This window comes from Microbacterium sp. F2E (assembly GCF_020905435.1).
GTDB classification, from domain to species: Bacteria; Actinomycetota; Actinomycetes; order Actinomycetales; family Microbacteriaceae; genus Microbacterium; species Microbacterium lacticum.
On the sequence record NZ_JAJJIB010000013.1, the window covers coordinates 1 to 53,515 of the forward strand.

Annotated in this window: 58 protein-coding genes, 1 tRNA gene and 2 pseudogenes (1 of these 61 cut by a window edge); 34 read left to right on the forward strand and 27 right to left on the reverse strand. The window is 71.2% G+C overall.

The genetic code is table 11. From position 1 onward, the window contains the following. A pseudogene (locus tag LOK55_RS10400) lies at positions 1–133 on the forward strand (HNH endonuclease); the annotation flags it as partial. Positions 134–268: 135 nt separating this feature from the next. On the opposite strand, the gene LOK55_RS10405 reads toward LOK55_RS10400, so the two are convergent. After that, entirely contained in the window at positions 269–838 is a 570-nt protein-coding gene (locus LOK55_RS10405) for an NmrA family NAD(P)-binding protein (RefSeq protein ID WP_229935368.1), read from the reverse strand. A gap of 38 nt (positions 839–876) precedes the next feature. After that, positions 877–1,794: an ROK family protein gene (locus LOK55_RS10410; RefSeq protein WP_229935309.1), complete on the reverse strand. Its 918-nt coding sequence runs from the start codon at positions 1,792–1,794 to the stop codon at positions 877–879. Between the two features lie 116 nt (positions 1,795–1,910). Between LOK55_RS10410 and LOK55_RS10415 the strand changes: the two genes are divergently transcribed. Then, positions 1,911–3,038, forward strand: a complete 1,128-nt coding sequence (locus tag LOK55_RS10415; protein ID WP_229935310.1) for an acyl-CoA desaturase — start codon at positions 1,911–1,913, stop codon at positions 3,036–3,038. 42 nt (positions 3,039–3,080) lie between these two features. Here LOK55_RS10415 and LOK55_RS10420 read toward each other — a convergent pair whose 3' ends face one another. Further along, on the reverse strand, positions 3,081–3,236 hold the full coding sequence (locus tag LOK55_RS10420; RefSeq protein ID WP_170214286.1) for a hypothetical protein: 156 nt from the start codon (positions 3,234–3,236) through the stop codon (positions 3,081–3,083). A gap of 147 nt (positions 3,237–3,383) precedes the next feature. Here LOK55_RS10420 and LOK55_RS10425 point away from each other — a divergent pair, with 147 nt between their 5' ends. Beyond that, positions 3,384–3,677 (forward strand): hypothetical protein, encoded by a 294-nt coding sequence (locus tag LOK55_RS10425; RefSeq protein WP_196323484.1) that lies wholly within the window; start codon positions 3,384–3,386, stop codon positions 3,675–3,677. A 39-nt stretch (positions 3,678–3,716) separates the two neighbouring features. Continuing rightward, complete coding sequence (locus tag LOK55_RS10430) at positions 3,717–4,043, forward strand: ATP-dependent DNA ligase (RefSeq protein WP_196323483.1); 327 nt, start codon at positions 3,717–3,719, stop codon at positions 4,041–4,043. A gap of 7 nt (positions 4,044–4,050) precedes the next feature. Here the strand turns inward: LOK55_RS10430 and LOK55_RS10435 are convergent, their stop codons facing one another. After that, on the reverse strand, positions 4,051–4,401 hold the full coding sequence (locus LOK55_RS10435) for a hypothetical protein (RefSeq protein ID WP_229935311.1): 351 nt from the start codon (positions 4,399–4,401) through the stop codon (positions 4,051–4,053). A 134-nt stretch (positions 4,402–4,535) separates the two neighbouring features. On the opposite strand from LOK55_RS10435, the gene LOK55_RS10440 reads away from it, so the two are divergent. Continuing rightward, positions 4,536–5,399: a sulfurtransferase gene (locus LOK55_RS10440; protein WP_229935312.1), complete on the forward strand. Its 864-nt coding sequence runs from the start codon at positions 4,536–4,538 to the stop codon at positions 5,397–5,399. Between the two features lie 338 nt (positions 5,400–5,737). Here LOK55_RS10440 and LOK55_RS10445 read toward each other — a convergent pair whose 3' ends face one another. Both LOK55_RS10445 and LOK55_RS10450 read right to left on the reverse strand, forming a co-directional pair. After that, positions 5,738–6,313: a flavin reductase family protein gene (locus tag LOK55_RS10445; RefSeq protein ID WP_229935313.1), complete on the reverse strand. Its 576-nt coding sequence runs from the start codon at positions 6,311–6,313 to the stop codon at positions 5,738–5,740. A gap of 82 nt (positions 6,314–6,395) precedes the next feature. Next, complete coding sequence (locus tag LOK55_RS10450; RefSeq protein ID WP_374107650.1) at positions 6,396–7,694, reverse strand: O-acetylhomoserine aminocarboxypropyltransferase/cysteine synthase family protein; 1,299 nt, start codon at positions 7,692–7,694, stop codon at positions 6,396–6,398. A gap of 209 nt (positions 7,695–7,903) precedes the next feature. Between LOK55_RS10450 and LOK55_RS10455 the strand changes: the two genes are divergently transcribed. The 3 genes from LOK55_RS10455 to LOK55_RS10465 all read left to right on the forward strand — a co-directional run bounded on the left by LOK55_RS10455 (position 7,904) and on the right by LOK55_RS10465 (position 11,135). Next, positions 7,904–8,905, forward strand: a complete 1,002-nt coding sequence (locus tag LOK55_RS10455; RefSeq protein WP_229935315.1) for a pyridoxal-phosphate dependent enzyme — start codon at positions 7,904–7,906, stop codon at positions 8,903–8,905. Next, positions 8,902–10,056: a cystathionine gamma-synthase gene (locus LOK55_RS10460; RefSeq protein WP_229935316.1), complete on the forward strand. Its 1,155-nt coding sequence runs from the start codon at positions 8,902–8,904 to the stop codon at positions 10,054–10,056. Before LOK55_RS10455 ends, LOK55_RS10460 begins: the two co-directional genes overlap by 4 nt. Positions 10,057–10,133: 77 nt before the next feature. Then, complete coding sequence (locus LOK55_RS10465) at positions 10,134–11,135, forward strand: Gfo/Idh/MocA family protein (RefSeq protein WP_229935317.1); 1,002 nt, start codon at positions 10,134–10,136, stop codon at positions 11,133–11,135. Positions 11,136–11,188: 53 nt separating this feature from the next. On the opposite strand, the gene LOK55_RS10470 is transcribed toward LOK55_RS10465, so the two are convergent. Together LOK55_RS10470 and LOK55_RS10475 are read right to left on the reverse strand one after the other, a co-directional pair. Next, positions 11,189–11,851 (reverse strand): DUF1992 domain-containing protein, encoded by a 663-nt coding sequence (locus LOK55_RS10470; protein ID WP_229935318.1) that lies wholly within the window; start codon positions 11,849–11,851, stop codon positions 11,189–11,191. 120 nt (positions 11,852–11,971) lie between these two features. Next, the gene (locus tag LOK55_RS10475) at positions 11,972–12,673 is read right to left on the reverse strand and encodes a GTP pyrophosphokinase family protein (RefSeq protein WP_196384577.1); all 702 of its coding nucleotides are present in this window, start codon (positions 12,671–12,673) and stop codon (positions 11,972–11,974) included. 82 nt (positions 12,674–12,755) lie between these two features. Here LOK55_RS10475 and LOK55_RS10480 point away from each other — a divergent pair, with 82 nt between their 5' ends. From LOK55_RS10480 to LOK55_RS10490, 3 genes are all read left to right on the forward strand, one after another. Then, on the forward strand, positions 12,756–13,271 hold the full coding sequence (locus tag LOK55_RS10480) for a hypothetical protein (RefSeq protein WP_229935319.1): 516 nt from the start codon (positions 12,756–12,758) through the stop codon (positions 13,269–13,271). A 40-nt stretch (positions 13,272–13,311) separates the two neighbouring features. After that, on the forward strand, positions 13,312–14,385 hold the full coding sequence (locus LOK55_RS14280; protein WP_229935320.1) for an FUSC family protein: 1,074 nt from the start codon (positions 13,312–13,314) through the stop codon (positions 14,383–14,385). 110 nt (positions 14,386–14,495) lie between these two features. Continuing rightward, a complete protein-coding gene (locus tag LOK55_RS10490; RefSeq protein WP_229935321.1) occupies positions 14,496–15,101 on the forward strand; it encodes a PadR family transcriptional regulator in 606 nt (201 codons plus the stop codon). A gap of 16 nt (positions 15,102–15,117) precedes the next feature. Here LOK55_RS10490 and LOK55_RS10495 read toward each other — a convergent pair whose 3' ends face one another. Then, positions 15,118–16,761, reverse strand: coding sequence for an MFS transporter (locus LOK55_RS10495; RefSeq protein ID WP_229935322.1), 1,644 nt, complete (start codon positions 16,759–16,761; stop codon positions 15,118–15,120). 110 nt (positions 16,762–16,871) lie between these two features. Here LOK55_RS10495 and LOK55_RS10500 point away from each other — a divergent pair, with 110 nt between their 5' ends. From LOK55_RS10500 to LOK55_RS10510, 3 genes are read left to right on the forward strand one after another with little or no spacing between them, the layout of a single operon-like run. Next, positions 16,872–17,711 (forward strand): sulfurtransferase, encoded by an 840-nt coding sequence (locus LOK55_RS10500; protein WP_229935323.1) that lies wholly within the window; start codon positions 16,872–16,874, stop codon positions 17,709–17,711. A gap of 29 nt (positions 17,712–17,740) precedes the next feature. Further along, complete coding sequence (locus tag LOK55_RS10505) at positions 17,741–18,769, forward strand: zinc-binding dehydrogenase (RefSeq protein WP_229935324.1); 1,029 nt, start codon at positions 17,741–17,743, stop codon at positions 18,767–18,769. 19 nt (positions 18,770–18,788) lie between these two features. Next, entirely contained in the window at positions 18,789–19,739 is a 951-nt protein-coding gene (locus tag LOK55_RS10510; RefSeq protein WP_229935325.1) for an aldose 1-epimerase family protein, read from the forward strand. A gap of 147 nt (positions 19,740–19,886) precedes the next feature. Here the strand turns inward: LOK55_RS10510 and LOK55_RS10515 are convergent, their stop codons facing one another. Then, the gene (locus tag LOK55_RS10515) at positions 19,887–20,090 is read right to left on the reverse strand and encodes a hypothetical protein (protein ID WP_141381420.1); all 204 of its coding nucleotides are present in this window, start codon (positions 20,088–20,090) and stop codon (positions 19,887–19,889) included. 127 nt (positions 20,091–20,217) lie between these two features. On the opposite strand from LOK55_RS10515, the gene LOK55_RS10520 reads away from it, so the two are divergent. The 5 genes and pseudogenes from LOK55_RS10520 to LOK55_RS10540 form a co-directional block, all read left to right on the forward strand. After that, on the forward strand, positions 20,218–20,604 hold the full coding sequence (locus tag LOK55_RS10520) for a DUF5684 domain-containing protein (protein ID WP_229935326.1): 387 nt from the start codon (positions 20,218–20,220) through the stop codon (positions 20,602–20,604). A 57-nt stretch (positions 20,605–20,661) separates the two neighbouring features. Beyond that, complete coding sequence (locus LOK55_RS10525; protein ID WP_229935327.1) at positions 20,662–21,336, forward strand: asparagine synthase; 675 nt, start codon at positions 20,662–20,664, stop codon at positions 21,334–21,336. Positions 21,337–21,406: 70 nt separating this feature from the next. Further along, a tRNA-Arg gene (locus tag LOK55_RS10530) sits at positions 21,407–21,482 on the forward strand. A gap of 115 nt (positions 21,483–21,597) precedes the next feature. After that, positions 21,598–21,825 carry a hypothetical protein gene (locus LOK55_RS10535; protein ID WP_229935328.1) on the forward strand — a complete coding sequence of 76 codons (228 nt, stop codon included), beginning with the start codon at positions 21,598–21,600 and terminating at the stop codon, positions 21,823–21,825. Positions 21,826–21,840: 15 nt separating this feature from the next. Then, positions 21,841–21,987: pseudogene (locus tag LOK55_RS10540) on the forward strand (response regulator transcription factor); the annotation flags it as partial. Positions 21,988–22,061: 74 nt separating this feature from the next. Here LOK55_RS10540 and LOK55_RS10545 read toward each other — a convergent pair. Genes LOK55_RS10545 through LOK55_RS10555 form a run of 3 tightly spaced genes read right to left on the reverse strand, consistent with a single transcriptional unit; the run spans position 22,062 to position 23,972 of the window. Beyond that, positions 22,062–22,445 carry a metalloregulator ArsR/SmtB family transcription factor gene (locus LOK55_RS10545; RefSeq protein ID WP_170214305.1) on the reverse strand — a complete coding sequence of 128 codons (384 nt, stop codon included), beginning with the start codon at positions 22,443–22,445 and terminating at the stop codon, positions 22,062–22,064. A gap of 43 nt (positions 22,446–22,488) precedes the next feature. Next, positions 22,489–23,709, reverse strand: a complete 1,221-nt coding sequence (gene chrA, locus LOK55_RS10550) for a chromate efflux transporter (RefSeq protein ID WP_229935329.1) — start codon at positions 23,707–23,709, stop codon at positions 22,489–22,491. Then, entirely contained in the window at positions 23,706–23,972 is a 267-nt protein-coding gene (locus LOK55_RS10555; RefSeq protein WP_374107652.1) for a PadR family transcriptional regulator, read from the reverse strand. Before LOK55_RS10555 ends, chrA begins: the two co-directional genes overlap by 4 nt. Positions 23,973–24,459: 487 nt before the next feature. Here LOK55_RS10555 and LOK55_RS10560 point away from each other — a divergent pair, with 487 nt between their 5' ends. Then, positions 24,460–25,203, forward strand: coding sequence for a VIT family protein (locus LOK55_RS10560; RefSeq protein ID WP_229935331.1), 744 nt, complete (start codon positions 24,460–24,462; stop codon positions 25,201–25,203). Between the two features lie 101 nt (positions 25,204–25,304). Here the strand turns inward: LOK55_RS10560 and LOK55_RS10565 are convergent, their stop codons facing one another. Beyond that, positions 25,305–25,793, reverse strand: coding sequence for a hypothetical protein (locus tag LOK55_RS10565; RefSeq protein WP_229935332.1), 489 nt, complete (start codon positions 25,791–25,793; stop codon positions 25,305–25,307). A 123-nt stretch (positions 25,794–25,916) separates the two neighbouring features. Between LOK55_RS10565 and LOK55_RS10570 the strand changes: the two genes are divergently transcribed. From LOK55_RS10570 to LOK55_RS10580, 3 genes are all read left to right on the forward strand, one after another. Continuing rightward, positions 25,917–26,744, forward strand: a complete 828-nt coding sequence (locus tag LOK55_RS10570; protein WP_229935333.1) for a sugar phosphate isomerase/epimerase — start codon at positions 25,917–25,919, stop codon at positions 26,742–26,744. Next, positions 26,741–27,877 carry a Gfo/Idh/MocA family protein gene (locus tag LOK55_RS10575; protein ID WP_229935334.1) on the forward strand — a complete coding sequence of 379 codons (1,137 nt, stop codon included), beginning with the start codon at positions 26,741–26,743 and terminating at the stop codon, positions 27,875–27,877. The genes LOK55_RS10570 and LOK55_RS10575 overlap by 4 nt, the downstream gene beginning before the upstream one ends. Before the next feature lie 202 nt (positions 27,878–28,079). Continuing rightward, positions 28,080–28,313, forward strand: coding sequence for a hypothetical protein (locus LOK55_RS10580; protein ID WP_229935335.1), 234 nt, complete (start codon positions 28,080–28,082; stop codon positions 28,311–28,313). A 100-nt stretch (positions 28,314–28,413) separates the two neighbouring features. Here LOK55_RS10580 and LOK55_RS10585 read toward each other — a convergent pair whose 3' ends face one another. Then, positions 28,414–28,989 carry an NADPH-dependent F420 reductase gene (locus LOK55_RS10585; protein WP_141381338.1) on the reverse strand — a complete coding sequence of 192 codons (576 nt, stop codon included), beginning with the start codon at positions 28,987–28,989 and terminating at the stop codon, positions 28,414–28,416. 107 nt (positions 28,990–29,096) lie between these two features. Here LOK55_RS10585 and LOK55_RS10590 point away from each other — a divergent pair, with 107 nt between their 5' ends. Beyond that, positions 29,097–29,624: a MarR family winged helix-turn-helix transcriptional regulator gene (locus LOK55_RS10590; RefSeq protein ID WP_229935336.1), complete on the forward strand. Its 528-nt coding sequence runs from the start codon at positions 29,097–29,099 to the stop codon at positions 29,622–29,624. Here the strand turns inward: LOK55_RS10590 and LOK55_RS10595 are convergent. Continuing rightward, complete coding sequence (locus tag LOK55_RS10595; RefSeq protein WP_229935337.1) at positions 29,611–31,500, reverse strand: amylosucrase; 1,890 nt, start codon at positions 31,498–31,500, stop codon at positions 29,611–29,613. The genes LOK55_RS10590 and LOK55_RS10595 overlap by 14 nt on opposite strands. A 197-nt stretch (positions 31,501–31,697) precedes the next feature. Here LOK55_RS10595 and LOK55_RS10600 point away from each other — a divergent pair, with 197 nt between their 5' ends. From LOK55_RS10600 to LOK55_RS10610, 3 genes are all read left to right on the forward strand, one after another. After that, on the forward strand, positions 31,698–33,230 hold the full coding sequence (locus LOK55_RS10600; protein ID WP_229935338.1) for an L-serine ammonia-lyase, iron-sulfur-dependent, subunit alpha: 1,533 nt from the start codon (positions 31,698–31,700) through the stop codon (positions 33,228–33,230). Between the two features lie 86 nt (positions 33,231–33,316). After that, the gene (locus LOK55_RS10605) at positions 33,317–34,399 is read left to right on the forward strand and encodes a DUF2804 domain-containing protein (protein WP_229935339.1); all 1,083 of its coding nucleotides are present in this window, start codon (positions 33,317–33,319) and stop codon (positions 34,397–34,399) included. 252 nt (positions 34,400–34,651) lie between these two features. Then, complete coding sequence (locus LOK55_RS10610; protein ID WP_229935340.1) at positions 34,652–34,975, forward strand: ABC transporter permease; 324 nt, start codon at positions 34,652–34,654, stop codon at positions 34,973–34,975. Between the two features lie 12 nt (positions 34,976–34,987). Here LOK55_RS10610 and LOK55_RS10615 read toward each other — a convergent pair whose 3' ends face one another. Further along, positions 34,988–35,419 carry a MarR family winged helix-turn-helix transcriptional regulator gene (locus LOK55_RS10615; protein WP_229935341.1) on the reverse strand — a complete coding sequence of 144 codons (432 nt, stop codon included), beginning with the start codon at positions 35,417–35,419 and terminating at the stop codon, positions 34,988–34,990. 64 nt (positions 35,420–35,483) lie between these two features. On the opposite strand from LOK55_RS10615, the gene LOK55_RS10620 reads away from it, so the two are divergent. Then, the gene (locus LOK55_RS10620; RefSeq protein ID WP_229935342.1) at positions 35,484–37,361 is read left to right on the forward strand and encodes a DUF2207 domain-containing protein; all 1,878 of its coding nucleotides are present in this window, start codon (positions 35,484–35,486) and stop codon (positions 37,359–37,361) included. A gap of 42 nt (positions 37,362–37,403) precedes the next feature. On the opposite strand, the gene LOK55_RS10625 is transcribed toward LOK55_RS10620, so the two are convergent. Then, on the reverse strand, positions 37,404–37,727 hold the full coding sequence (locus LOK55_RS10625) for a hypothetical protein (protein WP_196323756.1): 324 nt from the start codon (positions 37,725–37,727) through the stop codon (positions 37,404–37,406). Between the two features lie 344 nt (positions 37,728–38,071). Here LOK55_RS10625 and LOK55_RS10630 point away from each other — a divergent pair, with 344 nt between their 5' ends. Further along, complete coding sequence (locus LOK55_RS10630; RefSeq protein WP_229935343.1) at positions 38,072–38,836, forward strand: MFS transporter; 765 nt, start codon at positions 38,072–38,074, stop codon at positions 38,834–38,836. A 337-nt stretch (positions 38,837–39,173) separates the two neighbouring features. On the opposite strand, the gene LOK55_RS10635 is transcribed toward LOK55_RS10630, so the two are convergent. The 5 genes from LOK55_RS10635 to LOK55_RS10655 form a co-directional block, all read right to left on the reverse strand. Next, complete coding sequence (locus tag LOK55_RS10635; RefSeq protein WP_229935344.1) at positions 39,174–40,031, reverse strand: phosphotransferase; 858 nt, start codon at positions 40,029–40,031, stop codon at positions 39,174–39,176. 11 nt (positions 40,032–40,042) lie between these two features. After that, positions 40,043–40,297, reverse strand: coding sequence for a hypothetical protein (locus LOK55_RS10640; RefSeq protein WP_229935345.1), 255 nt, complete (start codon positions 40,295–40,297; stop codon positions 40,043–40,045). Between the two features lie 772 nt (positions 40,298–41,069). Beyond that, positions 41,070–41,240 (reverse strand): CsbD family protein, encoded by a 171-nt coding sequence (locus tag LOK55_RS10645; RefSeq protein ID WP_229935346.1) that lies wholly within the window; start codon positions 41,238–41,240, stop codon positions 41,070–41,072. A gap of 86 nt (positions 41,241–41,326) precedes the next feature. Then, entirely contained in the window at positions 41,327–41,758 is a 432-nt protein-coding gene (locus tag LOK55_RS10650; protein ID WP_229935347.1) for a DUF1622 domain-containing protein, read from the reverse strand. 162 nt (positions 41,759–41,920) lie between these two features. Then, on the reverse strand, positions 41,921–42,862 hold the full coding sequence (locus LOK55_RS10655; protein ID WP_229935348.1) for a lytic transglycosylase domain-containing protein: 942 nt from the start codon (positions 42,860–42,862) through the stop codon (positions 41,921–41,923). A gap of 242 nt (positions 42,863–43,104) precedes the next feature. On the opposite strand from LOK55_RS10655, the gene LOK55_RS10660 reads away from it, so the two are divergent. After that, positions 43,105–45,270 carry a glucose PTS transporter subunit IIA gene (locus LOK55_RS10660; RefSeq protein ID WP_229935349.1) on the forward strand — a complete coding sequence of 722 codons (2,166 nt, stop codon included), beginning with the start codon at positions 43,105–43,107 and terminating at the stop codon, positions 45,268–45,270. Positions 45,271–45,539: 269 nt separating this feature from the next. On the opposite strand, the gene coaBC is transcribed toward LOK55_RS10660, so the two are convergent. Next, positions 45,540–46,790: a bifunctional phosphopantothenoylcysteine decarboxylase/phosphopantothenate--cysteine ligase CoaBC gene (coaBC, locus tag LOK55_RS10665; protein ID WP_229935350.1), complete on the reverse strand. Its 1,251-nt coding sequence runs from the start codon at positions 46,788–46,790 to the stop codon at positions 45,540–45,542. A gap of 52 nt (positions 46,791–46,842) precedes the next feature. Here coaBC and LOK55_RS10670 point away from each other — a divergent pair, with 52 nt between their 5' ends. Both LOK55_RS10670 and LOK55_RS14285 read left to right on the forward strand, forming a co-directional pair. Continuing rightward, on the forward strand, positions 46,843–47,574 hold the full coding sequence (locus LOK55_RS10670; protein ID WP_229935369.1) for an NRDE family protein: 732 nt from the start codon (positions 46,843–46,845) through the stop codon (positions 47,572–47,574). A gap of 69 nt (positions 47,575–47,643) precedes the next feature. Then, a complete protein-coding gene (locus LOK55_RS14285) occupies positions 47,644–48,294 on the forward strand; it encodes a YdeI family protein (RefSeq protein WP_229935351.1) in 651 nt (216 codons plus the stop codon). Here the strand turns inward: LOK55_RS14285 and LOK55_RS10680 are convergent. Next, positions 48,291–48,881, reverse strand: coding sequence for a TetR/AcrR family transcriptional regulator (locus LOK55_RS10680; protein ID WP_196383393.1), 591 nt, complete (start codon positions 48,879–48,881; stop codon positions 48,291–48,293). The two genes, LOK55_RS14285 and LOK55_RS10680, sit on opposite strands and share 4 nt — an antisense overlap. A gap of 118 nt (positions 48,882–48,999) precedes the next feature. On the opposite strand from LOK55_RS10680, the gene LOK55_RS10685 reads away from it, so the two are divergent. Then, entirely contained in the window at positions 49,000–50,094 is a 1,095-nt protein-coding gene (locus LOK55_RS10685; protein ID WP_229935352.1) for a hypothetical protein, read from the forward strand. Between the two features lie 121 nt (positions 50,095–50,215). On the opposite strand, the gene pgi is transcribed toward LOK55_RS10685, so the two are convergent. Together pgi and cofE are read right to left on the reverse strand one after the other, a co-directional pair. Then, the gene (gene pgi / locus LOK55_RS10690; RefSeq protein WP_229935353.1) at positions 50,216–51,895 is read right to left on the reverse strand and encodes a glucose-6-phosphate isomerase; all 1,680 of its coding nucleotides are present in this window, start codon (positions 51,893–51,895) and stop codon (positions 50,216–50,218) included. 10 nt (positions 51,896–51,905) lie between these two features. Continuing rightward, positions 51,906–52,682, reverse strand: a complete 777-nt coding sequence (gene cofE, locus LOK55_RS10695; RefSeq protein ID WP_229935354.1) for a coenzyme F420-0:L-glutamate ligase — start codon at positions 52,680–52,682, stop codon at positions 51,906–51,908. Between the two features lie 54 nt (positions 52,683–52,736). On the opposite strand from cofE, the gene cofD reads away from it, so the two are divergent. Then, positions 52,737–53,515, forward strand: partial view of a 2-phospho-L-lactate transferase gene (cofD, locus tag LOK55_RS10700; protein ID WP_229935355.1) — the 5' portion only. 205 nt of this gene lie beyond the right edge of the window; 779 of the gene's 984 nt are visible here — the first part of the coding sequence; it begins with the start codon at positions 52,737–52,739; the stop codon falls past the right edge of the window.

Genomic DNA, 53,515 nt, shown 5'->3' on the forward strand with positions numbered 1-53,515 from the left:
ACTCCCCGGCGGGGTCCTCGAATGGACCTCACCCACCGGACGGATCTACCGCGAAGACGCCCCCGCCCCACCCGTCGCGTTCACCCCGGCATCCACCAGCACTACCGCAACCGACGAACCACCACCGTTCTGAGCCGAGCAGTCACACACCGCACCGGCGGTGCGCCCGCGCCCGGCGCGGGGCCGACCGTGCACCGCGAGGCTCGCGAGCGCCCACCGCGCCATCCGTGCACCACGACGTCCGTGCCGCGCTACCGCCCGGCGCGCGTCAGCGCTCCCAGGCGCTCCGCTCGCGTTCGGCGAACTGGCGGAAGGTCGTCGCGGGCCGACCCGTCAAGCGGCGCACCATCCGGTTGGGCAGCGCCGAGACGTTCAGGCGAACGATCCGATAGATCATCTTCTGCACGGTGATGTAATCGTCGGTATAGCCGTCGGTGCGAAGCCGGTCGAGGTACTCCGCCTCCGTCGGACGGGCGTACCGGATCTCACGCCCCAGCACGTCGCTCAGAATGCGCGCGACGGTCCGGTAGGTCAGCGTCTGCTCGCCGTTCAGCGTGTACGCGCGCCGCTCGTGCCCGGGTGAGGTGAACACTGCCGCGGCGACCGCACCGATGTCATCCGTGTCGATGAAGGCGGTGAACGCCCGACCGGCCGGCAGGAAGATCTCGTCGCGGTCGCGGATCCCGTCGCGATACGTCGTCGACAGGTTCTGCATGAAGAAGTTCGGCCGCAGAAAGGTATACGGCGCATCGCGCGTGCGCAGATACTCCTCGACGGCGTGGTGCGATGATGAGGATTCGCTTGCCCATTCCCGTTCCTTCTGCCTGTCTCGGTCGATCGATCACTGGGTGCCAGGGGTCGCGCGTGCGGCGCGTGTCAGAGCAGGTCGCGGCGGTGCACGAGCGCCGCGGCGCCGATCAGCGGCGCGTCGCCGCCGAGCCCCGCGCGCACGACCCGCAGCCGCGCCGCGTAGCCGTTCACCGCCGCCGCGCGCACCGACGCCTCGATCTGCGCGGTGAAGTCCTCCGCGACGAACGAGAACCCGCCGCCGACGACGGCGAGCTCGAGGTCGAGCAGCGTCGCCGCGTTCGCGAGGCCCACCCCGATCGCGTGCGCCGAGCGCGCGACGGCCGCCCGTGCGAGCGCATCGCCCCGGCGGTACGCGTCGGCGAGCTCCTCGCCGGTCGACCCGTCCCAGCCCTCCGCGCGCGCCCACGCGACGATGTGCGGACCCGACGCGAGCTGCTCGACGGTGGACGCCGAGGCATCCCCCTCGATCTCGGCGACGACGATCTGCCCCAGATGTCCGGCATTCCCCGACGCTCCCGCCAGCAGCCGCCCGCCGGAGATGATGCCGCCGCCGATGCCCGTCGAGACGACGAACACGATCGCGTCGTCGACGCTCTGCGCCGCACCGAGCCACGCCTCGGCCAGTGCGATGCACGTGCCGTCGAGGCGGAGGGTCACGTCATCGAGTCCCGACTCCTGCCGCACGAGGTCGACGAGGGCGAGCCCGTGCACCGCGGGGAGGTTGATCGGGGCGACGGTGCCCGCGGCGAGGTCGATCGGCCCCGCCGAGCCGATGCCCGCGGCCGACACCGACGCCCACTCCGGCAGCGCGCGGCAGCGCGCGATGACGGATGCCACGGCACGCACGAGCACATCCCGGTCGGCGGCCGCCGCCGCGCCCGTCGCCTCCCGCGTGCGCGAGCCCTCCACGATCCGACCCGTCTCGTCGACGAGAGCCGCCTCGACCTTGGTGCCGCCGAGATCGATCGCGAGAGCGAGTGTCATGAGAGCCTTCCGAGGTTGCGGGGCATGCCGGTTGCGGTATGGCTCTCAGCGTAGTGTCGGCCCCAGCGATCGGCATCCGCCTTTGGCTTCGTCCAAAGTCGCCGAAGGATCCGCATATGACCGCCGTCGCTCTCCGCTCCTCGTCCGCCGCCCCGGCCTCGACGATGGGGCCCATCCGACAGACGTACGCGACAGCCGAGACGTTCCCGCCCGTCGCCCGCGCCTACACCCAGGTCTCGCAGGTCGCCAAAGAGCTCGGCCTGCTGCGGCGTGCTCCGGTGTTCTACTCGCTCGTCGGCGCCGCCCTGGTGCTGGCGCTCGCGGGCTGCATCGCGGGGTTCGTGCTGCTCGGCCACAGCTGGTTCCAGCTGCTCATCGCGGCGGCGCTCGGAGTCGTGCTCACGCAGGTCGCGTTCCTCGCCCACGAAGCCGCGCACCGGCAGATCCTCTCCTCGGGCAGAGCGAACGACCGGCTCGCCCGCATCCTCGCGGCCGGCGTCGTCGGCATCAGCTACGCCTGGTGGGACTCGAAGCACTCGCGCCACCACGCCAACCCGAACCGGGTCGGCAAAGACCCCGACATCGAGGTCGACACCGTGTCGTTCCTGACGGAGGATGCCGCGCAGGCACGAGGCATCCGTCGCCTCATCACCCGGCGTCAGGGCTGGCTGTTCTTCCCGCTGCTGACGCTCGAAGGGCTGAACCTGCACGCTCTCGGCCTGCGGCACCTCTTCTCACGGCAGCCCGTGAAGGGGCGCGGCGTCGAGCTCGCCCTCATCGGCGCGCGTTTCGCGATCGTCGCCGGGGCGCTGTTCGTCTTCCTGCCCGTCGGCATGGCGTTCGCGTTCCTCGGCGTGCAACTCGCCGTCTTCGGCGTCTACATGGGCGCGTCGTTCGCGCCGAACCACAAGGGCATGCCGATTATCGCGGAAGGCGCGCGACTCGATTTCTTCAGCAAGCAGGTGCGAACGTCGCGGAACATCCGCGGCGGATGGTGGGCGACGGCGCTCCTCGGCGGGCTGAACTACCAGGTGGAGCACCACCTGTTTCCGAGCATGGCGCGCCCGCACCTGTCGAAGGTGCGCGTCGTCGTGCGCGAGTTCTGCGAGACCCACGACGTGCCCTACACCGAGACCAGCCTGTGGCGGTCGTACGCGATCGTGATCGACTACCTCAACCGCGTCGGTCTCGCGGCGCGCGACCCCTTCGACTGCCCGATGGTGGGGCAGTACCGCCGCGCCTGACGGCCGACATCGGGCGCAGGCGCGGCGGGATCGTCCGTCGGGTCAGGCGTTGCGCTTCACGACGCGCATGAGCCACGCGATGATCGCGATGATCAGGATCACCAGGCCGATCCACAGCAGGAACTTCGCCGCCTCGACGAAGACGCCGAGAAGGATCAGCACGATGGCGACGACGAGAAGAATGATGGCGAGTGTCATGCCTCGATTCTCTCCCCGTCGGTCCGACGGTGCGTAGGGGTTGACAGCCGGAACGGCATCTGTCAACCCCTCGCTCTGTACGCGTGGCATCCGATTCAGTAGTGGAAAGACACGCAACGCAGGCGGAGGAGACACGAGGGCGCAGCCATGAAAGACATCCTGATCGGAGGCCACCGCATCCTGACGACCGACGACATCGCCGACGCGGTGCTGTCGTATGCACGCGTTCTGATCGAACGCCGCACCGCCGATATCGTCGAGTTTCCGAGCATCCATGACGGGTCGCCCACCCTGTGCTCGCTGCTGCTCGGGGGGACGGGTCTCATGGCGGTCGTCGACGCGCCGGTCGCCCTGGCGGCGCCGGTCGGCGGCGCCGATCTCGCTCTCGACGAGATCACGCGGCGCGCCGACGCCCTGCGCGGCGCGGAGGTGCTGCGCTGAGGGATGCTGGCGTGCTGATCGACCGGCTACGGTAGAGGCGTGGGCAGGTTCAATTACGACGGCAGTGTCAAGGTCGACCTCGACGACCGGGTGCTGGCGCACCTGCAGGTCGTCATCACGCAGAAGCTGCGGCGCGGCGAGCCGTTCCCGTTCACGTGGCGGAACGACCCGAGTCTCGGCGACGGACGCACCACGGTGTGGCTGCACCCCAACGCGTCGCTCGTGTACAAGTACCACGGCAGTCGGCAGCCCGCGCTCAATCGCGCGTGGCTCGAGGCGCTCACCCACGCCGCGAACTCGACGGCGGGGCTGCACATCGTGCCCGAGCCCGAGGGCGCCTATACCGGCGAGGTCATGACCGGCTGAGCGCCGGTCAGTCGGCGACCTCGACGGCCTGCGGCGACTCGTCTTCCACGCCGTCCGGGTCGATGTGCTCGGAGACCAGGGTGATCCCGCCCGACGAGTTCGCCGACTGCGCGAGATCTTCGATCCACGATCGGCTGAGCTCGGCCGGCTCGAGGTCGTCGAACACGAAGCGCAGCGGGATCGACGGGTGCAGCCAGATCGTGCTCCGCCCCCGCGGCTCGTCGGGAAGGTGCTGCCACGAGACCGTGAAGCTCTCCCCGCGGCGCAGCTTGGTGGCGATGACGACTTTCAGGTGCGCCAGCGCCCGGTCCTCGATGTGGATCGGCGTCGCCGACCCTCCGTAGTAGATGGTTCCCACGCCAGAATTGTAAATCGACTTCCAGGGTGGCGGTGGGAGGCGGGGTCGCGCTCGTGCGACGCCGTCTTACGCCGTGTTGCGTCACGTGTCGCCTCGCCTTCCGACCGGCGGGGCGTCGGCCCGACGCTGGGGGAGTGACCCACGTCGTCGATGCTCCCGGCCTGCGTGCGGCGCTCGCCGCGCAGCGCCCCGTGCGTCTGCTCGACGTGCGGTGGCGGCTCGATCAGCCCGAGGGGCGGCCCGCGTATCTCGCCGCTCACCTGCCCGGGGCGGTCTACGTCGACCTCGAACGCGAGCTCTCGCGCGTCGGTCACCCGGAAGACGGCCGCTATCCGCTTCCCGACCCGGCAGCACTCGAGCGCGCGGCGCGCGGCTGGGGTCTCGACGACGGAGACCTCGTCGTCGCCTACGACGACAACGACGGCGTCGCCGCATCGCGGGCGTGGTGGCTGCTCCGCCGGCACGGCGTCGACGTGCGCGTGCTCGACGGAGGCATCCGCGCCTGGGTGGGGCAGGGACTGCCGGTCGAATCGGGCGACCGCGTGGCGCCGACCGGTCGCGTGCGACTGCGGGCGACGGATGCCTCGGATGACGGCGTCGCGACGATCGACGACGCGGCGCGCGCGCCGCTCGAGGGCACCCTGATCGACGTGCGCGCGCCGGATCACTATCGCGGAAGCTCGGCCGGCGCAGACCCGGCCGCAGGACACATTCCGGGGGCGGTGAACATCCCGACCGTGTCGTACATCGACCGCGACGGGCGTCTGCGCGGACCGGAGCAGATCCGCGCCGTGCTCCGCGTCGGCGGCGTCGACCTGACTCGCGAGATCGTGCTCTACTGCAGCGTCGGCATCGCGTCGACGCACTCGGCACTCGCGCTCGCGCAGGCCGGGGTCGACGCCCGCGTCTACCCCGGATCGTGGAGCCAGTGGTCGCGCACGCGCGGGCGCCCCGTCGCCGTCGGCCCGACCCCCGGCGACGCCTTCCGCGGCTGGTGAACCCGCCCGCGCTTCTCGCTTCCGCGGCGGGCCGAGGTGACTTGTGGGCAGTTGTTGCGGCTTGAGTCACGGGTATCCCGTCACTGCTGCGCAGGAGTCAACCCCACGCGCGGCGCGACAGGAGCCGAGTCAGGCCGCGGCGGGGCGCCACCCGAGGCGCGGGGCGAGGGCTCCGGCGATGTCGCCGAGGATCTGGAGGTAGTCGTCGCGTTCGAAGCTGAACGGCAGCGCGGGGGACAGCGCGGGCGCCGATACTCAGCGGCGACGCGTCTGCCCCTGCGCGACGGTGCCGCCGCGCGCGGGCACCCGGGACAGTGGCCGGGCGCGAGCGCCGAGGCTCAGTCGATGAGGGAGTGCGCGCCCAGGCGGTGCCACTGCCTGTTGTGGTAGACGAGCGCGCCGCCCTCGTCACCGACGTCGTCGATGTCGCGGGCGATCGACCCCTGCAGGGCCTGCGCGGCGATCACGGTCGAGGCGCCGGCATCCATTCGGCTGATCACCGCGCACCGCGCCCACGCGCGGACGCCGTGGAAGACGGGTTCTCCGGTCGTGAGGCTCGACCACGCGGAGCGGTCGGCGAAGCGGTCGACGCCACTCGTCGCGCCGAGGCGAGCGATGTCGAGGTCGTCCGCGTCGAGCAGATGAACGACCAGCGTCGGCGCCGTGCGCAGGGTCGGCGTCGCCGACGAGAGGCTCGAGATCGAGAAGATGAGCAGCGGCGGGTCGACCGACACCGACGACACCGACGAGGCGGTGAGGGCGACCGGTCCGTCGTCGCCGATCGCAGTGATGACCGTCACGCCCGCGGGGTGACCGCGGAAGAACGCCTTGAACGCGTCGGCTGACACCGCCGGGGCGCCCTCGACGGCGAGGGAGGCGAGGTCGGGGCGACGGTGCGGCTGCGGTGTGCTCATAGCCCCGACGTTAGGCAGATCGACGATCGCGTGCGCGCCCGATCGCAACATGGCGACATGCGGCGCGCGCAGGCCCCCGCGCTCACTCGACCGCGGCGGCCAGAGCCCGGTCGAGGTCGGCGATGAGGTCATCCGCCGTCTCGATGCCGACGGAGAGCCGGATGAGCCCGTCGGTGATGCCGAGGCGCTCGCGCTCTTCGGCGGAGAACGAGACGTGCGTCGTCGTCGCCGGGTGCAGGGCCATCGAGCGGACGTCGCCGATGTTCGTCATGCGGCTGATCAGCTGCAGCGCGTCGAAGAAACGCTCGGCGCCCGCGCGTCCGCCGCGCACCGTGAACGCGAACACCGACCCGGCGTGGCCGCCGAAGCGCTCCAGCGCGATCCGGTGGTACGGGCTCGACTCGAGCCCCGCGTAGTCGACGCTCTCGACCGCCCGGTGCTCGGCGAGCCACCGGGCGATCACGTCGGCGTTGGCGAGATGCTGGCGCATGCGGAGCGAGAGGGTCTCGATGCCCTGTTGCAGCAGGAACGAGTTCACCGGCGACAGCGCCGCCCCGAGGTCGTTGACGATGCCGAAGCGCAGGTAGGCCTCGAGCGCGCGTGGGCCGTAGGCCTCGGCGTAGGAGTGCTTGCCGGGGGCGACCGGGTCGGTGATCCCCGGGTAGCGGCGCGTCGTGCCCTGCCAGTCGAAGGAGCCCCCGTCGACGATGACCCCCGACAGTGCGGCGCCGTGGCCGGTGAGGAACTTCGTCGACGAGTGCACCACGACGTCGGCGCCGTGCTCGAACGGGCGGATGACGTAGGGCGTCGCGACGGTGTTGTCGACGATGAGCGGGATGCCATGGGCGCGCGCGACCTCGGAGACGAACGCGACGTCGACGAGGTCGTTCTTCGGGTTCGGGATCGTCTCGACGAAGATCGCCTTCGTCGAGGGCTGGATCAGCCGCTCCCACTCGGCCCGGTCGGAGGGGTCCCGCACGTAGTCGGTGGCGACGCCCAGCCGGGCGAACGTGCGGTCGAACAGGATCCGGGTGCCGCTGTAGATGCTCGCGGTCGACAGGAGCCGCTCGCCCGAGCCGGCGAGACCCAGCAGCAGCGCGGAGATCGCCGCCTGACCCGAGCCCACGACGATCGCCCCCGTGCCGCCCTCGAGCGACGCGATGCGCCGCTCGGCGACCTGGTGCGTCGGGTTCAGGTTCCGCGAATAGAGCTGCCCTTCCTCGGCGCCGGTGAAGCGCGCCTCGGCCTCGGCGAAGTCGTCGAACAGGTACGCCGCCGTCAGGTAGATCGGGGTGATGCGGGCGCGGTGGTTGCGCTCCTCGGCTTCGCCGGCGTGCACCTGCCGGGTGTCGAAGCCGAACTCGTCGGGGTTCGTACTCACTCCCACAGAGTAGGCGGGGTCGTCGATCGGTGACGCCGGAGACGTAACACTCGCGGCATCCGGCCCGGTGGGTTACGCTGGGCGCGTGTCGCTGACCTGTCGCTGTTGTCGCTGAGCCCTTCCGGCTCCCTTCGACGACCCCGACAGCCCGCCGCAGCTCGCGCGCCCGCTCTTCCGCCGGCGCCCGCGGCCTCACCCCAGGACATCCCATGCGCTACGCCTCGCACATCGCCGACCTCGTCGGAAACACCCCGCTCGTCCGTCTGAACGACGTCGCCGCCGGAACGCGCGCGACCGTGCTCGCCAAAGTCGAGTACCTGAACCCCGGCGGCTCCGCGAAAGACCGCATCGCCGCGCGGATCATCGACGCCGCCGAGGCATCCGGGCAACTCCGCCCCGGCGGCACGATCGTCGAGCCGACGAGCGGCAACACCGGCGTCGGACTCGCCCTGGTCGCCCTGCAGCGCGGCTACCGGATGATCTTCGTCGTGCCCGACAAGTTCACCGGCGAGAAGACCGCGGTGCTCCGGGCCTACGGCGCCGAGGTCGTCGAGGTGCCGACGAACGTGCCGCCCGAGCATCCCGACTCGTACTACAGCGTCTCCGACCGGCTCGCGCGCGAGATCCCCGGGGCGTTCAAGCCGAACCAGTTCGCGAACCCGAACGGGCCGCGCGCGCACTACGAGACGACCGGCCCGGAGATCTGGCGCGACACCGACGGGCTCGTCACCCACTTCGTCGCCGGCATCGGCACGGGCGGAACCATCAGCGGCACGGGACGCTTTCTGAAGGATGCCACGGCGGGCGAGGCCGTCGTCGTGGGCGCCGACCCGGAGGGCTCGATCTACTCCGGCGGACCGATCCACGGCTACGCCGTCGAGGGCGTCGGCGAGGACTTCTACCCCGACACGTTCGACCCCTCCGTCGTAGACCGCTACGAGCGCGTCTCCGACGCCGAGAGCTTCGCGATGACCCGGCGCCTCGCCCGCGAGGAGGGTCTCCTCGTCGGCGGATCGTCGGGCATGGCGGTCGTCGCGGCGCTCCGCGTCGCGCGCGACCTCCCCGCCGACGCGGTCGTCGTCGTGCTGCTGCCCGACCACGGCCGCGGCTACCTGTCGCGACTGTACGACGACGCGTGGCTCGAGGCCCGAGGCATCCACCTCGACACCGACGCTGTCACCGACCCCATCGCCGAAGGAGCACGCTCATGACCAGCCACACCGCCCGCGGGTTCGCGAGCCTGGCCGTGCACGCCGGGCAGGAGCCCGACGGCGCCACCGGCGCCGTCATCCCGCCGGTGCATTTCTCGACGACGTATGCCCAAGACGACATCGGCGGGCTGCGCGGCGGATACGAGTACGGGCGCAGCGGAAATCCGACGCGCACCGCGCTGCAGGCCCAGGTCGCCGCGATCGAGGGCGGGGCGCACGCGTTCTCGTTCGCGTCGGGGCTCGCCGCCGAAGACACGCTGCTGCGCGCCGCGCTCGCACCCAGCGACGAGGTGCTGCTCGGCAGCGACGTCTACGGCGGCACCTACCGGCTGCTCGCCCGGGTGCTCGGGCCGTGGGGCGTGCGCCTGCGCGTCGTCGACATGAGCGATCTCGACGCCGTGCGCGCCGCCGTCGAGACCGCGCCGCCGCAGATCGTCTGGGTCGAGACGCCGTCGAACCCGCTGCTGCGGATCACCGACATCGCCGGCCTCGCCGAGATCGGGCACGCGGTCGGCGCCCTCGTCGTCGTCGACAACACGTTCGCGACGCCGGCGCTGCAGCAGCCGCTCGCCCTCGGTGCCGACGTCGTCGTGCACTCGACCACCAAATACCTCGGCGGGCATTCCGACGTCGTCGGGGGAGCGCTCATCGTGAACGACGACGCGCTCGCCGAGAAGATCGGCTTTCTGCAGTACGCGGTCGGTGCCGTGTCGGGTCCGCTCGACGCGTGGCTCACGACACGCGGCATCAAGACCCTCGCCGTGCGCATGCAGCGGCACAGCGAGAACGCCGCGGCGGTGGCCGCATTCCTCGAGGGGCATGAACGCGTCGCGCGCGTGTACTACCCGGGCCTCTCCTCGCACCCGGGCCACGCGCTCGCGGCGCGGCAGATGTCGGGGTTCGGCGGCATCGTCTCGGTCGCGCTCGAATCGGGCGAGGCGGCGCGGCGCTTCGCTGAATCCACGCGTCTGTTCACTCTCGCCGAGTCGCTCGGCGGCGTCGAGTCGCTCGTCAACTACCCGGATGCCATGACCCACGCCTCGGTCCGTGGCACCGAGGCCGCGGTGCCCGTCGAGGTCGTGCGCCTCTCGGTGGGCATCGAAGACGAGGCCGACCTTCTCGCCGACGTGGAGCAGGCGCTCGCGCGCTGACGCGGGGCGGCCAAGGTTTCTCGGTGAAGGGGAACGCCCCGGCGGCGGAGAACGCAGCGCGCCTCTAGCGTGGAGGCATGAGCGACAAGGCAGGGTGGGCCGTTCTCGGCGCCGGCGGAATCAGCAGCGACTTCTTGCGGGCGCTGCCGGCGGCGCAGCTCGGCACGCTGCGAGCGGTCGGCGCGCGCGATGCAGGTCGTGCCCGGGCGTTCGCAGACGAGGTCCCCGCCGACTTTCCCGGAGCGGCGGCGGGCACGTACGACGAGGTGCTCGCCCGTGACGACGTCGATGCTGTGTACATCGGCACGGTGCACACGTCGCATCGCGAGCTGAGTCTCGCCGCGCTCGCCGCGGGCAAGGCTGTGCTGTGCGAGAAGCCCCTCGGCATCGACGTGGCCGAGACCGAAGAGGTCCTCGCCGCGGCGGAGGCCGCCGGGCTGCCCCTCGTCGAGGCCTTCAAGTACCGGTTCGGGCCGTTCCCCGACCTGATGCGCGAGCTCGTCGCGGGCGGCGACCTGGGCGAGATCGTCGAGGTCGAGGCATCCATCGGGTTCGCGGCCGACCGCGGCATCGCGCGCCTCTTCGACCCGGCGCTGGCCGGCGGCGCCCTGCTCGACGCCGGCTGCTACCCGGTGTCGTTCGCGGTAGGGGTGGCCGCGTGGGCCGGGCGGCTCGGGGCATCCATACCGACCGTCGTGAGTGCGACGGGCGTGATCGGTGAGACGGGCGTCGATGAGGATGCCTCGGCGACCCTCGACCTCGGCGGCATCTGCGCGCACATGCAGACCTCGATCACGCGGGCGTTGCCGCGCACGGCGGTCATCCGTGGCACGCGGGGCGAACTCGAGATCCCGAACGTGTGGGGCAGCCGCGTCGCCTCGACCGACGCGGCCGTGCTGCGCCGCCCCGGCCGCCCCGACGAGCACCTGCACACCGCGACGGTCAGCCCGATGGCCGCCGAAGCCGACGCGACGATCGCGGCACTGCGCAGCGGCCGCACCGAGGTGCCCGAGATGCCCTGGACCGACACCCGCGCCACCGCCGCCCTGCTCGCGCAGTGGCGCGCCGCGCTGGGGTGAGCGCGCGACGCTGAGGCGCCGGCGCGCGGGATTCGATGGCGCAGCTCGTCGCTTCAGGTGTCTCGAACCGGCCAGATGCGCCATCGTTTCCGGGGGCGCGCGGCATCGCCGGCCCGGCCCAACGCCTCAGACCCCGACCCGGCCTCAGACCCCGACCCCGGCGCCGCAGGGCGCGCGCGGCGCCGCTCGCGCCAGGCGGCGACCTCGGCCTCGACATCACGCGTCGGCGTGACGACGGGCGGCCCGCCCTGCAACTGCCGCCGCGCGTCGATCACGCGCCGGTTGAAGTCGTCGACGTACTCGCGCACGTCGCTCTCGCGGGTCAGCGCATCGACGCGCGCGGCGAACTCGGCGTGCTCGCCGCGCAGCAGCAGCGCGGGCGGGCCGAGCCCGGTGAGCTGCTCCGACTGGATCTTGCGGCGGATCCACCAGTCCGGATCATGATGATCGCCGAGGCCTTCGAGGGGCTTGCCCGCTCCCGGCAGATCGTCGAACTCCCCGCGCCGGATCGCCTGCTGGATCGCCGTCTCGACATACAGCGCCCGCTCGTGCGCATTCCGCGCGGGTGGGGCGGCGGGCACCGCAGCCGGCGGGGTGGATGCCTCGGCATCCGCTTCTCGTGAGGCGGCGCCCGCCTCGGCATCCGCACCCTCGTCGTCCGCGGCGATGCGGGCCATCCGGTAGCGTGCCGCCTCAAGGCGCGGGTCTTCGCTCATGGCTCCAGGCTATGACGTGACCGCGGCCGCGGGGTGGGGAGCTCGTGGCGGACTTGTCGGCGCATCTGGTCGCTATCGCGTCAGGTGACGACCATACGCGCCGACAAAACCCCGACCGGATCAGACCGCGCGGATCGAGGGCTGCCGCGGCCCGTGCAGTTGGCTGTGCAGGCGTTCCATGCGGGCGTCGAGCAGGGCCGCCGAGTCGGCCGCCTCTTTCAGTTCGGCGAGTAGCCCGTCGGGCACGACGCCGGCGTATTTGTAGTAGATCTTGTGCTCGAGGCTCGCCCAGAAATCCATCGCGATGGTGCGGAACTGCACCTCGACGGCGACGTCGACGCGGCCGGACGAGAGGAACACGGGCACCTCGACGATGACGTGCAGGCTCTGATATCCGTTGCGCTTGGGCTCGGCGATGTAGTCCTTGACCTCGCGCACCGCGATGTCGTCTTGCGCCGTGAGGAGGTCGAAAAGGCGGTAGGCGTCTTTCGTGAAACTCGTCGTGACGCGGATGCCGGCGATGTCGGTGATCCCGGCGCGAATGGCGTCGAACGTCGGCTCGATGCCCTTGCGACCGAGCTTGTCGACGATGCTGTCGGCAGTCTTGACGCGGCTCGAGACGTGCTCGATCGGGTTGTATTCGTGCATCAGCAAGAACTCGTCGCGCAAGATGCCGAGCTTGGTCTCGACCTCGCGCAGCCCGAACTGGTACTCCAGCAGAAACCGCTGGAACTCGTCGCGCATCGCGCGCAGCTGGTCGGGGGAGAAGGTCGACACCCCGTCGCCGGTCACGACAGACAAGGGTTCAGCCGAGGCATCCATGCCTTCGACCGTACCCACGACGTCTTGGGGAGCGCTGTGGATGCCGGTACCGCTCGCCGCGAGCGGGCGATACCTTCAGGGGATGAAGCCCGTGACCGTCGCCGTGCTGGGAGGTCTCGCCGTCGTGCTCTACGCCGCCGTCGCGGCGCTGCAGATTCTCGTCTGGAACCCGCTCGCGGCGGTGCCGGGCGCGAGCCTCGTCGAGATCTCGGGCCATCTCGACGACACCGGTGAGGCGTTCAGCCCCTGGTCGGTGCTGGCGACGCTTCTCGTCGGGCCGGTGCTCGCGCTGGCGTTGGTCGTGATCGCCGCGCTCGGCCGTCTCTCGGCGGTCTGGTGCGGTGCGGCGGTGTGCGCCGTGATCGCCGCCGGGGCGCTGGGCTACTTCGGGGCGGCCTTCATTCCGGGCATGTCGTTGGCGGATGCCTATGGCATCAGCGGCGGCGACCACGCGCCCGGTGGTCTGGTGCTCTGCGCGGTCAGCGCCGTCGCGGCCGCGGGGGCGATCGTCTTCGCGGTCGTCGCGGCCCGGCGCGGTGCGCGCGGTGCGGGAGCGGGCGCGGGCGTCGGCGCGCGCGGGCCGGTGCCCGCGCTGTAAACCGGACCAGCGCGCCACAGCCGCGCGGGAGAATAGAGCGGTGAGCGCCGACAACCCGACCCTGCCCGAGCGGGTGCGCGCCGAGGCCCGGCACGTCGCGCAGAGCCTTCGCACTTTCGGCCCCGCGCGCGGAAAGCGCTGGCCGCTCGCGCTGCAGGCGGCGCTCGCGATGACGGTGCCGATCGTGGTGCTCGCGGCGCTCGGCTACGACCGGCTGGCGCTGCTGGCGGCGACCGGCGCGTTCACCGTCATCTACGGCGGGTGGCTGCGACCGCGCGAGCGCGCGAGATTCGCCCCGCTCGTCTCTCTGGCGCTTTTCGCGTGTGCGGCCGCGGGCGTGCTCGCCGCGGGCGGCGGCTCGGCCGTGGTGCTCGTCGGCGTGCTCGTGCTGACCGTGGCATCCGCCGCTGCCGTCGGCTGGGTGTCGCTCGGCCCGCCCGGGCCGATCTTCTTCGTGCTCGTCTTCGGCCTGTCGGCGCAGGTGACGGGGTTGCGCGACGGCGTGCGCGACGTCGATCCCTGGGTCTACCTCGCGGTCGTCGCCGGCTCGTCGGTGTTCGCCTGCCTGCTCGTCGCGGTGCCGCTCGTCATGCCGCGTTACCGCCGCGAGCCGGCGCGGGCGCTGCGCGAACTGTTCCCGCGGCGCTGGGGCGCCGTCGCGCGCACGCTGACCGCCCGCGCCGCGATCGTCGCGGTCGTGGGCGTCGCGGCGGCGGTCATCGTCGATCCCCACCGGTCGTACTGGATCGTCTGCAGCGGCCTCGCCGTGGTGGGCATGCCGGTCGACCGCCGCGACGCCGCGACGCGTGGCATCCATCGCACCGCCGGCACCTTGGTCGGCGCGGCGCTCTACCTCGTGCTGGCCTTTCTGCCCCTGCCGGTCTGGGCGCTCGGCGTCGTGCTCGGCCTGCTGCAGTTCGCGATCGAACTGGTCGTCGTGCGGCATTACGCGCTCGCGCTCGTGTTCATCACCCCGCTCGTGCTCCTCATCATCGGCGCCGCGACCGGGGATGCCGCCTCGATACCCCTCGCTTTCGAGCGGGTCGTCGACACTCTCGTCGGCGCCGCCATCGGCACGGCGGCCGCGCTCGCCGTGCGCCTGCGGCTCGACTGAGCGAGCGTCACCCGGCGGCGAGCCGCCCGGGCACCGCTCGACATACCCGGTATGCATATACTCGAAAATCAGATTCCGGGCCGTGCGCCGGATTCGGGAGCGGAGAAGCGATGTCGGTGCGCCAGAGCCTGTTGGCGATCCTCGATCAGGGGCCGTGCTACGGCTACCAGCTGCGCGCCGAGTTCGACCGCCGCACGGGCTCGACGTGGCCGCTGAACGTCGGCCAGATCTACAACACCCTCGAGCGTCTCGAGCGTGACGGACTCGTCGAAAAGGGCGAGCCGGATGCCGAGGGGCATGTCTACTGGGCCATCACGGCCGCAGGGTCGGCCGAGGTGGCCGGCTGGCTCGCGTCGCCCGTCTCGCGCTCGGGCGGGACGCGCGACGAGCTGGCGATCAAGCTCGCCGTCGCCGCGACCCTGCCGGGGGTCGATGTCGCCGACGTCCTCCATGCGCAGCGCGTGGCCTCGCTCGCGCACCTGCACGAGCTGCGCCGCGCGGCCTACCCCGGCGCCGACCCCGACGGCCCCGAAGCGCTCGCCTGGTCGCTCGTCAACGAGTCCATGGTCTTCGCCGCCGAAGCCGAGGTGCGCTTCATCGATCATGCTGCCGGGCGCCTCGCCGCGCACCCGCGTCACGCGATGGCGCTCGCCCTATCGGGCGACAAGCCCAAGCGCGGGCGCCCCGCGAAGGTCGGCGCGGGCGCCCCGGCGTAGCCCCGCGCGGAGCGGCTCAGTGCCGGTCGATGCTCCGCAGGCGCACGGTACCGACGAGACCCAGCACGAGGAAGAGCGCCGCAACCAGCAGCGACCAGCGCGTCGCCTCGGCGAAACCCGACGCGAGCGCCTGCACCGCGGCATCCGTCTGTGCTCCGAGGCTGCTGGCCGTCCCCTGCGCGCGCAGCTGGGTGATGATCGTGCCCGCCGACACGCGGGTGGTCTCGGCGAGCTGGGTCGCGAGCGGCTCGCTCACCCCGCCGTCGGCCAGCGCGCGCGGCAGAGTCAGCGCGAGCGAGACCGACAGGGCGGCGCCGGCGAGCGCGGTGCCGAGGGCCGAGCCGATCTGGCGCACGGTGGATTGGGTCGCCGATCCCTGTCCGCTGACGGCGACCGGCACGTCGCGCAGCACCGTGCCGGTGAGTTGGGCAGACGCGAGGCCGAGCCCGAGGCCGTAGACGACCAGCGGCACGGCGAGCAGCCACCCCGAGGCCGACGCCGAGACCACGAGCGTCAGGGCGAGCACGCCCACCACCTCGAGAGCCAAGCCGATCATCACGGTACCGGGGGCGCCGAACCGCGCGGCGAGGTGGCGTGCCGCCGCGCCCGACGCGAACGCGCCGATCGCCATGGCGGCCAGCACGAGACCGGTCTGCATGATCGTCAGTCCGACGGATGCCGTGAGGTACAACGGCAGCACGAAGATCAGCGCGAACTCGCCGACCGCGACCGTCGCCGCGGTGAGGTTTCCCCACGAGAAGGTGCGCAGGCGGAACAGCGACAGGTCGAGCAGGGCATCGCGCTGCACGCGCTCGCGGTGGCGTTCCCACACGACGAACAGGGTGAGCGCGATCACGGCGACCGCGAGGCACACCGGCACGATCGAGACGGCGGCGGTCTTCGGCCACACCCAGCCGCCGATCGAGAAGTCCGCCTTCGGGGTCCACCAGCCGAGGTCGGGCCCTTCGATGATCGCGAAGACGAGCGTGCCGAAGCCGATCGCCGACAGCAGCGCGCCGTCGACGTCGGCGCCGCGGCGAAAGCCCGAGCCGCGCGTCTCGGGCACGACCCACACGCCGAGCGCGAAGATCGCGGCGCCGAGCGGCAGGTTCACCAAGAACACCCACTGCCATGACGCGTACTGGGTGAGCGCCCCGCCCACGAGCGGGCCGATCGCGGCGGCGCCCGAGATGACGGCTCCCCAGATGCCGAACGCGGCGGCGCGGTAGCGTCCGCGGAACGTGGCGTTCACGGTCGAGAGCGTCGAGGGCATGATCAGTGCGGCGCCCACGGCCTGCGCGGCACGTGCCGAGATGAGCGCGGCGCCCGAGTCGGCGCTCGCCGCCCAGGCGCTCGCCGCGACGAACACGGCGACGCCGATGAGGAAGAGCCGCTTTCGCCCCCAGCGGTCGGCGAGCTTGCCGGTCGACAGCAGCAGAGCGGCGAGGAGCACCGCGTAGAGACTCGAGACCCACTGCGCCTCGGTCAGATCGAGGTGCAGATCGCCGATGATGTCAGGCAGGGCGACGCCGACGATCGTGCCGTCGAGCACGATCATCCCGAGCCCCGCGGCGAGCACGCCGAGGGCGATCCAGGCGCGGCGCGGGGGAGCGCCGGCCGCATCTGCGGAGGCGGGCGTCGCGGCAAGAGCTTCAGTCATGCTGAAAGTATGCGCCTTCGACGCGAAGATGTACAGCCTGAGGTCAGACCTCATTGGATGGAGCTCGGATGCGCGCTCCGCCCGCGCCCGTTCGGCGGTAGCGTCGGGGCATGACTGCGCTGCTGACCACCTCCGCCGAACTCGATGAGCTGATGCGCAGCGGGCGGGCGCCCGTCGTGCTCGATGTGCGGTGGCGGCTCGGCGGGCCGCACGGCGGCGACGCATACCGCGAGGCGCATATCCCCGGTGCGCTGTTCGCCGACCTCGACGCAGATCTGGCCGCGCACGGCGAGCCGGCCGAGGGACGGCATCCGCTGCCGAGCGCGGCGGCGTTCGAGGCATCCGTTCGTCGCTGGGGGATCGACGACGGCGACACCGTGGTCGTCTACGACGATGCGATGGGGTTCGGACCGGCGCGCGCCTGGTGGATGCTGCGTGACGCCGGGATCGACGCGCGCGTGCTCGACGGCGGCCTGGCCGCCTGGCGTGCCGCGGGACTCGCCGTCGCCTCGGGCGACGAGACGACCGAGCCCGGCACGGCGACCCTGCACCCGGGGCAGCTGCCGCAGCTGACGATCGACGAGGCCGCGGCGCTCGCCGCCGGCGCCGACGGTGTGCTGCTCGACGCCCGCGCGGGGGAGCGGTACCGCGGCGAGACCGAGCCGATCGACCCTCGCGCGGGGCACATTCCGGGGGCGGTGAGCGCGCCGACGACCGAGAACATCGGTCCCGACGGCCGCTTGCGCAGCTCGGCCGACCTGCGCGGCCGTTTCACCGCGCTCGGCGTCGGTGACGGGGCCGTCGGGGTGTATTGCGGATCGGGTGTGAGCGCCGCGCAAGAGATTCTGGCGCTCGCCGTCGCGGGTTACGACGCCGCGCTCTACCCGGGATCGTGGAGCCAGTGGTCGAACACCCCCGGCCGCCCCGTCGCCACCGGCGACCGCCCCTGACCCGGCCCGCGAAGGAGCAGACTGGAACCATGCGAGCTGCCTACATGTACGAGCCCGGCGACGTCCGGGTGATCGACGCCCCCGACCCCCGCATCGAAGAACCCACCGATGCCCTGCTGCGGCTCGTGCGCACGTGCGTGTGCGGCAGCGACCTGCATCCGTACCACTCGATGAAGCCGCGCGCGCAGGGCGTCTCGATGGGGCACGAGTACCTCGGCATCGTCGAGGAGGTCGGCGCCGACGTCGCCACGGTCAAGCCCGGCGACCTCGTGATCGTGCCGTTCGTGTTCTCCTGCGGAGTGTGCGACTTCTGCCGCGAGGGGCTGCAGACCTCGTGCCGCGTCGCGGGCCTGCGCAGTCGCCTCGGATCCGAGGGCGCCCAGGCCGAGCTCCTGCGCGCGCCGCTCGCCGACGGCACGCTGTTCGCGGTGGATGCCGGGGAAGAGCACTACGCGGGGCTCCTCACCCTCAGCGACGTCTACGGCACCGGTTTCCACGCCGCGCTCACCGGCGGCGCCGGCGCGGGCACGACCGTCGCCGTGATCGGCGACGGGGCGGTGGGCCTTCTCGCCGTGCTCTCGGCGCGGCAGCTGGGCGCGGACCGCATCATCCTGATGGGCCGCCACGAGGCCCGCACCGACCTCGGCCGCGAGTTCGGGGCGACCGACGTCGTCGCTGCGCGCGGCGAGGAGGGCATCGAGGCGGTGCGCGAACTCACGGACGGCGATGGATGCCACGTGGTGCTCGAGGCCGTCGGGCACCTCCCGGCGTATGAGCAGGCGCTCGGCGTCGTGCGCGACGGCGGCCGCATCGCCCGCGTCGGGGTGCCGCAGTACACCGACGGGCCGATCGGCCGCGTGCAGTTCAACCGCAACGTCACGATCACCGGCGGTGTCGCCCCGGTGCGCGCGTACATCGACCGGCTGCTCCCCGGCATCCTCGCCGGCACCGTCGACCCCGGGCGCGTCTTCGACGTCGAGCTACCGCTCGAGCAGGCCGCGGAGGGCTACGCGCTCATGGATCGCCGCGAGGCGCTCAAGGTCATGCTCCGCCCATGACCTGCGCGAGGATGGAGGCATGACCTCCACGCCTCGCTCCGGCACGTCGTTCGAGATCCGCTCCGGCGGCTACGTCGCCGAGATCGCGAGCATCGGGGCATCCGTGCGCACGCTCCGCCACGAGGGACGCGACCTCATCGTGCCGTTCGACGCCGACGAGGTGCGCCCCGGTTTCCGCGGCGCGCTGCTCGCGCCGTGGCCGAACCGGGTCGTCGACGGGCGGTACGCGTTCGAGGGCCGCGAGTTCGAGCTGCCGCTCACCGAGCCGCGTCGCGGGCACGCGCTGCACGGGCTCGCCGCCTGGCTCGACTTCGCGCCCGTCGAGCAGTCGGCCGATGCCGTGACGCTCGCGGCCGAGATCGTGCCGCAGACCGCGTACCCCTGGCACCTCCGCATCGAGACGACGTTCCGTCTCGATGCGGACGGCCTCACGCAGACCGTCCGCGCGGAGAACGTGGGGACGGATGCCGCGCCGTTCGGCACCGGCCCGCACCCTTATCTCGTCGCCGGTTCTGCACCGCTCGATGACTGGACTCTCGAGCTGCCGGCCGCGCGCGTACTCGAGGTGACCGCCGACCGGCTCATCCCACTCGCCCTGCACGACGTCGCCGCGTACGACCCCGCCCGCTTCGACTGGCGCGCACCGCGCCGGCTCGGTGCGGCCGAGATCGACCACGCCTACACCGACCTCGATCGGGGCGCCGACGGGATCGCGCGGGTGCGACTGACCGACCCGAGCGGCACCGGCGTGGAGCTGTCGTGGGATGCCGCCTGCGCCTGGGTGCAGGTGCACACCGCGGATCTCCCGGGCGGCGCGGCGCAGCCGTTCCACCGGGCGGGGCTCGCGGTAGAGCCGATGACGTGCGCTCCGGATGCCTTCAACGCGGGCCGCTACGACTTCGACGCCGGTCTGCTCTCCCTCGCGCCGGGCGCGATGGCCGAGGCATCCTGGCGCATCGCCGCGCTGTAGGGGCGCGGTCGGCTCGCGCGAGCCGGGCGCCCCTCGCTTCGCCCGCGCCGGGCAGTGCAAAGGGCCCCGGAGTACTCTCCGAGGCCCTTCACATTCGCCCGGTGAGATCTCACCGAGTGGTTTTCGTCGGGCGTGCCGGGGAGGGGTTCAGTCGTTGTCGCCGCGCAGTTCGGCGTTGACCTCGTTCTTCTTCTTGACCGATTCGCGCTCGGCTTCGGCCTTCTTGACCTCGTGGTCGGCCTTCACCTCGTCGACCTTGTCGCCGATACGGTCGGCGGTGTCTTCGTAGGCCTCTTTGATCTTGCGGCCCGCCGTCTCGGCGGCGTCTTTCGCGTCGTCCAGGAATCCCATGTTCCGTTCCTTTCTGCTGGGAGAGTGGTTCACGTTTCACGGTACGAGCGGGCACGCCCTGCGGCAAGGGCTTGTCAGCGTGGCATCCACCCTGCTATCCGGCGGCGATATGGCTTACTGTGTGGCCATGGCTCTCGCCGTGGACCCGTCGTTCGAGCAGTTCCAGCAGTACTTCGGCAACGGGGTGGGCACGGTGCTCGCGCTCACCTATTACGTGCTGCTCGCCGTGGCGATGTGGCGCGTGTTCAGCAAGGCGGGGTACCTCGGCATCCTCGCGTTGATCCCCGTCGTCAACTGGTTCATCCAGGTGAAGATCGCCGGGTTCTCGGCGTGGTGGGGGCTGCTCGTGCTCGTGCCGATCGTGAACATCGTGTTCTCGATCATCGTGGCGGTGCGGATCGGGCGCGGGTTCGGGCACGGGGCGTTCTTCTCGTTCCTCCTGCTCTGGCTGATCGCGCCGGTCGGGTACTTCATCATCGGGCTGAGCTCGGATCGCTACACGCGGCCGATCTGAGCGCCCCGTCTCCCCGCCCGGCGGGCCGGTTCCCTAGGATCGACTCGAGGGGGTGTCGTGGTCGGGCAGCGGACGGGCAAGACGGGCAAGAAGAAGCGCGTGCGCACGCGCGACGTCGTCGCCGAGGGGCTGTACATCGCGTCGGCGGCCACGCGGCTGAGTCTCAAGAACACGATCCTCGTGCACACCCTCGCCGACGGCGAGGACTTCGACGCCGAGCGCTACGTGCCCGAGGCGCGTGCCGCGCTCGAGGCGCTCGCCGCCGAGGCCGAGGCCGACGCGGCGCGTACCGAGCGTGAGCGCAAGCGTGCGCGCACGCGTCACTCCGACTCCGACGGCACTCACGATTACCGCAGTCGTGATGTGCGCAACCTCCGCCGGCGCGAGAAGCAGTCGCTCCACGTCGCGACCGAGCTCCGTGCCCGGGCGGAGGACGATGTCGAGCTGCACAAGCTCATCGCGGATGCCCGTGACGCGGCCTGGGCCGAGGTCGCCGGCAACATCGACCGGGTGCTGCGCATCGAGGCATCCCGCCCCGATCTCGAACCCGACTACGAGCGCATGCGCGCGGCGCGGATGCAGGCGCTGCGGCTCGTCGATCTGCCGAAGCTCCGCGCGAACCGGCGCACCGCGAAGACGCAGCGGCGTCTGCGCGAGTCGGGTCAGCTGCCCGAAGTTGAGCGCGCGGCAGCCCTCGCTCCCGGCGAAGTCGACCCCGGCGAGCTGGAGTGAGCGCCCCCGATTCGGCGGACGCCGACGGGTGCGCTAAGCTATTCCCTGGCCCGCTTCGGGCCGTGTGCCCGCGCCTGTAGCTCAATGGATAGAGCATCTGACTACGGATCAGAAGGTTAGGGGTTCGAGTCCCTTCAGGCGCACCACAGATGGCTTACTGCAAATGCCAACCGTTTCCACACGGTCGGTGAGCAGGGCCGAGTTGAAATCATCGAGCAGGCCACCGGAAACGGTGGCCTGCTTTGTTTGGCTTGTGTCTGAGTGGCGTTGTGCTTCAGCGCCGGCGAGTTCGCGCGCGAGGACGTCATCGCCGGTGTCCTCGAAGACGCTCCAGCCACGTTGGGCGGAGAGCAGTTCGCGCATCGGGGTGTTGAGTTCGTCGCCGATCACTTCTTCATTGACGACGTAGATGTGGTTGAAGATGGCTTGGTTGAGCATGCGCCTGGTCTGGTCGCTCGCGTGGCGGTACAACTCGTACGGCTGCGTTAGCAACTCCAGATGCGCGTCGTCGCGAGGCTTCGAGCGCTGAACCGCCGGAGCGGGCCGTCGCAGCCCCCCATCTTGGAGGCGTGCGGCGTCCGGCTTGACCCGTTCCGTCGCGAGGTCTATCGGGACGGACGGCTCGTTCGGCTCTCCCGCAAGGCGTGCGCCGGTGCGCAGCATCGACGGGGGCTTCGCGAGCATCCGTCCGCCCGCGCGCACTGGGGCATCCCTCACGGTGCTCGTCACGGCTCGCTCACCGCCGGGCGCACGGCGTCGGCCGCGCGGTGGTGGTGCGGGGTCCCGCCCAGGGAGTGCTCGGCCTGGAAGATCGCGTCGGCGACGAGCTGTTGCGCGTGCTCGTTCTCGAGCCGGTAGAAGATGCGCGTGCCCTCCTGCCGGGTCGAGACGATGCGCGCCAGCCGCAACTTCGCGAGGTGCTGCGAGACGGCGGCCGGCGACTTGTCGACGGTCTCCGCCAGACGGTTCACCGACAGCTCGCTGGCGTCGCGCAGGGCCATGATGATGCGCACACGGGTCGCGTCCGCGAGCATCGAGAACACCTCCACCGCCAGCTCGACGTACTCGCTCTCCGGCAGACGTCCACATCTCGAAGTATCCGCATTCATACGCAGATTATCGCACCAATCCGGAGACTTCCATCGCCCGGCCTTAGCCGATGAGGGTGATCAGAATGCCCCCAGCGGCGCCCACGATGACGACGGCCCAGGCGGGTGCCCGCCAGGCGATCAGGAGCACGAAGCAGATCAGCGCGAGCACGAAGGGGGCCGCGCCGGTGATGGCGGTGGTGAAGACGGGGTCGTAGAGCGCGGCGGCGAGGATGCCGACTACGGCGGCGTTGGCTCCGCGCATCAGCGCCTGGGCACAGGGGCGGGAACGGAAGGTGTTCCAGAACGGGAGTACCCCGGTGAGCAGCAGGAACCCGGGCAGGAACACGCCGGTGAGGGCGATCGCGGCTCCTGTCGCGCCGCCGGGGCCGATGGTGGAGAGGGTGCCGAGGTAGGCGGCGAAGGTGAAGAGGGGCCCGGGCATGGCCTGGGCGGCACCGTAGCCGGCGAGGAACTGGTCAGGGGTGACCCAGCCGGTGTCGACCACGCCGGCCTGCAGCAGGGGGAGCACGACGTGGCCGCCGCCGAAGACGAGGGCTCCCGCACGGTAGAAGGCGTCGAACAGCTGCACCGCCCCCCACTGCGTGGTTGTGGCGAGCACCGGCAGTCCCACGAGGAGCAGCACGAACAGGGTCAGGCAGATCACGCCGGCTGTGCGGGCGACGGGGAAGCGGATCATCGCGGTCGCGGGTACGGGAGCGCTCCGGCAGAAGATCAGTCCTGCGATCGCGCCGATCGCGATGGCGCCGATCTGCCCGATCGACCCGGCGAGCAGGAGGGCGCTGGCGGCGGCGACCACCGCGATGGCGGCGCGCTCCCGGTCGGGGGTGAGGGTTTTTGCCATGCCGAACACGGCTTGGGCGACGATCGCGACGGCGACGATCTTGAGGCCGGTGAGGATGCCGCCGCCCACGACGCCTTCGAACAGCGGCGCCCCGTACGCGAAGGCCACCATGAGGGCGGCTGAGGGCAGGGTGAAGGCGAGGAACGCGGCGATCGCGCCGGCGGGGCCTGCGCGGAAGAGGCCGAGGCCGAAGCCGACCTGGCTGGATGCGGGGCCGGGGAGGAACTGGCTGAGGGCGACGAGGTCGCCGTACTCGTTGTCGTCGAGCCACCGGCGGCGCTGCACGAGCTCGTCGCGGAAGTAGCCGAGGTGGGCGATGGGGCCGCCGAAGGCGGTCACGCCCAGCTTCCCGAAGACGCGCAGCACCTCCCGGGTGGACCCCTGTCCCGCTTGCGGGGGAGTGGTGGTGTCCGTTGTCATCGGCCGGTGCCTTCCTGGGTGAAGATGCGCATCCGTTCCCGGGCGACCGCGAGGCCGTGCCGGCCTTTCTCGGTTGCGGAGTAGAGCTTGCGGATGGTGCGGCCCTCTCGTTCGGTCCGTACGGTGAGGTAGCCGTCTTCGACCATCTTGTGGAGCATCGGGTAAAGGGTTCCTGCTGAGAGGCGGTAGCCGTGACCGGCGAGCTCCTCGATCATCCAGGCGCCGTAGATCTCTCCCTGTGACGCGTGGTGCAGCACGTGCATCCTGACGAGCCCGCCGAGGAGGTCTCGGTACTCGTCCAGCTCGTCAAGGGAGCGCCTGCTCGTCACCACGCCTGTCTATCGGATCTCGATATCGAATGACGATAGAACAGGTGAACGTGCGCTTAACGCTCCCGGAGTGCCAGCGGGCGGGATCGGTGACCTGGTTCAGCCCGCCGTAGGCGAGCCACAGCGATACAGCCGAGGCGACCGACAGCCATACCGCGGCGACCATCAGGTCCGCCGCGCGCATCCGTCTACGAGCACGGACCCGCCGCGCCCGCGCAACCGAATCGTCTGTGCGGGGCCTGGCCGCCCGCGGAGAGGGAGCGGTGCCTGTTGTCATCCTCAACTCGATTCGGGTGGGTCCGGTTATCGACGAGTCCCACGATCCCCCTCTTTCTTCCGGGATTCTTGGGGCGCCTAACTGGGGGACGCTTAGCCTCACCAACGTTGCTCGCCGCGGCTGGCGGGTGCTTATGTTGAGGTCATGGCGACCGATCTGCCCGCAGACAACCCCGCGCTCCAAGCCCATCCTGACGAGCCGCACCGCGGCGGCATCGCGCAACGGCTGAACTGGCTGCGCGCCGGCGTGCTCGGCGCGAACGACGGCATCGTCTCCGTCGCCGCGATCGTCGTCGGCGTCGCGGGCGCGACCACCGCCACCGGGCCCATCCTCACCGCCGGGCTGGCGGGCCTGGTCGGAGGCGCCATCTCGATGGCCCTGGGCGAGTACGTCTCCGTCAGCAGCCAGAGCGACAGTGAACGCGCCCTGATCGCGAAAGAACGCCAGGAACTGCGCGACATGCCGGACGAAGAACTCGACGAGCTTGCCGGGCTCTACCAAGCCCGCGGGCTCAGCGCACAGACCGCGCGACAGGTCGCCGTGGAGCTCACCGCGCACGACGCCCTTGCCGCACACCTATCCGCCGAGCTCAACATCGACCAAGACGACGTCGTGAGCCCCTGGCACGCGGCAGTCGCATCTGCGGCAGCATTCACGATCGGCGCTATCCTGCCCATGCTCGCCATCCTCCTACCCCCGCCAGGGTGGCGTGTCCCGGTGACCTTCGTTGCCGTGCTTGTCGCCCTCGCGATCACGGGAGCCATCTCCGCACACATCGGCGGCAGCTCCCGACCCCGCGCCATGATCCGCGTCGTCATCGGCGGTGCCCTCGCCCTCGCCGCGACCTACGGCGTCGGAGCACTCCTCGGCGCCTCAGGAGCGGTCTGAAACAGAGCGAATTGTGACCAATCTAGAGGTGCCCACGAGGGCGAGAAAAGGCAGGGACGGCTCACTCTTTCGGCGCCTGTCCTGTGCCTCTCCGCGGGCGGTCACCGCGCAGCGACGAGCGCGCCGTCGGCGCCGTAGCGGCGCCAGTGTCCCGATGAGATGACCGTCGGCGGCGCCGAAGGGTCGCGGACGAGCAGCGCCGAATCGTCGTCGACGAACCACACCTCCTGCCCCGAGCGCGCGGCGCCGCGCGCGAACAGCTCTTCCGCATCCCCGGGCATCCAATCGGCGCCGAGGTGCCCGGCGAAGAACCAATCGAAGAGGGCGACGGCGGGAGCGGCGTCGACGAGCCCGAACAGGGCGAGCTCATCGGGGCCGGCGAAGAGCGAGGCGATGTCGAACTCCGCCCAGCCGAGCGCGCGCAACCCCTCGAGATGGTCGACGAGGGTCGAACTGTCACCGGGAAAGCCGAGGATGGCGTCGATCACCACGACGACCCGCGAATCGGCGAGTGGCTTGCCGAGCAGGTCGACGAGCGCGTCGCGGATCATCTCGTTGGCGATTCCGCCAGACGTGAGAAGCATGCGCATCGGCCCAGGGTGGGGCACCGCAGCGCGCATCACGATAAAACTTCCGGTCGGAGGTTTTCTGCGGTATCGTCGTCACGCCGCCTCACGAAGAGGCGGCCCACAACGACGTATCGAAGGAACACCATGACTCTGCCCGAGGCATCCGTTCAGCTCTATTCTCTGCGCGACGCATTCGCCGCCGACCCGCAGGGCTCGCTCGACAAGCTCGCCGCGATCGGTTACCGCAACGTCGAGGCGTTCGACTTCGTCGGGCGCCCCGCCGAGATCCGCGCGGCGCTGGATGCCTCGGGCCTCGCGTCGCCCACGGGCCACGCCCCGCTGCTGACCGACGAGCTGTGGACGCCCGACGGCTCGATCCCGACGCCCGCCCCCGAGGTGGTCTTCGAGGCGGCCGCGACGATCGGCATGACCACGGTCATCGACCCGTTCGTCGCCCCCGAGCGCTGGCTCACCGAAGAGGGCGTCGCCGACATCGCCGAGCGCCTCAACGCGCTCGTCGAGACCGCCGCCGGCTTCGGCCTCTCGGTCGGCTACCACAACCACGCGCAGGAGTTCATCGCGTCGTGGGACGACGTCTCGGCCTACGAGCGGTTCGTCTCGCTCGCCGACCCGCGCGTGCAGCTCGAGCTCGACCTGTTCTGGGCGCTCACCGGCGGCCAGGACGTTCCCGCGCTCGTCGCGCGCCTCGGCGACCGGCTCACCGCCGTGCACGTCAAAGACGGCGTCGTGCCGGCCGTCAACCCGTGGGCTCCTGAGGCGGCCGCGCTCGGCGGCTCGAGTGAGCTCGACCAGCGCCGCCCGGGCGAGGGCGACGTCGCGCTCGCCGAGGCGCTGCGCGCCGGCACAGCCATCCGCTACGCCGTCGTCGAGTACGACAACGCCCCCGGTGATGTGTTCGAAGACGTGGCCGCGAGCCTGGCGTTCCTGAAGGACGGCGGGTTCGTCGCGTGAGCGCGAACAAGCCGCTCGGCGTCGGCATCATCGGCACCGGCGTCATCAGCCAGACCTACCTCGAGAACCTCACCTCGTTCCCCGACACCGCCGTCGTCGCGGTCGGCGACCTGATCGCCGAGCGGGCCCAGGCGAAGGCCGAGGAGTTCGGCATCCCGTCGTGGGGCACCGCCGACGACGTGCTCGCGAACCCCGACGTCGAACTGGTCGTGAACCTCACGATCCCGGCCGTGCACGTCGAGGTCTCGCGCGCGGCCGTGGCCGCGGGCAAGCACGTCTGGACCGAGAAGCCGATCGGCCTCGACCGGGAGTCCACGCGCGAGCTGCTCGCCGCGGCCGGCCAGGCGGGCGTTCGCATCGGCTCGGCGCCCGACACCCTCCTCGGCCCGGGATTCCAGACCGCCAAGCGCGCCGTCCTCGACGGTGTCATCGGCACGCCGCTGTTCGTGCAGACGATCTTCCAGACGCAGGGGCCGGATGCGTGGCATCCAGAACCCGCGTTCCTCTTCGCGAACGGCGCCGGCCCGCTGCTCGACATGGGCCCGTACTATTTCTCCGCGCTCGTGAGCCTGCTCGGCCCGGTCGACGCCGTCACCGCGCGCGGCTCGCGCCCGCAGCTCGAGCGGACGATCCGCTCGGGTCCGCGGGCCGGTGAGACCTTCCCGGTCGAGGTGCCCTCGACGGTGCAGGTGCTGAGCTCGTTCGTGGGCGGCCAGCACGGGACGCACCTGCTGAGCTTCGACTCGGCGCTCGAGCGTGCCGGCGTGGTCGAGATCCACGGCTCGGAGGGCACCCTCGTGCTACCCGACCCGAACATGTTCTCGGGGCGCATCGCGTACGTGAAGCCGCTCGGCTCGATCTCCGACGCCGACCGCGACGGTCAGCAGTGGATCGAGATCGAGGAGCAGGGGCCCGCCACCGGGCGCGGCATCGGTGTGCTCGACATGGCGCGCGCGATCAGCGAGGGCCGTCCGCACATCGCGACCGGCGAGCTCGGCTATCACGTGCTCGACGTGATGCTCTCGGCACAGGAATCCGTCGCCGACGGGCGGACCCGCACCATCGAGTCGGCCGTCGCGCCGGTGCCGCTGCTGCCCGAGGGGTTCGATCCCTTCGCCGCGACGCTCGTCTGACGCGCGAGATTCGGGCTCGGGTTTGGTCTCGGGTCGGGTTCGGTTTCGGCGGGGCGCCCTTCTAGTAGCGTGCTGACCACGAGGAAGGCGCGCCGCGGGCGCTCCGCCGACGCCGACGGGGGGATGAGCCGATGGATGCCAGGACAACGAGCCGCTTCGCAGTGGTCGCCGGAGCCGTGCTTCTCGTCGCCTCCCTTACCGGGTGCACGGGGTCGGGGTCTGGTGTTGCTTCCGACTCGGACGGTGCGTCGGGGAGCGTGATCGCGAGATCGACGACCCCGAGGTCGTCTCTTTCGTCGACGGCCGCACCGACGGCTCGGCGACGTTCAACCCCGGCGTCAAGGCGCTCGAGGTCGGCGACTCCGACGTGACGCTGACCAACAGCTCGACCGGCCAGTCGGTCTCGTTCGAGGTCGAGGTCACCGCCCCGCGCTGACCGCGGCGCGGGGTGGGTCGTCCCGTGTCCCCACAACCCGGCGCGGCGGTGGCGCGACGGCGCAGGAGAACCCGCACCGACGCGCCGCCGCCCGAACGGGTCAGTTCGCGAGGGTGAAGCCGCCGGTCCAGGTGATCTTCTCCGCCGCGGCGAGGGTCAGCTGCAGGAACCCGAGAGCCTCGAGCTCGTGGGCGCGGGCGAGCGACCCGGCATCCACGGCCTTCAGGCCGCCGGCCTGCACGGCGGCGACGAGCGCCGCCTTGGCGTCCGCGTCATCGCCGGCGACGAGCACGGTGGTCGGCGCGCCGCCGACGGTGCCCGACGCGAGCGTCGCCGCGAAGTTCGTGTTGAACGCCTTCAGCACCTTCGCCTCGGGAAGGCGCTCGGCGAGGCCCGCCGCCGCGGAGCTGCCGGCGGGAACGACGAGCGCGTCGAACGTGGCGAAGTCGAGCGGGTTCGTGATGTCGACCACGGTCTTACCGGCCAGCTGGTCGCCGTACGCGTCGGCGATCACCGCGAGCGCCGGGTAGGGCACGGCGAGCACGACGATGTCGCCGGAGATCTGCGTCGAGGTCTCGTCGCTGCCGATGTGCTGGATGTCGGCTCCGCCGCGCGCGAGCACGCCCGCGATCGCCTGGCCCATGTTGCCGTTTCCGAAGATGGTGATGGTGGTCATGACCGGTCCTTTCGAGGAGGGAGACAGGATGCTTGTACCTGCAACTATCATCGTCCAACCCGCTTGTCGCGACAACTATTCCCGCTCAGCGTTCCTAGACTGAGGGCATGGATGTCCCGCGGTTCTACTCCGACGATGAACTCGCCACCTGGATCCCCGTGGCCGCCCTGCTCGAGCTCCTGCCGCGCGAGCTCGACGCCCAGCTGCTGCGCGACGCCGACCTCACGCACTTCGACTACTTCGCCCTGTCGATGCTCACCAATTCACCGGACCACCGGCTGCAGATGAAGGAGCTCGCCTCGATGACCAACGCGACCATGCCGCGCCTCTCGCACGTCGTCAGCCGACTCGAGCGCCGCGGGCTCGTCGCCCGCGAGCGCCGCACCACCGACGCGCGCGGCGTCGACGTCGTGATCACCCCGGAAGGGCGCCGCGTCGTGCTGCGGGCGACACCGGGTCACGTCGAGACCGTGCGCAGCCTCGTGTTCGACGCCCTCGACGCGGATCAGCGCAAGCAGCTGCGCGACGCCGCCGTCGCCGTGCTCGCCCGGATCGACCCGGAGGGCCGCATGGTCGCGAGCCGGCCGCCCGCGGCGCGCGACGACAAGGCCCCGACGGCGCCTACCGCGCCCTGACCCGCAGCCACACGAAGCCGTGCGGCGGCAGCGCGAGGCCTTCTTCGAGGTCGACCTCGGTGTCGTGCACGAGGTCGAACGCGGCCGACTCGAACCCCGACAGCGTCAGCGGGTCGACCTGCACCTCGGCATCCCCGACGTTCGCGAGCACGAGCACGCGGGTGTCCTCGCCCGGCCGCTGATACCCGACGACCGACGGGTGCGGCGTGCGGAAGCCGATCAGCGCGTTGCCGGCGAGCTCGGGTGACTGCTGCCGCGCCGCGACGAGCTTCGTGAGTCGCCGGTGGATCCGCCCCGCCGGCGTCGACAGATCGGTGCGCTGCGCGTAGCGGTCGCGCGGACGGTTGCCGCGGTGCACCCACCGGCTGTCGCCGCGGCGCAGCGGGTCTTCGGCATACGAGTAGTCGTTCAGCTGCGCGACCTCATCGCCGAGATAGAGGAGAGGGATGCCTCCGGTCGACAGCGCCAGCGCGTGCGCCAGCACCACGCGGTCTTCGCCGGCCGCATCGCCCGCTTCGACCCCGGCGAGGGATGCCGTGGTGCCCGCAACGCGCGCGTCGCCCGTCGCCGGATTCTCCTGGAAGGCGACGCCCCGCGCGAACGAGCCGTCATGCCGGCCGGTGTAGAAGCGGTTGAGGAACTGCCGGTGCGCGAACGCGTCGATGCCGAGCGCCGCGGCATCCTCATCGGCGAACGTCCACCCGACGTCGTCGTGCGAGCGCACGTAGTTCACCCACGCCGTGCCCGCCGGCAGCGCGTGTCGGCGCTCGAGCGCGTCTTGCAGGAGCCGTCCGTCGCGGGTCGCGAGCGCCTCCCAGGTCAGCGCCATCTGCAGCGGGTTGTACGAGAGCTCGCACTCGTCGGGCGAGATGTAGGCGATCACCTCGTCGGGGTGCACGATCGCCTCCGACTTGAACACCATGCCGGGCGCGGCCATCGCGAGCACCGCATTGAACGCCTGCAGCAGGAGGTGCGCCTCGGGCAGCGACTCGCACGCGGTGCCGAGGCGTTTCCAGATGAACGCCACGGCATCCATCCGCAGCACCTCGACGCCCTGGTTCGCGAGGAACAGCATCTCGCCCGCCATCGCGCGGAAGACCGCGGGGTTCGCGTAGTTGAGATCCCACTGATAGTGGTAGAAGGTCGACCAGATCCAGCGTCCGTCCTCGAGCTGCACGAACGATCCCGGATGGTCGTCGGGGAAGATCTCGCGCGTGGTCAGCTCATAGGCGTCGGGCATATCCCGATCAGGGAATATGAGGTAGAAGTCCTCGAAGTCCGGGTCGCCCGCCACGGCCTTCCGTGCCCACTCGTGCTCGTCGCTCGTGTGGTTGAAGATGAAGTCGAGCACGAGCGAGATGCCCGCGGTGCGCAGGTCGGCGGCGAGCTCGGTGAGTTGCTCCATCGTGCCGAGACTCGGATCGACCCGCCGGTAGCTCGACACGGCGTACCCGCCGTCGTTCTCGCCCTCGGGGGCGTCGAAGAGCGGCATGAGGTGCAGGTAGGTCAGGCCGAGCTCGCGGAAATAGGGGATCTGATCCCGGATGCCGGCGAGGTTTCCCGCGAACCGGTCGACGTAACAGACGCCACCGAGCATCCGCTCCGACTGGAACCACGCCGGATCGGCCTCGCGCAACGCGTCGCGCGCCTTCAGCTCGAGCGGTCGCAGATTCCATGCCGTGGATGCCACGGCCACCGTCTCGGCAAGCTGCTCCTGACCGTCGGGGCGCGCGCCGTAGAGCTCGGTGAACAGGGAGTGCAGGCGCGGGAACTGCGCGTCGAACCGGTCGAGGAAGGCGTCGTCGAGGCGGCCCGCCGCTTCGGCCGCGGCGAGCGCAGCCCCCCGGTCGGCCTCGAGCGTGGTCAGTGCGGTCATGCGCTCTCCCTCCGCCGGTCGCCGTGCCTGGTATCAGCCTACGTGCGGGCGGCGACGCCGCGTGGCCCTGCGACCCTCCGCGATGTCGTCGTGCGCGACACCGAGGGCAACACCGTCGGCATCGTCGCCTTCCAGAAGGAGTGAGACCAGAAGTGTGCCGCGGCCTGCGCCGTCGCGGCCCGGCGTAGGCTGACCGAGTGAGTGCGTACGTCTCGGCGTTCGAGCTGTTCTCCATCGGAGTAGGCCCCTCGAGCTCCCACACCGTCGGTCCGCTGCGGGCGGCCGGCGAGTTCGCGCGCCGCACCGTCGCACTCGGCGTCGAATCCGGCGGCGCTCTCGGGCCCCTCGCCCGCATCACGTGCGTGCTGTACGGATCGCTCGGTGCGACCGGCATCGGCCACGGCACGCCCGACGCCGTCGTCGCGGGGCTGCAGGGCCACGAGCCCGAGACCGTCGACCCGGCGCTCGTGCGCGGAGCGTGGACGAACTGGACCGACGGCGACGCCCTCCTCGTCGACGGCGCGGCGCCCGTCCCGTTCGCGCGGGCCGACATCGAGTTCGCGCCGCGCACGCGCCTTCCCGGCCACCCGAACGCGATGACCCTCCGCGCCCTCGATCCGGCCGGGGCCGTGCTCCTCGAGGAGACCTACTACTCGATCGGCGGTGGGTTCATCCGGCGCGAGAGCGACGTCGTGGCATCCGATGCCCGCCCGCGCGCCGTGGATGCCTTTCCCTTCCGCTTCTCGAACGCCGCCGAACTCATCGCGCTCTGCGACGAGCACGGGCTCACGATCGCCGAGGTGGCCCGCCGCAACGAGGAGGCGCTGCGCAGCGAAGACGAGATCGCCGCGGGTCTCGACGCGATCTGGGATGCCATGTCGTCGTGCGTCGACGCGGGGCTGCACGTCGGCGGCGTGCTGCCGGGCATGCTCAAGGTGAAGCGCCGCGCGAGCCTCATCCGCGAGCAGCTCGAACAGGCCGAGGCCGGTGGCGGACGCGAGCTGCCCGGCGAATGGCTCGGCGCGTTCGCGCTCGCCGTCAACGAGGAGAACGCCGCGGGCGGCCGCGTCGTCACCGCACCGACCAACGGTGCGGCGGGCATCGTGCCCGCCGTCGCGATGTACTGGTGGCGCTTCCTCGCCGACTCGGGGCTCGGCGCCGAGAACGCGGTGACCCCGTACGGCGAGCTCGTCGGTTCGGTGATGCTGGGCCTGCACCCGGGTGCGGCGGAGGCCGTGGCGCCCCTCGTCCTCGGTGAGGCGGCGGGCGACGTCGCCGAGGCGAACCGGCGCCGGGGCATCCGTCGCTTCCTGCTGACGGCGACCGCGCTCGGCTCGCTGTTCAAGGCGAACGCCTCGATCTCGGGCGCCGAGGGCGGATGCCAGGCCGAGGTCGGCTCCGCGTGCGGGATGGCTGCCGCGGGCCTCACCGCCGTGATGGGCGGCACCACCCGGCAGATCGAAAACGCGGCCGAGATCGCGATGGAGCACCACCTCGGGCTCACCTGCGATCCCGTGGGCGGCCTCGTGCAGATCCCGTGCATCGAGCGGAACGCGATCGCCGCGTCGACCGCCGTGACTGCCGCGCGCCTCGCGCTGCGCGGCGACGGCGAGCACTTCGTGTCGCTCGACGCCGTCGTCGAGACGATGCGCCAGACCGGCATCGACATGTCGCACAAGTACAAGGAGACGAGCGAGGGCGGTCTCGCCGTCAACGTCATCGAGTGCTGAGCGCGACGACCGCGGCCCGTCCGGGGCGGCCATCGGCTTCTCGCTAGACTCGGATCACCCGAACCGAGCCGTCAGCAAGGATGCCGATGACCGCCCCCGACCCGTTCCCCGCGCCCGCCGTGACGCCCGAGCGCGAGCTCACCGCCCCCGTCTCGCTGACCCTGCCGAACGGCCGGCTCAACCCCGCGGCGGTCGGCTTCGCACGCTCGCCGCTGGTCGACACGTCCGGCATCGGCGGTCGCCACGGCTGGGGCCGCAACAAGCGCTGGGAGTACTGGAACGTCATCACGCCCACCCACATCGTGGCGCTGACGATCTCCTCTCTCGACTACGCCGCCGTGCACGAGGTGTGGGTGTTCGAACGCGCTTCGGAGCGCTCGTGGGGGCGCGGCGCGACGGTCATCCCGTCGCGCGACATGGTGCTGCCGGGCTCGCTCGGCGGGGGCATCGCGATCGCGCACGCGAAAGACCTCGCGATCACGGTCACCCCGACCGGCGACGGCGGCGTCTGGCGGCTGCACGCTGCGATCCCGGATGCCTCGTTCGACATCACCGTCACCCGCCCGGCGCACCACGACTGTCTCGCCGTCGTCGTGCCGTGGTCGACGCGGCGGTTCCAGTACACCGTCAAGGACGTCGCCCTTCCCGCGTCGGGCACGATCACGACCGAGGGCGTGCGCCACGACGTGCCCGCCGGCTCGTGGGCGGTGCTCGACCACGGGCGCGGCCGCTGGCCGTACGACGTCGCCTGGAACTGGGGCGCCGGCGCGGGAGTGCTCCCGGACGGCCGCAGCATCGGCCTGCAGGTCGGCGGCCGGTGGACCGACGGCACGGGTGCCACCGAGAACGCCGTCATCGTCGGCGGCGTGCTCCACAAGATCTCGACACCCGTGCGCTGGAGCTACGATTTCGCCGCGCCGCTCCGGCCCTGGCGGGTGACCGGCGGCGGCTTGGATGCCACGTTCACCCCCTTCTACGACAAACGGTCGGCGATGAACCTCGGCATCCTCTCTTCGCACACCGACCAGTGCTTCGGCGAGTGGACGGGAACCTTCACCTGGACGGACGCGGACGCCGCGGACGGGGATGCCCCGGATGCCGCGGGCACGCACGAGGTCGCCTTCGCCGGCCTGATCGGCTTCGCCGAAGACGTGCACAACCGGTGGTGAGCGGGCCTACGCTGAGCGCATGAGCGAGCAGGCCGTCGAAGTGCGCGGGCTGCGCGTGCGCCGCGGCGACCTCACCGTCCGGCAGAACCTGCGCTACTTCGCGCGGCTGCTCGGCGCACCGCGCGGCGACGTCGATCGCGCGCTCGAACAGGTGGGTCTCACGGCGCAGGCCGACCGCCTCGTCGGGGCTGCTGTCGAGCACGGGCACGTCCGATCCGGAGGCGGCGTTCCTGACGCTCATCCGCCGGGAGGATGCCGCGTGCGCTGCTCGGCACCGCGCTCGGCCTTCTGGCGAGCGCCTTCGCGCGCACGGAGTTCCAGGCGGTGCAGTTCATGCCGCTGATCGTGTTCCCGCAGATCATCCTCGGCGGGCTGTTCATGCCCCGCGACCAGATGTCCGACGTGCTGCACGCCGTGAGCGACTGGCTGCCGCTCAGCTACGCCATCGACGCGGTCGCCGCCGTCGCGGCGGGCGACGACGGCTGGGACCTGTGGCGGCCGATGCTCGTCGTGGCCGCGTTCACTGCGGGCGCGCTCGTGCTGGCGTCGCTCACCCTCCGCCGCCGCACCCCGTAGTCGCCGGCCGGATCAGGCGGTGCCGCGCAGCTTCGTCGTGAGGCCCTGCAGCTCGGTCAGCTCCGCGTCGGAGAGCACCGACATGCGCTCGGCGATCGAGCGGGCGTGCGTGGTCGCGACGCGGCGGAAGGCGAGGAGGCCTTCATCGGTGGCGCGCACGATGGCTCCGCGCCCGTCGTGCGGGTCGGGGCACTTGCTGATGAGTCCGCGTGCGACCATCCGGTCGACCAGGCGCGACACGCTCGGCTGGCTGATCAGCATGTTGGCGGTCACGTCGCGCAGGCGCGCGGCGTGCCCCTCGCCCCGGGTGACGGTGAGCAGCACGTCGTACTCGGCCCGCGTGAGGTCATCGTCGCCGAAGTCGTCGCTGATCTCCTGGAGGACCTCGTGCTGTGCGCGGAACAGGCTCTCCCACGCGGCGACGGCGAGGCGGCGGTCGGTCATGGCGTCAACTTTAGTGGCGGTCAGCGACACGCCCGGTGCGCGCCGCGTGTGGGAGGGTGGTCGCATGGGGCGCATGCGGGCGATCATGGCGGCGGCCGTCGGGGCACGGGGAGGGCTGCCGGCCTGCGCGGTCGCGGCACTGCTGCTGACGGCGCTGCTGCTGCCGGCGCCTGCGGCCCAGGCATCCGTCACGTCGTCGTCGTCGCACGCGACCGTCGCTCCGGTGGACGCCGCACCGACCGGGGTCGATGACTTCACGTTCGATTCGTTCGACGCCGACTACACCCTGACGCGGGCGGATGACGGCACGAGCCGGCTGCGCGCGGTCGAGACGATCGTGGCGGTCTTCCCCGAGACCGACCAGAACCGCGGCATCCGCCGGGCGATCCCCGACACCTACCAGGGGCAGCCGCTGCGCGCGCACCTCGAGTCGATCACCGACGAGAACGGGAACGCCCGGGCATCCGAGGTCGAAGACGTCGACGACGAGTTCTCGGTCGTCTCGCGCGCCGCCGGCTACGTGCACGGCCGACAGACCTACGTCATCACCTACACGCTCGAGAACGTCACCTACGACTTTCCTGACACCGGGCTCGAGTTCTTCTGGGATGTCAACGGCATCGAGTGGGCGCAGCCCTTCGGCGCCGTGACCGCGCGGCTGCACCTGTCGCCCGAGCTCGCCGCGGGGCTCACCGGCAGGTTCGCCTGCTATCAGGGCTCTCAGGGGGCGACGGATGCCTGTGCCTCGATCACACGCACCGACGAGGCCGGCGGCGGGGCGGTGGTCACGGCCACGGCGCAGGATCTCGCGCCGCACCAGACCCTCACGATGGCGGTCGGGTTCACACCGGGCACCTTCGCGGCGTTCGACGGCTCGTACTTCGCGACGCCGTTCGGATGGCTGCAGGCACTCGCCGGCGTCGGCGCGCTGTGCGGGGCCGTGCTGGCCGTGCGCGCCCGCCGCGGGCCGCTGGCCGATGAGCCCGGACGGCCGACGATCATCGCCGAATACGATCCGCCGGCGACGGTCGACGCGCTCGAGAGCGCCGTGCTGCTCGGGCGGCAGAACAAGGGCATTCCGGCCGAGGTGCTCGAGCAGTCGGTCGCCGGTTCGATCCGCATCGTCGAGGGCGGGCGCAGCTGGACGGGCAAGCCGAAGCTCACCGCCGAGCTGGTCGACCCGTCGCGCGCCGACGGCGACGGGCGCATGCTACTCGACGGACTGTTTCCGCAGGGGCGGCCCGGGGACCAGTACGCGTTCGGGCGGCAGGACACGCGCTTCTCGGCGGCGGCGCAGAAGATCCTCGCCGCGGCCGATCGCGAGCTCACCACGCGCGGGCTCCGCCGCACCGTGCCCACCGGCACGCGGCTGTGGCCGATTCTGATCACGGGGCTGTCGGCGGTGCTCACGTTCGTGTTCGGGGCGGCGGCGATCGATCGGGGAACGCATGCGTTCGCGCCGGTGGCGGTGATCGTGGCATCCTGTGCCCTCGTCGTCATCGTGTGCATTCTGGTGGCGCGGCGCCCGCTCACCACGCGCGGCGCGGACACACGCGACCACCTGCGTGGGCTCGAGGAGTTCATCGGCTGGGCCGAGGCCGACCGCATCCGCGTGCTGCAGTCGCCGAGCGGCGCGGAGCGCGTGCCGGTCGACGTCGACGACCCGCGCCAGAAGCTGGCGTTGTACGAGAGGCTGCTGCCGTACGCCGTCGTGTTCGGGCAGGAGAAGGAGTGGTCGCGCCAGCTCGCCGCGCTCTATACGGCGGTCGGGGCGACGGGGCCGTACTGGTTCGTAGGCACCGGGTCGTTCGACGCGTCGTCGTTCTCGTCGGGCATCGGGTCGCTGTCGTCGGCGGCTTCATCGTCATCGTCGACCGGCGGATCGAGCGGCGGCGGATCTGCCGGTGGCGGCGGTGGCGGAGGCGGCGGCGGCGGCGTCTGACCCGGGGTGCGATGGATGCCGGGGCGCGCGCGGGCTCCGGCGTCAGGCGCCGGCGAGCCCCGCGCCGGGCTCGAGGATCTCGCGGAGCGTGGCGAGGTCGATCGGGGTGTGGACCCCGTCGCTCGTCTCGGTGAGCGAGAAGCCGAGGTCGTGCTCGGTGAGGAACGCGATCGTCTTCTCGAGCCGCGGGGCGGCGGTGATGTGCTCGCGGCCGAAGAGCGCCGCGGTGAACAGCGGCTCGCCGGCGAGGATCGAGCGGCGGAGTTCCGGCGTCGACCGCCCCGTGATGCGGTAGAGCGCCTGGAGCGGTGCGCTCGGCAGATCGGGCGCGCCGTCGAGGGTGAGGGAGATCGAGAGGTCGCTCATGCGTTCAGTCCATCACACCCGGTCCGTCACACTCGCCGGGTGACAGAGTGAGGGCCGGTCGGAGAGGCATCCGACCGGCCCTTGTCCCTTGCACCAAGAGTGTCCTGCAATCACATGTCGGTAGCTGCCACAGCAAAACAACCACCGTGCGAGCACTCTATAACGGAAAGGTAACGGCCCACAAGCGTTCGTCGTTATCTTTCTGTGATTCTTGTCGGGTTCATAGGTTCGGCTGTCCGAGGACATTGATTCTGTAGCCCGTGCCATTGATGTCGTGGGGGTGGCGCCGTCGGACCAGGTGTTCCTTCGGTGTCGCCAGCTGGGTGCTGAGTACGTTCGATAGCGTGAACGACGACAGGGCTTCGGCCAGATCCGGACCACGCGAGCGGTCGCGTGGGATCCTCCGTCATCCGCCGTTCGCCTACTTCTGGAGCGCGACGACGATCCGCGCGTTCGGCGGCGCGATCGCGGGTGTTGCGTTTCAGGTCCTCATCGTCACGGTGGTGAACGCCACCCCCCTGCAGATCAGCATCCTGAACGCCCTCGGTGTAGTCCCGTACCTCTTCCTCGGGTTGATCATCGGCGCACTGATGGATCGATGGAGCCGGCAGCGCACACTCGTGCTCACCACCATCGGACGCGCGGCGACGCTCGCCGCGATCCCGATCCTGCTGCTGCTGAACGCGCTCGACTTCTGGGCTCTCGCGGTGGTGGTCCTGATTCTCGGGGTGCTGACGCTCCTCTCCGATTCGGCAGAGCAGCCACTGTTGCCGCGCATCGTTCCACGAGCCTCGCTCGTCACTGCGAATTCACGCATCGGGCAAAGCCGCACCGTCGCAGGAACGGCCGGCCCAGCGCTGGGCGGCGTGTTGTTCAACATCGTTGGTGCGCCGATACTCTTCGCTTTCGAGGCGGTGATTAATGCCATCGCCGCCATCCTGCAGGCGCGCATCAACGTCGACGAGCCGAAGCCCGAGAAGCGCCCGCCGGAACGCCACGCGGGACACGACATCGCCGAGGGAATGCGGTACACGTACCAGCATCCGACCCTGCGGCCGCTCGCGCTCTCGGTGCACGTGTGGTTCCTCGGCAACAGAGCATCGTCGTGACCGTCTTCGCCGTTTTCGTCCTTCGTGAGCTGGCTCTCCGCTCGTGGGCGTTCGGCGTCGCCCTCACGGCCGGGGCGTCGGCGGCTTCGTCGGTGCGATGATCGCGCCCCGTGTCGGCGTGCGGCTCGGCGCCGGCAAGGCGATCCTTCTCGGCTGCTGACGGGCCTGCTCATGACGCTCCTCGGCTTCCAGGCTACGTTCGGCATCGGAGCCCGGCGTGCTCGTCATTGCCGCCCTCGTCATCGTGTTCTCCCCGCTCCGAGACGCGCGGCACGAGGACACCGCAGCCTGACCCCCTGCTCGGCGCCGCCACGGCGAAGCCGTTGGCGTCGCGGTGCTAGAACTGCCGGAGCGCGTCCTGAAGCATGCGGTGGCCCTGCTTCTCGAACGGCTCATCACCGACCTGATACGCCCACACCGCGGTGCCGACCGCTTCGCGCAGCACATCGATGGGCCACACCTCCGGGTCGCGCGGGTCGCCGCCATAGCCCGACAGGAAGGCATCCTCGAGACGTGGATCTGCACGCCACTGCTGCGCGGCGAGCCGGCACAGGTCGCTCGCCGCAGGGCGATACGCGAACCGCCCGAAGTCGATCGCGCGAACCTGGTGCCCGTCGAACACCCAGTTGCGCGGCTGCCAATCGCCGTGCGTGGGCACCACGAGGATCGGACGCGGCGAGTAACCCGACAGAGTCTCGCGCACGCGGTCGACGACATCGTCGGCGATGCGGTGTGCCTGCGCCAGGCGCTCGAGCGCACGATCCGTCTCGCGGGACTCGTGCTCGTCATCGAGCCGTCCGTTCTCGCCGTGGAACGCGCGCAGCAGCGCACCGGCCTGCGCGTAGAGCTCGGGGGAGCGCTCGGCCGCCGTCCCCTCGACGAGTGTTCCCGGCGCGAACGTGGTGATGAGGATGTTGCTCTCGCGATCTGCGGCGACCAGGCGGGCGCACAGGTCCTGCGACAGCAGCGCGCCCGTCGCGGACTCGTGGGCGGTGATCTCTCGCCCGATGTGATGATCGTCCGGACCGGCCGCTTTGACGACGAAGTGCTCCGCGCCCGCTTGCACGTGAAGGACGCGCGTGTCGACCAGTCCCCACGACATGTCGGACACCAGCTCGATCTCGTCGCCGAGGTGCGCGCGCACGAAGTCTCGCTGTCCTCTCGACAGTTTTCCGGCGGTCCAATCCGTCGTCACGAGGCACCAGCCTAGACAGGCCCGCTCGGCGCCGTCGTGGCGGTGCGGATGCCCGGAGTGATGCACACCGTCACCGGCAACGAGATCCCGCTCGTGCTGCTCGCCGTCTTCGCCGGATCGGCCGCCCTGCTCGTGATCAGTGACGACGGGCCGACCCCACCGCGACGGCGGCGGGCGTCGCCGTGTCGGCGCTGGTCGCGCTCGGCCTCTTCTGGGTGCAGTTGCGCGCCCGCCGCGCCCAGCCCGCACTCGATAAGGACGTCCACGACGCTCTCGGAGCGCGGTGGCGATCGCAGGCGTCGACGCCCTCGACATCGCCCACGCCGGCCGCACGATCCGGACTCGCCTGGCGCCACGGCATCCTGCTGCCGTTCGGCCGCCGACGCCCCGGCGTCGAGCGCTGGCGCGACCTCCGCTACGGGCCCGACGCGCGCGCACCGGCTCGACGTGTACCGGGACTTCGCCCCGGCGACGGCGCGGCCGGTCGTCGTGCATCTGCACGCCGGCGGATTCGTCCAGGCCGCGAAGAGTCGCGAGAGCCGGGCGCTTCTGCTGCAACTCGCCGCACACGGCTGATGCGCCATCAGCGCGAACTACCGACTTCGCGCCGCCGGAGCGTTCCCCGCGTCGCAACTCGACGTCGCCCGCGTGATCGCGCGGGTGGCCGAGCACGCCGATCGCCTCGGCGTCGACACGCGGCAGATCTACGGATATCTCGGACCGCGCGGCGCCGACCCGTCGTCTTCACCCACATACACCGGATCCGCCCCGACGCCTCGTCGCCGGTCATGATCGTGCACGGCGCGCGCGACACCGCGCTCGCCCCCGCGCTGGCGCGCGCGGTGGCCGCGACGATCCGCGCGGCATCCTCGTCACCCGTCCGCCGACGCCGAGCTGCCCGAGACGCAGCACGGATTCGACCTGCCCGTCCTGCCCAGGCCATCACGCGCCGCCCGCCTCGCTCAGCGCCGCCCGGAGCGCACGCGAGAGGCCCCCGCCGATCTGATCGACGGGGGCCTCTCGATGTGGGGGAGCGGCTTACTTGAAGGCATCCTTCACGTTCTCGCCGGCCTTCTTGATGTCGGCCTTGGCCTGCTGGGCCTCGCCCTCCGCCTCGAGCTTCTCGTTGCCGGTGACCTTGCCGAAGCCCTCCTTGGCCTTGCCGCCGAGGTCTTCTGCCGCGTTCTTGATCTTGTCGTCGAGTCCCATCGGGATCCCCTCTCTATCGCGATTACCTCGACCGTACGGCGCGGCGGCCGGGCGAGGGAGGGGGTTGACGGCGGCGGCGGCAGGCTCTAGGAATCCGCGGACGCGGTCTGGGTGGATGCCGCGCGGTCGCGCGCGACCGCCTCGCCCAGCAACTGGCCGCCGCTCGTCAGCAGCGCGCGCCGCCACGGCAGCACGCCCTCGATCTCGATCTGGATCGACATCGACAGCACCGTGCGGATCACGACGATGAGTCCGAGAATCAGCGCGTCTTCGATCGACGGCTTCGAGGTGATCGTGCGGATGGGATCGGCCGCGACGAGCACCTCGAGCCCGAGGAGGATCGCCGCGCCGAGCGTGTTCCGCAGCACCAAGGAGGCCGCCCGCGCGCTCTCCTTGCGGGCGAGGGTGCGCACGGCGAGCACCACGGCGACGACGAACCCCGCCACCATCGCGATCGCGCCGATGATCTCGAAGACCACCGCGATCACGGTGAAGAACGGCTCGACGGTCTCCGACATGTGTCACCGCCCGGAAGGAACGAAGGAGCGAGGATGCCCCGTGGCATCCCTTCGCGAACGCCACGCCCACAATGGGGCGCGCCCGCGGGGCGCGCCCGCGCACGCGAAACGGCCCGGGCGAACCCGGGCCGTTTCGACGGATCGTGCGAGGAGCGGGGCGGCTCAGTACCAGCCGTTCGACTCCGAGTGGCCCCACGCGCCGCACGGGTTGCTGTAGCGGCCGGCGATGTAGCCAAGGCCCCAGGCGATCTGCGTGGCGGGGTTGGTCTGCCAGTCGGCGCCGGCCGAGGCCATCTTGCTGCCGGGGAGGGCCTGCGGAATGCCGTAGGCGCCGCTCGAGTTGGCGGCGTTCACGCGCCAGCCCGACTCGCGGTTCCACAGCGACACGAGGCAGGCGAACTGGTCGTCGCCCCAGCCGTAGTTGGCGGCCATCATCGAACGGGCGATGCCCTGGGCCGAGGCCGGGTCGACGTTCACGTCGACCGACGGCACCGACGACGACGAAGAGGAGGAGGACGACGACGAGCTCGCCTCGGCCTCTGCGGCGGCTGCAGCGGCAGCGGCTTCGGCGGCGGCCTGCGCGGCGGCGGCTTCGGCGGCGGCCTGCGCGGCGGCGGCGGCTTCCGCGGCAGCCTTGGCGGCGGCCTCTTCTTCGGCCTTCTTCTCGACCGCGGCGTCGAGCTGGCCGCGCAGGGTCGCCGTCTTGATGCGCACGTTCTGGATCTCGGCGGTCGCGTCGGTGGTGAGCGCGGGGATCAGGAGCGTCGGCATGATGTCGAGATCGCCCAGCTTGTCGATGTACACGCCGAGCGCGCGGGTGTCGACGACGGTGTTGGATGCCGGCACCGTCAGCCCCGACGCGTCGATGTCGGCCGTCACGGCGCGGGCCTCGGCCACGGCGTTGCGCGCGTCGACGAGCGCAGAGGCGCCCTTCTCGGTCATCGAGCTCAGCGGCGCGGAGATGCGCTCGGAGTGGTCGGCGGCGGCGGATGCGGTCGTGTCGGAACTCGGAGGGAGTGCCGCGCCGGTGGTGGCGAGCATCCCGGCGACGAGACCGGCGCAGACGAGGACGGGCGTGGCAGAGCGGAAAGGCAGACGAGGCATAGAGGTACTTCCGGTGAATCAGCACCGCGATGGCAGAGAGCAACCGGCGGCGTGCGTCCTCGGGTGGGCGCGAATGTCACAGGTTTGCAACACTTTCTGGACATCCCGGGTGTGGTTCCTGAGTGTAACCTGAGTGCCGCCGCTCGCCGAGTGGGCTTCTTGGGGGCTCTACCCTGCGTCCGAGGGCCGGTATAGAGTCGCGGGCGAGAGTGACTTTTGGCGATAACCAGGGAGCACAGACCATGGCATACGAGCCCGCACAAGAGATCGTCGACGCGGTCGGTGGTCCCGACAACATCGCGAGCCTCACGCACTGCGCGACGCGTCTTCGATTCCAACTGAAAGACGGCGACAAGGCCGACAAGAACACCGCGGAGAAGATCCCCGGCGTGCTCGGAGCGGTGCCGCAGTCGGGCGACCGCTTCCAGGTGGTCATCGGAGGCGGCGTGCAGAACGTCTACAACGAGATTATGGCGCTGCCCGCGATGGCGGGCGTCGGCACGGGCGGCGGCGCGGCCGCGTCCGGCGGTGGCGGCGCGGGCGAGAGCGACGCCGACATCAAGGCGCGCGAGCGCGCCAAGGGGCCGCGCGGCACGAACGCGTGGCTCGACAGTCTCTTCGAGTTCCTCTCCGACTCCTTCCGCCCGATCCTGGGCGCGCTCCTCGGGGCATCCCTGTTCATCACCTTCATGGCGCTCATGGCGACGCTCGATGTGATCCCGGCCTGGAACTCGCCGGGCGTCACCCTGCCGCCGTCGTGGCAGTTCGTGAACCTGATGTGGCAGTGCGTGTTCGTCTTCTTGCCGCTCATGGTCGCCTACAACGCCTCGCAGAAGATCGGCGCCGACCCGTGGGTGGGCTTCGCGATCATGGCGGTCATGATGCTGCCGGCCTTCACCGACCTCGGCCAGAACGACGCGGCCACCCAGTCCGAGTTCCTCGGGTCGAAGATCACGACGATCCCCATCTTCGGGGTGCCGCTGACGATCTTCGACTACAGCTCGCAGGTGTTCCCGCCGCTGCTCATGGCGGCCGTGCTCGGCCTCGTCTACAAGGGTCTGCGGAAGATCATCCCCGAGAACATCCAGCTGATCTTCGTGCCGTTCCTCGCGATGCTCATCATGATCCCGCTGACGGCCTTCCTCATCGGCCCGATCGGCGTCTACGCGGGCGCGGCGCTGGCCAACCTGCTGAGCTCCATCAACACGTTCTCTCCGTTCATCTTCGCGATCGTCATTCCGCTGGCGTACCCGTTCATGGTGCCGCTGGGCCTGCACTGGCCGATCAACGCGATCATGCTGCTGAACATCCAGACCCTCGGCTACGACTTCATCCAGGGCCCGATGGGTGCGTGGAACTTCGCCTGCTTCGGCGCGACCGCCGGTGTGCTCGTGCTCGCGTGGCGTGAGAAGGACAAGCAGATGCGCCAGACCGCGACGGGTGCGCTCGCCGCCGGCCTGCTCGGCGGTATCTCGGAGCCCTCGCTCTACGGCATCCATCTGCGCTACAAGCGCATCTATCCGCGGATGCTGGTCGGATGCCTCACCGGCGGTCTCATCATCGGTATCGGCTCGCTGATTCTCGGCCTTCCGAACGGCATCACGACGCAGGCGTTCGTGTTCACGTCGCTGCTCACGATCCCCGCCTTCAACCCGATCGGGCTGTACCTGATCGCCGTCGCCGGCGCCTTCATCGTCGCGATGGTGCTCGTGATCGTGTCGGGATACAAGAACCCGGCCGATGCGGCACCGGCGCTGGCCGGAGCGGTCGCGGCCGACGACGCGCGCATCGTCGGCGGGGCCGCTGACGAGGCCGCGGCGGTGAAGAGCGTCGCCGGTGGTGACGAACTGCTGCCCGGAGCGGACGCGGGGGCCGTCGCGGGCGCGGCGGCGGGTTCGGCGACCGCACTCGCGACCAAGGGTGAGGGCGCGGCGACCGATGTCGGCGCGCTCGTGCAGCTCGCGTCGCCGCTCGACGGCACCGCCGTGGGGCTCGACGCGGTGCCCGACCCGGTCTTCGCCGGCGGCGTGATGGGCCCGGGCGTCGCGATCGAGCCGACCGGTGACACGGTGTACTCGCCCGGCGCGGGCACCGTCGTCGCCGCGCAGCCCACCGGTCACGCGTTCGGTCTGCAGCTCGACAACGGGGTGGAGGTGCTGATCCACGTCGGCATCGACACCGTCAACCTGAAGGGCGAAGGCTTCGACGTCAAGGTGAAGAACGGTGACCGCGTCAAAACCGGAACCCCGCTCGTCACCTTCGACCGCGCCGTGATCGAGAAGGCGGGCTACCCGCTGATCACCCCGGTGATCGTGCTGAACGGCGACTCGTTCGACACGGTCGACCCGGTGAAGCTCGGCCCCGTCTCGCACGGTGAGCCGCTGCTCGACATCCAGAAGAAGGCCTGACCCGCACAGACGAGCAGAGGCCGGTGACCCGCGTGGTCGCCGGCCTCTCTCGTGCGCGGGGCCGGGCGCGGGGGCGTGGTTGAGGGCGCCGGCCGCGGGGCGCCGGGCGCGTGCGCCGCGCGTACGGTATTCAGTCTCTGCGCGGGAGGATCGGGCGCGGGCGCCCGCAATGGCGGGGCGGTGGCGGCGTGGGACGGGCGCGCAGACTGAATACCGAACGCGGACTGGGTGAGAGCGTCGTCCGGGGGTGAGCCCCTACGTGCGGGTTCTCAGATCTCGGCGGTGCGGAGCGCGATCACGGCGTCCAAAACGGTCGTGGCCACCGCGCGCTTGGTGCCGGAGGCCTCGGCGACGACCTCGCCCGCGGCGTCGAGCACGAGCACCGCGTTCTCGGCGCTCTCGAAGCCCTGATCCCAGTCGACGCGGTTGACGACGAGCAGGTCGGCGCCCTTCCGTGCGGCCTTGCGGCGGCCGCGCTCGATCAGTTCGGCCTCGGTCGCGGCGGTCTCGGCGGCGAAGCCGACGATGGTCTGCCCCGGCCGCCGCGCGGCGACGAGCGCCGCGAGGATGTCGGGGTTCGCGGTCAGCTCGAGCCGCGGCACGCCGTCTTCTTTGCGCAGCTTCGTGTGCGAGACCTCGGCGACCCGATAGTCGGCGACCGCCGCGACCATCGCCACGACATCCGCGCGCGCCGCGGCCCGTGTCATCTCGTCACCGAATTCGGTGGCCGTCGACACCCGCACGATGTGCACGCGGGGGTGGGTGGATGCCTCGGCGAGCACCCCGTCGTCGACGTGCGCGGCGACGAGGGTCACTTCGCCGCCGCGGGCTGCGGCCGCGAGGGCGAGCGCGGTGCCCTGCCGTCCGCTGGAGCGGTTGCCGAGATAGCGCACGGGGTCGATCGGTTCGCGCGTGCCGCCCGTCGAGACGGCGACGCTCAGCCCGGCGAGGTCGGCGGTCGCGGACGCCTGCAGTGCCGTGGCATCCGGCGCCGTGGCATCCATGATCCGGAGCGCGGCCTCGGCGATCTGATCCGGCTCGACCATGCGGCCGGGGCCGCTGTCGCCGCCCGTGAGTGACCCGTCGGCGGGGCCGACCACGTGCACGCCGCGCGCGCGGAGGGTTGCGATGTTGGCCTGCGTCGCCGCGTGCTCCCACATCGCCGTGTGCATGGCGGGGGCCACGACTACGGGCGCCGTGGTCGCGAGCAGGGTGACCCCGAGCAGCGAATCGGCGAGGCCGGCGGCCATCTTGGCCAGGGTGTTGGCCGTCGCCGGTGCGATGACCACGAGGTCGGCCGAGGTGCCGAGGGCGACGTGGCGCACCTGCGCGACGTCGTCGTGCACGCTCGTCGTGACAGGATTTCTCGAGACGGCCTCCCACGTGGCCGTGCCGACGAAGCGCAGCGCGTCTTCGGTGGGAACAACGTGCACCTCGTGGCCGTTCGTCACGAGGGTACGCACCAGCTGCACCGTCTTGTACGCGGCGATGCCGCCCGTCACACCCACGACAACGAACATGGTCCGATCCTCCCACGCACCGCGAGGGTCGGGCGGAGAGGTCACGAGCACCGTGTGCACCGTCATCGTCCACGTGCCGAGCGAGCCGGGAGCGCCGATCCGGCTGTTCGCCGTGCGCGACGAAGATCCCGCCCGGGCGTGGGACCCGCTCGGCCCCTGGTGGCCGGAGGTTCCCAGCGTCTCGGGGGTGCGCGACCGGCGCGCCGGCGGGGCGTGGCTCGCCGCCGATGCGGATGCGGGGCGCGTCGCGGTCATCCTGAACCGTGCCGATGTGGCGACCGACGAGGCCGAGCCGCTGCTCTCGCGCGGCCGGATCGTGCTCGATGCCGTCGCGGGCACCCCGCTCGCCGACCCGCCCGGAACGCACGGCTTCAACCTCGTCGAGGTCACGCCCGGCGAGGCATCCGTCACCATGTGGGACGGGCGGTCGCTGCGGCGCGTGGTGCTCGCCCCCGGCACGCACATGATCGCCCACGACGACGTCGACGACGCGGCCACGGCCCGCATCGCCGCGTGGCGCGACGACTTCGCCGCGCCGCTCGTGCCGGATGACCCCGACGCCGCCACCGACGACGGCTGGCGCGAACAGTGGCTCGACACCCTCGAGCGCACGAGCGCGGTGGGCGCCACAGACGACCGCGCGATCGTGCGCGACAACCGTCCGTTCGGCTATCCGACGCTGTCGCTGCTCGTCTGCACGGCGTCGGTCGCGCCCGGCGCCGTCGACGTGCGCTACGGCGAGTTCGACGAGCCCGGCGCCTGGAACCGCCCCGTGCTGCGCTGAGCCGCCCCGGCCGGCCCCAACCCGCCACGCCGCGCCGCGGTGTCGGCGGTCGCTGGTAGCTTCGCGAGCGTGAGCGCAGAAGAGGCGGGTGGTGCCGGTGAGCCCGAGGTGGTGTTCTTCGCGGATGCCGCGGCGTTCCGCTCCTGGCTCGAGCAGCACCACGAACACGCCGCCGAGCTGTGGGTGGAGCGACGTCCGAAGACGCACCCGCAGCAGGGGCTGACGTGGGAAGACGCGGTCGTCGAAGCGCTGTGCTTCGGATGGATCGACTCGACGAGCCGGCGGATCGGCGACGTGCGCGCACAGCGCTTCAGCCCCCGCAAGGCGTCGTCGAACTGGAGCGCGATCAACATCGCGCACGTCGAGCGCCTCACCGCGGCCGGGCTGATGCACCGCGCCGGGCTCGACGCCTACGCACGGCGCTCGCCCGAGCGGAGCGCTGTGTACTCGTACGAGACGCGCGACGAGCTCGACGGCGGCGAACTGGCAGCGATCGCGGCCGTTCCCGCGGCGCAGGCGTTCTGGAGCGTGGCGACGCCCGGTTATCAGCGCCTCTGCGCGAACTGGCTGCACGCGGCCAAGCGCGCGCAGACCCGCACCGACCGCCTGGCCGCCCTCGTCGCGCACTGCGCGGCGGGCGAACTCATCCCCTCGCAGCGCTACGGCGTCGTGCCCGTCTGGGCGGCCCGCGCCGCCGCGGCGGCCGCCGCAGCGCGTTAGTGCGGCAGCACCTCGCGCAGGGCGGCGAGGTAGGCGTCGCCGTCGAAATCGGGCATGACCGCCTGCTGCAGGATGTAGCCGGGCGCTGTCGAGAGGATCACCGGGGTCACCCGATGCGCCCACTCGTCGGGATCGCCGTCGATGCGATCAGGGTGCGCATGGGCCCAGTCGGCGACGGCGTCGTGGATCGTCGACCGCAGCTGGGCGAACACGCCGTTCACGAGCACCAGGATGTCGGGCTGCACGACCGCCTCGCCCCACAGCTGCGGCAGGATCGGCCCGATGGCCTCGGAGCGGATGCCCGTGATGAGGGTCGTCATGATCTCGGCGGGGGAGAGCGGACCTTCGCGGCGGGCCATTTCGAGGTCGAGGCGTCGCGAGTCGAGGATGCGGGTCGCCGCGGCGACGAAGATCTCGTCGCGCCCGCCGGGGAAGTTGCCGTAGATCGCGCCCGCTGAGAGGCCCGACGCGGCGACGAGGTCGGCGATCGAGGTGTGACCGTAGCCGCGCGTGAGAAAGCAGCCGATCGCGACCTCGATGATCTCGTCGCGTCGCGCCTGGCGGTACTCGTCGGTGACCTTCGGCATCCGTGCCCTTTCGTCGCCCCCTCTTGGCGATCCTACGAGAACCGAGTATAAAGAACGAGCATTCGTTTTTTATACAGTCGGTTTCGTACGTGCTGTCACCACTTCACGAGGAGTCTTCGTGTCCACATCATCTTCCGCACCCGTGCACACCCCGCACACGCCGATCGGCCGGGTGCTCGCCATCGCCGTGGCCCTCGCCGTGGTCGTCGGCGTCGTCGTGCTCGCGTTCGCCTGGCCGAGCGTCACCGCCGAGCCGCACAACCTTCCCGTCGCCGTTGCGGGCCCCGAGCAGTCCGTGACCGCTCTCGAAGACGCCGTGCAGGCCAAGCAGCCCGACGTCCTCGCCTTCCAGACCGTCGATGACCGAGACGCCGCGGTCACCGCGATCGAGAAGCGCGAGGTCTACGGCGCGATCATCCTCGGCGCGGCGCCGGGCGTCGCGCCCGAGGTGCTCACCTCGTCGGCGGCGAACCTCGCCGTCAGCCAGCTGCTGGCCGGGCTCGGCGGCACCCTCGAGGCCCAGATCAACGCACAGGCCGCCGCCGCGGCGGCCGCCGCCGGGGCGCCCGCGCCCGCGCACATCACGGTCGCCGTCACCGACGTCGTGCCGCTCGCGTCGACCGACCCGCGCGGTACGGGCCTGACGGCGGCGATGTTCCCGCTCGTCATGGGTGGGATGATCGGCGGCATCGCGATCTCGATCGCCGTCATCGGGGCGCTTCGCCGCGTGCTCGCGGTCGTCGTCTACTCCGCCGTGGGCGGGGTGCTTCTCACCGGCATTCTCGCCGGCTGGTTCGGCGTGCTGCAGGGCGACTTCTGGACCCAGGCCGCCGTCATCGCACTCGCCCTCGCCGCGATCGCCGCACCGATCACGGGTGTCGTCGCGCTCATCGGCCGCGCGGGCATCGCGGTCGGGCCGATCGTCATGATGCTCTTCGCCAACCCGATCTCGGGCGCTGCGATGCCGCGCGAATTCCTGCCGGGCGTCTGGGGGCAGGTCGGTCAGTGGTTCCCGCCGGGGGCGGCGGCGAACCTGCTGCGCGACGTGTCGTACTTTCCGCAGGCGGATGCCTCGTTCTCGTGGCTCGTCCTGGCCGGCTGGACCGTCGGCGGTCTGCTGCTGTCGGTGATCGGCCACTTCCGCACGGCGGGCGGCGCCGAGCCCGACGAGCTCGCCGCCCACGAAGACGACCCCGTGTCGGCGACCGCCTGAGCCCGCCCCGTCCCGCGAGACGGCATGCAGCGCGCCACGCCGACGTGCGTCCGGCGCGCTGCATGCCGTATCGCGGGGGAGACGGGGCGCGGGCGCCGCGGCCGGCGCCCGCGCGCAGCCCTCAGGCCCGGTGGGACTTGTAGTAGTCGAGCAGGGCGCGGGTCGAGGCATCCTGCGAGTCGTAGGCGGCGGTGTCGCCCTCGACGGCGGGGGCGATCTGCAGGGCGAGCTGCTTGCCGAGCTCGACGCCCCACTGGTCGAACGAGTTGATGCCCCAGATCACGCCCTGCGTGAACGTGATGTGCTCGTACAGCGCGATCAGCTCGCCGAGCACCCGCGGGGTGAGCGCGGGCGCGAAGATCGACGTGGTCGGGCGGTTGCCGGGGAAGGTCCGCGCCGCCACGAGCGCCCCGGTCGTCCCCTCGGCCTCGACCTCTTCGGCGGTCTTGCCGAAGGCGAGCGCCTTCGTCTGCGCCAAGAAGTTCGCGAGGAACAGCCCGTGCACGTCGCGGCCGTCGTCGGTCAGCGGGTACGCGGGGTTCACGAACCCGATGAAGTCGGCGGGGATCAGGCGCGTGCCCTGGTGGATCAGCTGGTAGAAGGCGTGCTGACCGTTCGTGCCGGGCTCGCCCCAGAAGATCTCGCCCGTCTCGGTGGTGACCGGCGATCCGTCCCAGCGCACGCGCTTGCCGTTCGACTCCATCGTGAGCTGCTGCAGGTACGCCGGGAAGCGCGACAGCTGCTGCGCGTACGGCAGCACGGCGTGCGACTGCGCACCGAGGAAGTTGGTGTACCAGACGTTCAGAAGGCCCATGACGACGGGCACATTCGAAGCGAGGGGAGTGGATGCCATGTGCTCGTCGATCGCGTGGAAACCCGCGAGGAACTCGCGGAACACGTCGGGCCCCAGCTCGATCACGAGCGACAGCCCGATCGCGGAGTCGACCGAATAGCGGCCGCCGACCCAGTCCCAGACCTCGAACGCGTTCGCCGGGTCGATGCCGAAGGCCTCGACCTTGTCGAGCGCGGTCGAGACGGCGACGAAGTGGTGGGCGACGGCATTCTTCTTCTGCGCGTCGGACCCGTCGATCGCGCCGACGGCTTCGAGCCCCGCCCAGAGCCAGTCTCGCGCGAGGCGAGCGTTGGTCAGGGTCTCGAGCGTCGTGAAGGTCTTGGATGCCACGACGACGAGAGTCGTCTCGGGGTCGAGGTCTTTCGTCTTGTGGGCGAGGTCGAACGGGTCGATGTTGGAGACGAATCGGGCCGAGATGCCCGCGTCGGCATACGGTTCGAGGGCGGCGGAGACCATCGCGGGGCCGAGGTGGGACCCGCCGATGCCGATGTTCACGACGGTCTTCACGGGCTTGCCGGTGATGCCGGTCCACTCGCCCGAGCGCACCCGGTCGGCGAACGCGCTCATCGCGTCGAGCACCCGCTGCACGTCGTGGTCGACCTGCTGCCCGTCGACGACGAGCGCGGGCGAGGCCCCGGGCGGGCGGCGGAGGGCGGTGTGCAGCACAGGGCGGTCCTCGGTGGTGTTGATGTGCTCGCCCGCGAGCATGGCCGCGTACCGGTCGGCGACGCCGGTCTGCTCGGCCAGGCGCACCAGGGCTGCCACGATCTCGTCGGTGACGAGGTTCTTCGACAGGTCGACGCGAAGGTCGGCCAGCTCGAACGTCAGCCGTTCGACGCGGCCGGGGTCGGTGTCGAACCACCCGCGCAGGTCGGGGGAGAACCCGTCGCGCAGCGCGGTCAGGTCGTTCCAGGCGGTGGTGGTGGTGGCATCGATCGGCGTGGTCACGTGCACCACGCTAGCGCGCCGACGGCGGGTCGTGTGCCTTCGTGACAGACGCGCGCCCGGCGGCGAACGCCTCTCGCGCGCCGGTGTGGAACAGGTCTCGCTCGGCGGCGCGAAGGATGCTGCGTGCGCCGGGCAGGTCGAGCGCACCGACCAGGTCGCCGCGGCCACGCACCACCGCGACCGGCAGCCCGGTCGCCTTGCGTTTGACGAGATCGGCTGCCGCGGTCACCTCGTCGGCTACGCACGGGACGGTCACCGCCAGGGCGCGCCCGGCGCTGTCGACGCTGCCGCGCAGATCTTCGAGCACGATCACCCCGCCGGCGCCGATCGCGCAGTCGGTCTGTCCGTCGCGCCACGCCCGCCCCATCGTGTCGCTCAGCAGCACGCCCACCCGTGCGCCGGTGCGCTCGCGCAGCCCGGCGGCGAGTGCGCGCGCGCTGGCGTCGGGGTCCAGCGGCAGCAGCAGGATGCGACCCTCGGGGGTATTGCTCGCATCGACCCCCGCGGCGGCGGCGATGATGCCCAGTCGACTCTCCACGATGCGGATGCGGCCGGTCTCGTCTTCGGCGACGATCCGCACCGTCTCTTCAGCGACCGCCGCGTCGCGTTCGGCGGCGGGGCGGTAGCGGCCCTCGGCCTTGGAGACGATCTTCGACGTGACCACCAGGATGTCACCGTCGCGCAGCGTGTCGCCGGCAGCATCCGCGATCACCGCCACGAGGTCGGCGCCGGGTTCGATCTCAGGAATGCCGGGCAGTGCCCACACCTGCAGCAACGGTTCGTCCACCGGTTCAGAATAGGACGGGCGGCGGCTGGCCTCGGCCGCCGCGGAGGGAGTGGCATGACGGTGGCGACGAGCGGACGTGGACCGCGCGTGGTGGTGCTCGCGGGCGGTGTCGGGGGCTCAACGTTCACGGCGGGGGTGCGCGACGAGGTCGCGGCACGCGCCGGTGCGCTGACCGTGGTCTGCAACACCGGTGATGACCTGTGGCTCTCCGGCCTGCGCATCCAGCCCGACGTCGATTCCATGCTGTACGCGCTGGCCGATGTGAAGGATCGCATCAGGGGGTGGGGGCGCGCAGGCGACAGCACCCGCGTGTCGGCCGAGCTGCACGCCTGGGGCGTCGGCTGGGACTGGTTCGAACTGGGTGACCTCGACCTGGGGGCACACATCGCGCGCACGTCGTGGCTGCGGGAGGGACTGACGCCGACCGAGGTGCTCGCGCGCTTGCAGGCGCGATGGCAGCTGGGTGCGACCCTGCTGCCGATGACCGATGCCGAAGTCGATACGCACGTGGTGTTGCCGGACGGCACCCGTCTGCACTTTCAGGAGTGGTGGACCCGCCATCGTGCCCGGCTCGAGCCGGAAGGGTTCGAGAACGCGGGCATCGACACCGCACCGCCCGCATCCGGCGTGGTGGAGGCGATCCGCGCCGCCGATGCGGTGCTGATCGCCCCCTCGAACCCGATCGTCTCGATCGGGCCGATCCTCGCGGTCCCCGGCATCGCGCAGGCGGTGCGCGAAAGCACCGCGCCGGTGGTGGGGGTGTCGCCGATCATCGGCGGCGCCCCGGTGCGCGGCATGGCCGACGTGTGTCTGCGGGTTGCGGGCGTCCCGTG

Excerpts from the sequence above, each read along its gene's own strand:
- LOK55_RS10410 (WP_229935309.1), bottom strand. The coding sequence starts at position 1,794 with ATGACACTCGCTCTCGCGATCGATCTCGGCGGCACCAAGGTCGAGGCG.
- LOK55_RS10415 (WP_229935310.1), top strand. The coding sequence starts at position 1,911 with ATGACCGCCGTCGCTCTCCGCTCCTCGTCCGCCGCCCCGGCCTCGACG.
- LOK55_RS10420 (WP_170214286.1), bottom strand. The coding sequence starts at position 3,236 with ATGACACTCGCCATCATTCTTCTCGTCGTCGCCATCGTGCTGATCCTT.
- LOK55_RS10425 (WP_196323484.1), top strand. The coding sequence starts at position 3,384 with ATGAAAGACATCCTGATCGGAGGCCACCGCATCCTGACGACCGACGAC.
- LOK55_RS10445 (WP_229935313.1), bottom strand. The coding sequence starts at position 6,313 with ATGAGCACACCGCAGCCGCACCGTCGCCCCGACCTCGCCTCCCTCGCC.
- LOK55_RS10455 (WP_229935315.1), top strand. The coding sequence starts at position 7,904 with ATGCGCTACGCCTCGCACATCGCCGACCTCGTCGGAAACACCCCGCTC.
- LOK55_RS10460 (WP_229935316.1), top strand. The coding sequence starts at position 8,902 with ATGACCAGCCACACCGCCCGCGGGTTCGCGAGCCTGGCCGTGCACGCC.
- LOK55_RS10465 (WP_229935317.1), top strand. The coding sequence starts at position 10,134 with ATGAGCGACAAGGCAGGGTGGGCCGTTCTCGGCGCCGGCGGAATCAGC.
- LOK55_RS10470 (WP_229935318.1), bottom strand. The coding sequence starts at position 11,851 with ATGAGCGAAGACCCGCGCCTTGAGGCGGCACGCTACCGGATGGCCCGC.
- LOK55_RS10475 (WP_196384577.1), bottom strand. The coding sequence starts at position 12,673 with ATGGATGCCTCGGCTGAACCCTTGTCTGTCGTGACCGGCGACGGGGTG.
- LOK55_RS10480 (WP_229935319.1), top strand. The coding sequence starts at position 12,756 with ATGAAGCCCGTGACCGTCGCCGTGCTGGGAGGTCTCGCCGTCGTGCTC.
- LOK55_RS10490 (WP_229935321.1), top strand. The coding sequence starts at position 14,496 with ATGTCGGTGCGCCAGAGCCTGTTGGCGATCCTCGATCAGGGGCCGTGC.
- LOK55_RS10495 (WP_229935322.1), bottom strand. The coding sequence starts at position 16,761 with ATGACTGAAGCTCTTGCCGCGACGCCCGCCTCCGCAGATGCGGCCGGC.
- LOK55_RS10500 (WP_229935323.1), top strand. The coding sequence starts at position 16,872 with ATGACTGCGCTGCTGACCACCTCCGCCGAACTCGATGAGCTGATGCGC.
- LOK55_RS10505 (WP_229935324.1), top strand. The coding sequence starts at position 17,741 with ATGCGAGCTGCCTACATGTACGAGCCCGGCGACGTCCGGGTGATCGAC.
- LOK55_RS10510 (WP_229935325.1), top strand. The coding sequence starts at position 18,789 with ATGACCTCCACGCCTCGCTCCGGCACGTCGTTCGAGATCCGCTCCGGC.
- LOK55_RS10515 (WP_141381420.1), bottom strand. The coding sequence starts at position 20,090 with ATGGGATTCCTGGACGACGCGAAAGACGCCGCCGAGACGGCGGGCCGC.
- LOK55_RS10520 (WP_229935326.1), top strand. The coding sequence starts at position 20,218 with ATGGCTCTCGCCGTGGACCCGTCGTTCGAGCAGTTCCAGCAGTACTTC.
- LOK55_RS10545 (WP_170214305.1), bottom strand. The coding sequence starts at position 22,445 with ATGAATGCGGATACTTCGAGATGTGGACGTCTGCCGGAGAGCGAGTAC.
- chrA (WP_229935329.1), bottom strand. The coding sequence starts at position 23,709 with ATGACAACGGACACCACCACTCCCCCGCAAGCGGGACAGGGGTCCACC.
- LOK55_RS10555 (WP_374107652.1), bottom strand. The coding sequence starts at position 23,972 with ATGCACGTGCTGCACCACGCGTCACAGGGAGAGATCTACGGCGCCTGG.
- LOK55_RS10560 (WP_229935331.1), top strand. The coding sequence starts at position 24,460 with ATGGCGACCGATCTGCCCGCAGACAACCCCGCGCTCCAAGCCCATCCT.
- LOK55_RS10565 (WP_229935332.1), bottom strand. The coding sequence starts at position 25,793 with ATGCGCATGCTTCTCACGTCTGGCGGAATCGCCAACGAGATGATCCGC.
- LOK55_RS10570 (WP_229935333.1), top strand. The coding sequence starts at position 25,917 with ATGACTCTGCCCGAGGCATCCGTTCAGCTCTATTCTCTGCGCGACGCA.
- LOK55_RS10585 (WP_141381338.1), bottom strand. The coding sequence starts at position 28,989 with ATGACCACCATCACCATCTTCGGAAACGGCAACATGGGCCAGGCGATC.
- LOK55_RS10590 (WP_229935336.1), top strand. The coding sequence starts at position 29,097 with ATGGATGTCCCGCGGTTCTACTCCGACGATGAACTCGCCACCTGGATC.
- LOK55_RS10595 (WP_229935337.1), bottom strand. The coding sequence starts at position 31,500 with ATGACCGCACTGACCACGCTCGAGGCCGACCGGGGGGCTGCGCTCGCC.
- LOK55_RS10605 (WP_229935339.1), top strand. The coding sequence starts at position 33,317 with ATGACCGCCCCCGACCCGTTCCCCGCGCCCGCCGTGACGCCCGAGCGC.
- LOK55_RS10610 (WP_229935340.1), top strand. The coding sequence starts at position 34,652 with ATGCCGCGTGCGCTGCTCGGCACCGCGCTCGGCCTTCTGGCGAGCGCC.
- LOK55_RS10615 (WP_229935341.1), bottom strand. The coding sequence starts at position 35,419 with ATGACCGACCGCCGCCTCGCCGTCGCCGCGTGGGAGAGCCTGTTCCGC.
- LOK55_RS10620 (WP_229935342.1), top strand. The coding sequence starts at position 35,484 with ATGGGGCGCATGCGGGCGATCATGGCGGCGGCCGTCGGGGCACGGGGA.
- LOK55_RS10625 (WP_196323756.1), bottom strand. The coding sequence starts at position 37,727 with ATGAGCGACCTCTCGATCTCCCTCACCCTCGACGGCGCGCCCGATCTG.
- LOK55_RS10645 (WP_229935346.1), bottom strand. The coding sequence starts at position 41,240 with ATGGGACTCGACGACAAGATCAAGAACGCGGCAGAAGACCTCGGCGGC.
- LOK55_RS10650 (WP_229935347.1), bottom strand. The coding sequence starts at position 41,758 with ATGTCGGAGACCGTCGAGCCGTTCTTCACCGTGATCGCGGTGGTCTTC.
- LOK55_RS10655 (WP_229935348.1), bottom strand. The coding sequence starts at position 42,862 with ATGCCTCGTCTGCCTTTCCGCTCTGCCACGCCCGTCCTCGTCTGCGCC.
- LOK55_RS10660 (WP_229935349.1), top strand. The coding sequence starts at position 43,105 with ATGGCATACGAGCCCGCACAAGAGATCGTCGACGCGGTCGGTGGTCCC.
- coaBC (WP_229935350.1), bottom strand. The coding sequence starts at position 46,790 with ATGTTCGTTGTCGTGGGTGTGACGGGCGGCATCGCCGCGTACAAGACG.
- LOK55_RS10680 (WP_196383393.1), bottom strand. The coding sequence starts at position 48,881 with ATGCCGAAGGTCACCGACGAGTACCGCCAGGCGCGACGCGACGAGATC.